The following is a 56362-nucleotide window of genomic DNA, read 5'->3' as shown; positions in this document are numbered from 1 at the left end:
GGCAAAACTTAAAGGGAATAGTATTCATTGAGCTAGTGGCAGAATAACAAGGGGGATTCAATAATGATAATAGCTTTCGACTTTGATGGAACGCTTGTAGACAGCTACTCAGTCATAGAGGAGGCATTTAGAAGGGCGTTAAAAAAACATTTCCCTTGGCTCCCTTTTAAAGGGATACTCGCTAAAATTCTCACTAAGATAGAGCTTTACTTTGAAAGACCTAAATTTGGAAAGCATACAGGCAAAATAAAACAGCCGAGGTTTTTCAAGACCAAATTCGCTCGTACATGGTTTGAGGAGAGGGCAAAGCTTTCAAAACCAATTGACGATTCAAAAGAACTTCTGAAAAAGCTTAAAGAAGAGGGGCATATAGTGATATCCTTTTCTGCGGAGGATTTTTTAGATGGCATGAAGGAATACAGACTGAAAATAGGGGGCTTTTACGAACTTTTTGATGACGTGATAATTTTTGGAAGGGAGATGACGCTCTGCGAGGCATTTCAGCTTGTCAGGGAGAAGTATGGAAACGAAATTTTTGTATGGGTTGATGATAAACCATGGCGCTTTATTGGAAGGGGAGACGAGAACACGGAGTACGTTTGGTACTATTTCCCTCCAACGGCAAAATACGTTACCAAAGAAATCTTAGACCAAATTCCGCACCTTCACGTTATCCAGGACCTATGGAGCATTTTTGATGTAATAGAGAGAATAAAAAGCGAGAGAAGCTAATCCCCGCTTATATATTCTAGGGTATCATCAATGAATTCGTTAAGATCTTCATCACTCACTTCTTCAATTCTGAGCTCAAAGATTTTTCCAAGTGCCCATCTTACCGCTATATTTCCTCTGTCACTCTCGACTATAACAAGACCAAATGGCATGTCTCCTGCCCAATGATGTTTGGAAAACTTTATCTTAAAGCCCCTTCGCTCCAGTTCTTCTAATATTCTGGTATAGGTCTCGTAAGGGGCTAAATCTGTCTTTGCAAATCCTATATAAGCCATACTATCACCAGCTTTAGCTCTCAGCTCAAATTTAAATATTTTTCGGTTAGCCTAACAAAATTCAATATGTTTAAAAATTCTGAGGAGTAGTTCCAACCATGTATAAGCTCCTTCCCCAGAAGGCAATTAAAATTAAAAATTCCATCATAATAGCGGATCTACACATTGGGTATGAAGAAAGCATGGCAAAAGAAGGCATCTATCTTCCAAAAGCCTTCAGACAGATGGTTGATTCCGCTGTTGCCCTTCTCAAAGAAGAACGACCAAAACGATTGATAATAGACGGCGACCTCAAGCATTCGTTCATTCCCCTCAAGCGAGAAAAGCTTGAACTCAAGGCGTTTTTTGAGAAGATAACTCCTCTTGTAGAGGAGATAGTCGTTGTAAGGGGTAACCATGACGTAGGGATAAGCTGGATCAGGGAACTTGGTGTAGAGGTGGTTGATGAGCTTGAAATCGGGAAGTGGAAAATAGTTCACGGTCACAAGCTTGTCGAGGGGGAGAAGTTTATAATCGGTCATGAGCACCCTGCAATAAGGCTTAGGGATGAAGTCGGAGCATTAATAAAAGTTCCGATATTTTTAGTGGGTGAGCCTCTAATAGTGCTCCCAGCTTTTTCTCCATGGGCATATGGAAACGATATTCTCAGGGAAATCGTTTCTCCCTTTCTTAGAGATGTCAATCTTTTCAACTTTAAGGTTCTTGTCCCCCTGGACAAAGAACTCCTGGACTTTGGAAAGCTTGGAGACCTAATCAGAGCACTCCAAAGAATTTGACCGCAAGGATTAAAATCAAAAAGAACTAAATTTCTTCTGGTGATGATATGGATGTATTGAGTGCTATAATATTCTTCGCCTATGCACCAGCTTTGGCACTGCTCTGGTATTTCTATCACGAGGATAAGTATGAACCCGAGCCAAAACGCTATGTTATGGCAACATTCATCTTGGGAGGCACTCTCTCTGTTGGCGTTGCAATGTTTTTAGAGGCATTTTTAGTACAAGGAGAGTTTGGATATGCCCTCTTACCAGCAACTGCATTTTATATGGCGCTTGTGGCCGGCATTGTGGAAGAACCGGCAAAAGCTCTAGCCATTAGGCTTCCATTTAAGGCAGGACAAATGGACGGAATAATGGATGGCGTGGTTTACGGTGTTGCAGCGGGATTGGGATTTGCAGCTACCGAGAATTTCTTGTACGGGATTGGCTTTGGGGTTGGGACTACCATTGTGAGGGCTTTCTTAACACCTTTCGCCCACGCAACCTGGAGTGCAATAGTTGGCGTTGGATACGGGTTGAAGGCGGAGGGGAAAATCCAAAGCCTTTCAAGCTATTTTGCCCTTGCAATACTGCTCCACTTTCTGTGGGACTATTTTGCATTTCTAAGCCTTGCAATCCCCTCGTATTACATCTTCACGATATTGCTGATTTTTATTAACATAGCCCTCATTAGGTATTTTATAATGCTTGGACAAAGGGAAGACCTCGAAAGAGCGTGGTGGTACTGGTTCGTTAGGAGGTGAAGGCATGAAGGAAAAAATAGAGAGAGCCCTCTTTGAGGTGAGGCCATATATTGAGTACTACGAGGAGCTAAAGAGAAAAGTTGAAGAGATAAGTTCAAAAGCCCAAGATGAAGTCTCTTTTGTAGAATCTTTGGAAGAAGAGATAAGGAATGCTCAAGAGCCCTTTAAAACAGACCTAAGGATATTTCTTCAAAAGTTTAGTTCTCTCTGAGGAAGCGCTCCTAATAATTTTCGGAATTTTCTGTTTTATTTGAAAATTTTTCTGAAATAACGGCAATTCTTGACCATCCATGTTTTATGAAGATACATTCATGAATTCCTTCCTTGCGTCTTGTGCTCTTTACATGTCTTATGATAAAAGTGCAACATAGTTGCTTTTTTGTAAGTTATATTGGTTTATAATTCTCGTTAACGGATATAATCGATCTAGAAAACTTTATATGTGCAAAAAAAGGCAGAATGTCTTGCTTTTGTATTCCTGGTATATAGAATAGACCACATGTACAAAAACGTACGGAGGGTTGAAAATGGAAAGGTATGTCGGGCAGAGCGTTACAAAGAGGGAAGAAAGCTATAGAGAAGTAACACCAGTTGCCATAATCTTAGGGGTTCTCTGGGGAGCATTTATGGCTGCAAGCTTTACCTACGCCGGAATGATTATGGGTTTCACCTCTGGAGGCTCTGCAATAGCGGCAATTGTTGGTTGGGGCATTCTTAGAGGACTACTCAAGAAGGGCACGGTCGTTGAAAATAATATAGTCCAGACAATTGCTTCAGCAGTAAATATCTCCGTCTCTGGTGTCATATTCACAATACCGGCACTTTACATAATGGGCCTTCACCAGGAGATAAACACCTTGTACTTCTTCCTGGCAACAGCCGCTGGAGCAATTTTGGGTATAACATTCATAATTCCACTCAGGAAGCAAATGATCGAGATAGACAGACTTAGATTTCCAACAGGTACTGCAGTGGCTACAATACTCAAAACTCCCGGTAGCGGTATAGAGAAGGCAAGATTGCTGTTCTTTGGTATGATTATCAGTGCCCTAGTTTATCTCATTCAACAGTTCCCTCTATTTGGACTACCACACATAATACCCGAGGTCGTTGACCTTGGCTCGGTGCTCCACCTTCCAGAATGGATTAACCTAACTATAGCCCTCTCACTCATGGTATTTGGTATGGGTTTAATCACTGGAAGGAACGGTCTGATAGTTCTTGCTGGTGGTATACTCTCCTACTATATCATAACCCCAGTGGTTAAAGCCCTTGGATGGATTCCAGCTGACGTTCAGGGTAGTGCTATAAGCGGCTACGTTTATGGAACTATGACAAGACCCCTTGGTATAGGAATGCTTCTTGGCGGTTCAATAGCAGGACTGATACTCTCACTTCCGGTAATTGCTGTTGCAATGAAGAGCCTTGCACAGGCGAGCAGAGTGAAAGACAAAAATGGAAATAGTGAGGAGCTTCCAATATACTATCTAATTGGTGGAGCAATTTTGGCATTTGCTTTGCTCTTAATAACAGCATACAAGCTTGGAGGCCTTGGACTTGGTAGGAGCCTCCTCACAGCTCTCATCGGTGTTGCATGGATTTTTATAGCCTCACTTCTCGTAGCAATGTCCACCGGAATGACTGATTGGAGTCCAGTATCGGGTCTTTCCTTAGTCTCGGTTATGATACTTCTCTATTTGACCCACAAGAACGTGCCGCTCACCATACTAATGGGAGCAACTGTTGGTGTTGCCATTTCAGGTGCTGCAGATATGATGCAAGACCTCAAGACTGGTCATATGGTGGGTGCTATTCCATCAAGACAGCAAAAGGTTGAGCTCTTAACTGCCTGGCTCGGCCCAATAATCGCTCTAACAGTTGTTGGCCTTATATGGAATGCCTATGGAATTGGAAACGACAAAGTTCCAGCACCTCAGGCAATGGCCCTCAAATCAATGGTAGATGCAGTGCTCGGTGGAAATGTTCCAATAGACAAGTTCATAGCGGGAGGATTACTTGGCTTTGTCCTTTCACTCAGTGGAATCCCAGGACTTGGTGTTCTTGTGGGACTTTCAATGTACCTTCCAATGCTTTACATCATTCCCTATGGAATTGGATGTATTGTAAATGAGATTGCAAAGAGGAAGAAGGGCTATGAGTTCATAGTTGAAAAAGTGCTCCCATTTGCTGCTGGATTAATGGTTGGAGAAGCCGCTATGACCCTACTCTTCGCAGTGCTCACAGTTGCTGAGGTATTACAACCATGAGGTGATGAACATGAAGAAGCTAGTTGGGAATGTTATGCTCACAGCCGGTTTAATCACAGGAGCTATAGCTTCCGCCAGAAATCCACCACTCTGGTTTGCAGTTGGTGGGGCATTATTTATCATGGGTGCTGGGATAGTCCTTAGAAGACAGGGAGAGAAGGAAGAACTTCACAGAAACATTACTAAAGGAGAAGGGGGAGAAGTAGAGCTTAAGAAGGTTTTAGAAAACGCACTTACAGAGATAGAAACAGTGATGAAGGAGAAAGAGACAGACCTCAAAAAAGCCAGGAAGAGACTAGGAAAAGTGCTAGAGACGTTGGAAACATTTGCGGAAAAAGCCCAGCCGCTTAGGATAAAAGGAATCAAGTTCTATGGAGAAATCATGACAAGTTTTAGCAAAGCCGAAAGACATCTAAACAGAGCCTGGAGTGCCTATGCAGATGGATACATTAGAGAAGGAGATACCTACTTAGAGTCTGGATATGCCCAGCTGAGGGAGACTTCAAAACTCTTAAAATCCAAGAACTGACTTTTTTTCTTTTTTATTTTTATTATAGTGGAAAAAAGATAAATACTCAAAAAACCAAGATAATTTTGGTGAACAAAATGAAGAAGTTCCTTGCTTTAATGTTGGTTCTCCTCATAAGTGTTAGTATTTCCGCATGTGTTTCAAAGGAGAGTTCTACTTCTCCCACAAGCACACCATCTACATCAACAACCCAACAAAGCACGAGTGAAACCTCCGGCACCTCTAGTGTTCCATCAGAGACAACTGCGACTCAAACTCAAACTACAACTACTATAAACAAGGCAGATATAATCAACGCTATCGAAAAAGTCGAGAAATATGGGTTCACTGTCAAATATTCCACAATTCTGGAGGGGAATACTCAAATAACTTCAAGAGGAGGATTTGACTATAGCAAAGGAGAAGCCTTTTGGGAGATTATCAGCAAAAGCGGAGATTTTATCACATATTCTAATGAAACCGTTTGGGATGACTCAGTTTATTACTCTGCTCTTGTTAAACAAGATAACGAGATAGTCCAAAAAGGAGAAGTAACCTCCACGATAGAAGATTACTTTGAAAAGGTCCTCAAAGGACATACAGAGATTGCAACGCCGGAAGAATTCAGGCAATGGCTTTTCAAAGGCCCCGATCCTATAAGGAACCCACTTTATTACGTTAGGGATCTCCTCACCAATGCAAACTCAGTTACGACGATCAAGGAAGGAAGTAATTACGTTGTAACGTTTACTTTCACAAAGGAGGAACGAACAAGCATTAATTCTGTGCAGAAAGTTATAGTGACTCAAGGAACGGGAAGATTGTGGCTCCAAAATAACTTGCCCACAAAAGGGGAAATAGAGATAACAAGAACAACAAGCTATGAAGGCTTAGAAGAAAGCACTACAACATCAAATGCTAGGATAGAATTTGAAATAGCCTACACTTACCAGTCTCCAGAGTGGGTTGCTGAAGTTACTGGATGATTTTTAAATTTTCCAATTTTTCTACCGAAAAATATATGTATTTTGAATACGTAATACATTTCGGTGAGAGGTTTGAAGAAATCGCTGGCTATCCTCTTAATCCTCTTTGTAGTAGTGAGCTCTTCTGCATGTATGCAAAAGGAACCGACGCCAGAGGCAATTATTAAGGAAATCGAAGACGTTGATAAGTATATGTACTCAGTGGATTATGTCGTTATAAGTAACTTCAGCAACACTACAATCCATTCTCGGGGTGGCTTTAACTATGACAGAGAGGAGGCATTCTGGGAGCTAACCACAATTCAGAACAACAATGAAGTTTCTTACTTAAATTGGACTCTTCTTGGAGATTTTATGTACTTTTCCTTTGCAATAGAAAGGAACAATAAAATAGTGCAAAGTAGCGAAGCAAACATGACAATTCAAGAGTACTTTGAAAAGCTGAAAAAAGGTCCGACATACATAGAAAGCCCAGAGGAGTTAAAATATGAGATATTAAAAGGTCCAAACCTTGCGAGAAACCCCCTCTATTCAATCCGAGACATGCTTCAGAATGCGACTAACTTTGAAATTGCAGAAGGAGATGGAGTTTACCTAGTTGTGTTTAACTTTTCCAAAACCTATGAATCCCCAATGCCAGAAAACGTCAGCCAGCACCTGCAGGATTATTTTGAAACTATAAGGTACGTGAGAACGGTAAAAGGCACTGCCAGACTGTGGATTAAAGATAACCTCCCTATAAAAGGCGAAGTTGAGGGGATTGAGATGTTCCACCTCCTAATAGAAAACGCAACCTCTACCAGAAGATTTTCAGCCAAGTTTGAGATAGAATACACCTACGAGAGACCTGAATGGATCAAAAAGGTGATTGAATGAAGAAACTAATTTTCCCTTTAGATGAAATGGTCGAAGCGATTAAAAAAGTTGGAGAATATCAATATCAAGTTTATATCTCAGAGATTGAGGATTCCAAGTTAATGTTTACCCGAGCTATAAGCGGAGGGATGAGCTTAGAGAGGAACGAAGGCTTTGAGGAGTGGAAAACCTACAGCCTAACCGGAGAGTTGAGAGAGATTTACAGAGTTGCTGTATTTGATGGAAAATACCACAGTTATAGATTTAGACGGGATGAAGAGAAAGTTCTTGAAAACGTAACTGAAGAGTATCCCCTCGAAGAGCTTGTATCTACAGAGAACACGACATCTTTTCTTAAGGACTACTTTGGCTGGCCACTCATGACCTTATCGGTTTTTCTTAAAAACGGAACCGCTGAATTTGTTGGAAGGAAGAATGAGTTCTACGTTTTTACCATCAGATACAACAGAAAAGAGCAAGACAAAGAGTACGTTTACATCTTGAACTCTACCGGAGAGCTGTGGGTAAATGGCACCCTCCCAGTGAGGTTCCTCGTTAATATAACCGCTACCACAATAGAAAGCAATTCAAATAGAACGAAAACAGCAATTTCCTTAGTTGAGTTGAACCTTTCCTATTCTTATTCAACTCCAGAATGGATTAAAAAATGAAGAGATCAAGCTGAATCGACTTTCCTGGTTGCGACTACCTTCACGTCTAAGTTTAGTGGTTTCTCTAAGATTACTTGACCAACCTCTACCGGTGCTTTAACCTCAATCTTTGCAAGCAGTTTCATGAGCTCGGGTATCTTGTCTTTGGGAACTGGCTTGTCAGTCTTAACACTCACCGTGGGCAGTTTGCCATCTTTAACCTTTATCACACTCATTACAACCCTTTTTGGGCTTATGACCTCTTCAATTGCCCACTCTTTTCCCCTAGGACATTTGTAGCCGCTTACTTCTTTAACTCTATCATTTTCGACTTCCACTTCAACTGTGCATCCCATGGGGCATACTATGCAGGTGAGCTTATACCTCACCCTTCCCCACCTCCATGGTTATCTCTTCCTCTGCTTTTTGTATTTCCTCGGCTTTGAGCTTTATTCTGAGCATCTCAGAGGGTTTAACCACCGGAAGTCTTAGTTCTTTTTCGATTTCTGGAAAAGTTACCCTAACGTTTTCCATTGGTCTGGAGACCCTTGCATAAATATAGACGTCCCTCTCTCCACTTATGTAATGTGGAGCCAAAATTCTGACATTTGAGCCTCTTTTCAGCTCTATCCACTTTCTTGAGAGGATGCCTTGGTTTTCGATGAACTCCTTGGCGCCTAAAGCTGCAAGTTCCCCTTGTTCCGCTACGTAATCCACGAGGTCGTTTATCAAGAGGGCATTTCCTGCCACAAATATTCCCGGGATGGTGGTTTCTAGGAATTCATTAACTATAGGTCCTCCGTTTAGAGGGTCTATTTGAGCCCCTATCTTTTTGAGAAGCTTTACGTTTGGTATTAGCCCTGCCGAAATAAGCAATGTATCGCATTCGATCCAGAATTCACTCCCGGGGATTTCTTTCAGGTTTTCATCGACTTTAACTACCTTTACTTTCTCCACTCTTTTCCTTCCTCTAACTTCCACGACCTTGTGACTCAAGTAAAGAGGAATTTCAAAGTCTCTGAGAATCATAACGTTCCTTGCAAGACCGCCGGGGTAGGGCATAAGCTCAATGACCGCCTTTACTTTTGCTCCTTCTAAGGCAAAGCGGCGCGCCATTATTAAGCCAACGTCACCAGAGCCAACTATAACCACTTCTTTTCCGGGCATTACTCCGTAAATGTCCATTAAAGTTTGAGCCTCTCCAGCCGTGTAAATGCCTGCAACTCTATCTCCCACAATGCCTATCTCGAAAGCGTGCCTTTCCCTTGCCCCAGCAGCATAAATTATTGTCTTTCCCCACACCTCCTTCACGCCTTCTGGAGAAGAAAAGACAACCTTCTTCTCCAAGTCGGAGTAGTTCTCAATCTCAAGAACGTATGCATTGGTATAGTGCTCTATGTTCAGTTCGTTTATCTCTCTGATAAACCTATGTGCAAATTCCGGCCCGGTAAGTTCCTCTTTGAAGTAGTGCAGTCCAAATCCGGGGTGTATGCATTGAGGCAAAATGCCTCCCAGGAACTCATTTTCATCTAACAGAAGAACTTTTAGGCCGAGCTTCTTTGCCTTAACTGCAGCGGCTAGACCCGCTGGACCTCCACCAATAATTATGGTGTCATAGATCACTCTACATCACCCCTGAGGAGAACCTTTACATCTCCGATACCAATCTCGCTTCCCTTTCCTTTGAGGGTCACGTTCCAAAGGTCTACTCCATATTCTCTAGCTAGTATTCTGGCTATTCTTACCCTGCAGAAGCTTCCCTGACATGTCCCGCTTGTGGCTTTTGTTCTTACTTTGATTGAGTCGATGCTGGGAGTTTTGACGCCTATAAGTTTCATTCTTTCAATAGCCTCCAGAATGTCCCCTTCACTCACGTGGTTGCACTTGCATACGATCTTTCCATAAGATGGATTTTGCTTCACGAGCTCATTTGCTTTTTCCTTGGAAAGCATGAAGAAGTGCGTTATGTCTTTGCGGTAGGGGTTCCACTTTTTCTTTTCAACTAACTTTATCCCGAGATCGCGCTTTATTATATCCCTGACCTCATATGCTATGGCAGGGGCACTTGTTAAGCCTGGAGAGCGGATGCCAGCAACGTTGATAAATCCCCAAACTTCCTTTTCCGCCCTTATGATGAAGTCCCCTCCTGTAGGTTCAGGCCTCAATCCGGCAAATGTCCTTATTACCTTGCTTCTTGGAGGTAAGTTGGGCCAGAGCTCCTTAGCTTTCTTCCAGACCTCTTCGAGTCCCTCCCTAGTTGTTGCTAGATTTTCCTTCTCTTCCTTTGGTAAATCTTGAGCATTCGGTCCTATCATCAGATGGCCGCTTATCTCCGTGGTAACAACTACACCCTTGCTCTTTGGCGTTGGTGTAGGGAAGAGAACCCTTCTTGGGCCGGGTATATCGTCATCAAAAATCCAGTATTCGCCTTTTCTTGGGTGAATCTCAAAGTCCTCTACTCCTACCATTCTGGAGATTTCATCCGCATACAGCCCTGCGGCATTTATGATTATATCCGCTTCAATGAAGCCGTTGTTAGTTTCAACTCCTTTCACTTCTCCTCCTTCAACTTTTATCCCTCTAACCTCTGTTTCCAGGTGAAGCTTCACTCCATTTGCCACGGCATTCTCTACTATTGCAATAACCGCTGGGATTGGGCCTATCTGACCAACTATAGGGACCCAAAGCCCACCAAGAGCCTCTGGATTCAGGTTAGGTTCCAGATGGAAAAGCTCTTCTTTGTCTACAATTCTCATCTCGGGAACTCCGTTTTTTCTCCCCCTCTCTAAGAGCTCCTCAAGTTCCTTGAAGTCTTCATCCCTTAGGGCAACTATCAGCGCACCATTCCAGATGTGAGGAATCTCAAGTTCTTTTACCCACTCATGCCAGAGGCGGTTACCCTTTATGCAAAGCTTTGCCCTCACGGGATATTTCTCTGGGTCATCATCGTAGCCGCCGTGTATCAAAGCGGTGTTTGCTTTGCTCACGCCCCATCCTACGTCGGCGTTCTTCTCAATCAGATGAACTTCCAGATTTTCGTATTTACTCAAAACACGTGCTATGCTCGCACCACTTATTCCGGCACCTATTATGGCAACTCTGGTCTTCATACTTCATCCCCCAATTTAGCTTAGGATAAGACTTTCACCATTTTAAAGCTTTCTCTGAGCTTTAGTCCAACTCAACGAAAAGGAAAGAACAGCTTTGGACATAAAAAGAGAGAACATGGATGAACATTGAATTAGTGGACATTTGTGATGAATAGCTTACTGAGTTTCAACAATCCTTGCCCATCCAAGTGCCCTCTTCACTGCCTCTTTCCAGCCCCTGTAGAGTTTTTCCCTTGTTTCTTCATCCATCTTTGGCTCAAAGACTTTTTCAGCCTTCCAGAGTTCCTTTATCTCCTCAAGGTCTTCCCAATAATCAACTGCCAAGCCGGCGAGGTATGCTGCTCCTAGTGCGGTGGTCTCCTTTACTACCGGCCTTATGACATTTTTATTGAGAATATCTGCTTGGAACTGCATGAGAAAGTTGTTGGATGTAGCTCCTCCGTCAACACGAAGCTCTTTAATCTGGACAAGCTTTTCCATCTCCTCGATAACGTCTCTCGTAAGATAAGCAATAGCTTCAAGAGTAGCTCTCGCTAAGTGTTCTCTCCCGGTACCACGAGTTATGCCTATTATTACACCCCTTGCAAACTGATCCCAATAAGGCGCTCCAAGACCAACAAAGGCCGGGACAAAGTAAACCCCCTCGTTGCTCTCAAGCTTCGTTGCCAGCTCTTCTGTCTCGGAAGCATGGTTGATTATCCTTATCCCGTCCCTAAGCCACTGTACCGCTGCTCCCGTCACAAAGATGCTACCCTCAAGAGCGTAGCTCACCTTTCCATTGAGACCCCAAGCAACAGTTGTGAGTAGATTGTCCGAGTAGAGTAGCATTTTTCCAGTGTTTACAAGTATGAAATTGCCCGTTCCATATGTTGCCTTGACCATTCCGGCTTCAAAGGCAGCCTGACCAAATAAAGCGGCTTGCTGATCTCCGGCATCTCCACTTACGGGAATCTCAGCACCGAAGAGTTCTTTTTTAGTGTAGCCGTAAATTTCGCTTGACTCTCTAACCTCTGGGAGAACGCTTTCCGGGATGTCAAAGAGCTCAAGGAGTTCCTCATCCCATTTGAGCTTTTTGATGTTGAAAAGCATCGTCCTTGAGGCGTTGGAATAATCCGTCACATGCTCACCTGTGAGGCGGTAGATGAGAAAAGTATCAACGGTTCCGAACTTAACCTCACCCTTCTCGGCTTTCTCTCTCAAACTTGGAACGTTGTCGAGGAGCCACTTGAGCTTTGAAGCGGAGAAATATGCATCAGGCACGAGACCGGTCTTTTCTTTTATTATCTCTCCGTACTCCCTCTTGATTTCCTCGACCATTTCAGCGGTTCTCCTGCACTGCCAGACTATCGCGTTGTAGAGAGGCTTTCCTTCTTTATCCCAAACGAGCGTTGTTTCGCGCTGATTGGTTACACCTATTGCCGCTATCTGGTTTGGCTCGATTTTTGCCCTCTCCAAGGCGGTCTTTATGGCCCTAAGCTGGGCATCCCATATCTCTTCCGGATTGTGCTCGACCCATCCCGGCTTCGGGTAGTGCTGGGGGAACTCGTACTGGCCAACGCCAAGAATGTTGCTTTCTCTATCGAAAACAATAGCCCTTGCCGAAGTAGTGCCTTCATCTAACGCAAGAACGAACTTCTCCATTTTCCCACCAAGAAAAGAGATAGAGTTTTGATATATTTAAGTTTGGCGCTACCTCAGCCCAAGTTTCTTGAGGTACTCTATCATCTTTTCAGGATCGTCTGTGATTACGATATCAAAAAGTCCCTTAAGTTTTGCAAGATTGTCGTTTTCGTAGTATATTCTCTCATTTGCAGGCCATAGGGCTATCCTAAGACCTAAGCTTTTAACCCATACTAATGCCTGTTTAAACCTCTCAAAGCCAATTACGGGTATGCCATCTATGGGAACATTGACCGAGTAAAGGGAAAGCTCATCTTTAAGCTTTGGAATTAGAGGGACTACACTCTCCTCTTCCACAAGGAGCCCTAAGGCTATATCTCTGTTTACCTCCCTTGTTTTCCTCAGTGCATCTATGTTGAAAGAGGAGATCATGGTTCTCTCCACGGCATTGAACGTATCCACTATCTCAAGCACTTTTTCCACGACTTCTATATCCTTTATCTCAACGTTAATCAGTGAATCTTTTGGCAAAGCTTCAAAAACTTCCTCAAGAGTTGGTATTTTTTGTCCCATTCCAAGGTCTGCCTTCTTGAGCTCATCTAACGTCATTTCCTTCTGCTTCCCCCTTAGATTTGATGTTCTATCTATGCTCTCGTCATGCATGACTATAACTCTGCCGTCTTTGGTTAACCAAACATCGAGTTCTACTCCATCAGCTCCAGCTTTTATTGCTTCAACAAACGCAAGTAGGCTGTTTTCTGGGTACTTACCTATTCCTCCCCTATGCCCAATAACCAATATTTTCTCGGTTTCCCAGTGGGACATGTCTTATCGCCAAACCGGAGGTAATCTAACAGGAGTTAAAAACTTTTCTTCAGACGAGCTAAAAGGGTTCTAACTTCTACTGGATTGTTGGAGATGAAATAATCTCCTAAATCAATCAGCAAAGGGAGGTATCTTAGTTCATCCGCTTCATAGCTCCAGAAACCGATCTTTATTCCCATACTCCTGACCCATTTTAAAAGAGTCCTGAAGTTTGCAAAGCCCACATAAGATATTCCATCTATGGGGACATGGAGAGCAAATATCTCAAGACGTCGTTTTAGGAGGGGCACTTTTGGAACGCTGCTTCGCTCTATTATAGAAAAAGCCAACTTTAGCCCCTTATCACGAGCCCTCAAAGCTTTGAGTATCTCGACATCTGTTGTTGATACTATCGCTTTTTCAACTTCGTAATTGCGAATAAGCTCTGGTAAATCTTCAACTACCTCTGCATCCTTTACATCTACATTGAAGAGGGCATTGGGGAATTTTCTGAATAGCTCTTCTACCCTCGCTATACGAGCTCCCAAAGGTGCAAGTGCTTTGAGTTCTTTAAAAGTGAGTTCCTTTACGGAGTGCTTCTCCCCATCAATGATTATCTCTGGATCATGTAGGCTTATGAGCTCCCCATCTGCAGTCTTCCAAACATCGAACTCTATCCCAAATCCTCTCTTAACAGCCCTTTTAAAAGAAAGCATGCTGTTCTCAGGTTCTCCAAGACCTCTGTGGGCTATTATCATAGTTCTCACTTACAACTTAAAAGTTAGAAGGAAGAGCTATTCAAGCTCTTTCAATCTCTTTTCAACTACACTCCATATCTCTGGGTACTTTTCTCTTATTGCTTTTTCCAAAAGCTTGCTTGCTTCGTTTGAGATGCTGAATTCGGGAATAGTTTTCCTCAGATATCTAAGCACTGCCGCAGCTTCGGGAGACCACAAGGTAATCCTTGGATTTTTTAAAGCCTCCTGCAAGCTTCTTTCGAGTGCTTCTCCATTTATCTCCTCCTTTTGGGGGCTTTCTAACTTGGGCATCGGCTCGGAGATTATTGCTTCCAGTCCCCTCCCAAGGGCTTTTTTCTTCTTCATACACCATCAACCTCCTCGGCAAGCTTCATATATGCCTTAGCACCTCTGCTGTCCGGTGCATATAGAAAAATTGGCTTTCCATGGGAAGGCGCTTCAGCCAGCTTTACGTTTCTTGGGATCATAGTTCTGAACACCTTTTCTCCAAATATTCTCTTTACCTCTTCCCTGACTTCCTTGGATAAATTGGTTCTTTTATCGAACATAGTGATTAAGAACCCTCTAATCTCGAGGGGAATACCCAATCTTTCCCTAACAAGTTTTATCGCCTTTAGCAGGAGACCGATTCCCTCTAGAGCATAGTATTCTGCCTGAATCGGTATTATCACTTCATCGCTGGCGACAAGGGAATTCATCGTTAAAATGCCGAGAGAGGGAGGAGTGTCTATTATGACGTAGTCGTAATCATCCTTAATTTTAGCAAGTTTGTTTCTTAGGATGTACTCCCTCCCTATTTGGCTGCTGAGCTCAATTTCAGCACCGCTTAGTGCAATGTTGCTTGGGATCAGCTCAAGCCCTTCTATTTCAGTGGGGATTATTGCATCTTCAGTATCCACTTCGTCTAAGATCACGTTGTAGATAGTTGGAGTAGCATCTCTAAACCCAAGTCCGACTGTCGTTGCTCCTTGGGGATCCATATCAACGAGAAGAACTCTTTTTCCTTTGAGTGCCAATGCAGCTGAAAGGTTTATTGCAGTGGTGCTCTTTCCTACTCCACCTTTTTGATTTGCAATACTTATCACCGGCATGCCTTTATCTACGAGCTTAGAAGTTATAAATCTTGGCAGTTATAAGATATAAGTTATAACTTATAAGTTAGATGAACCGAAAGAATAATAACCTTCCTTAACGTACAGCATCAATGCGCTGATGTACTAAGGGGGGTGATTAAATGGTCGAGTTCAACTATAAACGTATTTTCTTGCTCGGATTTGGGTTCTTTGGAATAAGTATAATATGGTCTCTGTACAATGCATACATCCCGATCTTCCTTCAAGACACCTTTAGGATGAGCAGGACTGTTACTGGTTTCGTCATGACCATCGATAACCTCTTTGCGGTGCTGCTGTTGCCTTTCCTCGGTGCTTTGAGCGATAAAACAAGAACAAGGATCGGCAGAAGAAAGCCCTACATCCTACTTGGGGCTCCTTCAGCAGCGTTGCTCTTTGCACTTATTCCGGTAGCAAGGAGATATGAGAACCTTGCGCTCTTCATGGGTACGATAGTCTTCATGAACTTCTTCATGGCATTGTTCCGTTCTCCGGTAATAGCCTTCATGCCAGACATAACTCCAAGTGAAAAGAGAAGCCAAGCAAATGGAATCATAAACTTTATGGGAGGTATTGGAGCGCTTTTGGCTTACTTTGGGGGGAAGCTTCTCTATGACATAAACTACGCCTACCCGTTCTTTGCAGGAGCGGCAATAATGCTCATTGCCAACCTCCTTGTGGTCTTCTTTGTACCGGAACCAGAAGAATACCGCGTTCCGGGAGAGAGAATAGACCTCAAGAAGCTTATAAAAGAGACCTCAAAGAAAAGCTTTGGCGAACTCAAAGAGAACCTCAAGGACGTATTTGCAAGTAAAGAAAAGAGCCTCCTATTCATTTTGCTCTCGATATTCCTATGGTTCATTGCCTTTAACTCAGTAGAGACGTTCTTCACGAGTTATGCCAAATACCATCTTGGGATTGAAGAAAGCACTGGAGCGTTCATGATGGGCGTTGTTTCCCTAAGCTTTATGCTCTTTGCAATTCCAGCTGGATTCATCGGAGGAAGGATAGGAAGAAAGAAAACAATAACCATGGGCTTAGTGCTTACAACAGCTGTGATGATATTGGCTTATCTTCTGGGAGAGGCTTCAAAACCCAAAAGCAGCGCCCTTACGGACCCCGTGGTGCTTAAATTTATGGTGCTCTTCTTCCTTGGCGGCATTGGCTGGGCGATGATAAACGTTAACTCCCTCCCAATGGTCGTCGATATGACTACGGAAGAGAAGCTTGGGGGCTACACCGGGTTATATTATTTCTTCAGCCAAGCGGCAAACCTTGTAGCTCCGCCTTTAGCAGGTGCATTTTTAGATGTCATTGGTTACAGTACTCTGCTGCCTTTTGCAGCAATTTTCTTCATACTAGCCACCATAACGGTTCAGTTCGTTAAAAGAGGAGACATAAAAGGAAAAGTTGGCGATGTTTATGAGCTGATACCAGATATGGACTGAGGTGATGAGAATGGAGAGGAAAAAGTTTAGCTGGGGTGTTGTAATAGGATTAGCACTGTTGGGCTTCAGCAGAAGCACGGGATGGGCATTAAACAAGGGGCTCTCCTTCCCCTTACTTTCCAGCTATACAGAATCAGCCTTCATTAAAGGCACGATATTAGCCCTCGAAGGATTCATTGGGATTCTAATTCCACCTCTGCTTGGTTATTATAGCGATACCCTCAGATCAAAACACGGGAGAAGAAGGCCATTTGTAATGATAGGAGGTCTTCTTGCTGGCATTGCGGTGTTAATGATCTATACAAGCTATGCCCTTGGAGTTCCTCTGGCAGGATTTGCGCTTACATTGGCAGTATTTTACTTCTCCATGCACATCTACACGGCTCAATTCAGAGCTTTAATGCCAGACACCATAGAGAGTGGAGAGCGAGGAAAAGCCAGTGGAGTCATAACCTTATTTGAATGGGCAGGTAATCTCTTCCTTTTTGGACTAGCCGGGTTTTTGATAGCAAAAGCAGTGGCAGAAACGGGCGAAAGTGAGAGCATAAAGGCTCTAGCTCAAACCCCTTACCTTAAGATACCTTTCATTGTAACATCGCTCTTCCTCATAGGGGCTGCTTTGTTCGTTTACTTCATAGTTAGAGAGCCAAAGGCACCTGAAATCATGGAAGATGAAAGCCTGGTGAACTACCTCAAGAGCATCGTTACGAACAGGGATTTCCTTAAATTCTATGCTGCCCAGACTCTTTGGTGGATGAGCTTTGAGTTTGTGGCGATATTCCTCTATGGGATACTTGCTTTTATCCTCCACGGAAGTGCAAGTGAAGAAAACGTAAAAGCCGTTACTTCACTCGGCCTTTATTTAATGGCACTGTTCAATGTGACTGTCTTGCTTGGAGCTCTGCCCGGAGGCTTAATCTACGACAAAATCGGAAGGAGATTGAGCATCATAGTGGGTGGGATTGTATTTGCCCTACCCCAGCTGTGGGGATGGTTCATAAAAACCCAAACTCAAATAGTGATAGCACTCGCACTTGCTGGACTTGGTTGGGGAATACTGATGGCGGCATCATATCCCGTTATCGGAGATTTGCTGACCCAGTATGAGAAGGAGGCCTTCACCGGAAGATATTATGGGTTCTTCGAAGCAACACGCTCTTTGCCAGTACTGCTAGCTGGAACAATAGGTGGAGCTATCGTTGATCTAGCGGGAGGAAACTATAGGGTTTTGTTCCCCATAGGAGCTATCATGGTGCTGGTGGCAATGCCAATGATATGGAGCATGAAAAAACTTGAGGTGGGCAAGAAATGATCCTGGAAATAATTCTCCTTGCCTTGATTTTGTTTTTTGCTTTTATCTTTGTAGTGGCTTATAAGATGGTCACTCCTCCCAGAGAGATCAAGAACTGGACGCCTAAGGACGCTGGGATTGAGTACGAAGAGGTAACAATACCTACTTCCGATGGACTCAAGCTCAAGGGATGGTGGATAGATAGAGGAAGCGAAAAGACTATAATTCCCCTCCATGGTTACACCTCAAGCAGGTGGGGCTTTTACATAATTCCAATGATAGAAACCCTCGCAAAAAGCGGCTATAATGTTCTGGCCTTCGACTTTAGAGCCCACGGAGAAAGTGAAGGCAAATACACCACCGTAGGAGACAGAGAGCTTATAGACCTTATCTCCGCCATCAATTGGCTTAAAAAAGAGAAACCCAGCAGTGCCAAGCGCATTGGTTTAATAGGCTACTCCATGGGCGCTATGGTGGCTATTAGGGCTCTTGCAGAAGATGAAAGAGTCTGCTGTGCCGTTGCTGACAGCCCTCCTATGTATCTTGACAAGACAGGAGCCAGAAGCCTGAAATACTTTGCAAACCTGCCCGAATGGCTTTACTACTTTGTGAAGCCCATATCAAAGATGATCACCAGTGCTAAGGAGGTAAATCCAATAGGATATGCCGACAGAGTCAAGAAGCCCCTCCTTTTGATAGCGGGCAAAAAAGATCCAATAGTCAAGGTTGAAGAAATTAAAGAGTTTTACGAAAGGAACAAGAAAATAAATCCAGATGTTGAGCTTTGGATCACTGAAGCGGCACACGTAAGGACGATTCAGCTTATGCCTGAGGAGTATAAGGGAAAGGTTTTGCAGTTTTTTGAGAAATACCTCTGATTTCTTTTTTTCACTCCCAGTGAAAACAATGCTTAAGTATTTCCCTCTTTTAAGATAATTTGGGGTGAGAAAATGAGAGTCAAGGTAGGAATTAACGGTTACGGGACTATAGGAAAGAGGGTTGCTTACGCAGTTTCAAAACAAGATGATATGGAGCTAATAGGAGTTACAAAGACGAAGCCAGACTTTGAGGCTTATCGTGCTAAAGAGCTCGGAATACCTGTCTATGCAGCATCCAGTGAATTTTTACCTAGATTCGAGAAGGCTGGATTTGAGGTAGCAGGCACTCTTGAGGATCTGCTCGAAAAAGTAGATGTAATTGTAGATGCCACACCCGGAGGAATGGGTGAGAAAAACAGAGCCCTCTACGAGAAAGCAGGGGTTAAGGCGATATTTCAAGGGGGAGAGAAAGCGGAGGTTGCGGAGGTTTCCTTCGTTGCACAGGCAAACTATGAAAAGGCTTTGGGCAAAAATTATGTTAGAGTTGTCTCCTGCAACACCACAGGCTTAACGAGAACTCTCAACGCAATAAAGGACTACATCGACTACGTCTACGCTGTGATGATTAGAAGGGCTGCGGATCCAAATGATATCAAGAGAGGCCCCATTAACGCCATAAAGCCCACGGTAGAGGTTCCATCCCATCACGGACCGGATGTTCAGACGGTTATCCCAATAAACATCGAGACAATGGCATTTGTTGTGCCGACCACATTAATGCACGTCCACAGCGTAATGGTAGAGCTCAAAAAGCCCCTTACAAGGGAAGACGTCATCGACATCTTCAAAAACACCACGAGAGTTCTGCTCTTTGAGAAGGAAAGAGGTTTTGACAGCACAGCCCAGCTGATAGAGTTTGCAAGGGATTTGCACAGGGAGTGGAACAACCTCTACGAGATAGCGGTGTGGAAGGAGAGCATCAATGTAAAGGGCAACAGGCTATTCTACATCCAAGCGGTGCATCAAGAAAGCGACGTCGTTCCAGAAAACGTTGATGCAATAAGGGCGATGTTTGAGCTCGCAGACAAGTGGGAGAGCATCAAAAAGACTAACAAGAGCCTTGGGATTCTAAAATAGCTCCATGGATTTTATTTGTAAAAAAACTTTTTAACTCTTTTCTCATTAATTTTTAATTGTATGAAACATGATAGCATTATTGATCTTCCCCTAATCACTAGAGAGGACATCAACTCTAAACTTCAGGAGATGTCAAATACATTGGATTTCATAAAAACATTACGTCCTTCTACTTTCAGGAGTATCGGTGCTATAGTATCGTTTTTTGCATTTTTGACGTCATTTGGCCTGTTTAGTGACTCATTAAAATCTCTTCTCGGAGAGACAGCATATTTTATGCTAATTTTCGCGTTCTTTTTTGTACCTTTAATGTTTTTCTATTATCTCGTAAAAATTGATTCCACACTTTTAAAATGGCCAGAACTATTTGGGTTATACCCAACCCCTAAAAAAGATCCAGTATATTCGAAATATCGTAGCTACTTAATTGCCGAGAACCTTGCTACATTTATATTAGCAACGTTAATACTTGTGTTTTTATTGTTTATTTTGTTAATGTTTGCAGCTAATATCAAATTAGCACCTGAGCTAGAAACAGTAGAAAATTACCTCTCGAAAGAAACTTATGATGCTTTCATCATTTTAGTTAAATGGATTTTGATGTTTTTGTCTATTCCATTATTGTGGTATTTTGGGTCTAAGATTAATGAAATACTTTCTAGCAAAGTAGAAAAATTGAAACTAAAAAGGCCTTGGAGGCGTTCATCAATCTTTTTTTATGGCATTGTAATATCAGTTGCTTATTGGATTTTGTTCATTATTCTGTTGGTATACACCCAAAACTTAAGCTATGACAAAATCCAAGACATATTTACGAATTTGTTTAAAATCACAATAGATTTGCTAAAAATACCTGCATTTTATGTATCGTTTATTACACTAATGTGGATCTTTGGAGAGATATTATCACAATTAAGCAGAATGTTAGTCGAATCACGGTTGCTCAATATGTATGCTACGTTACACTATTTAGCTAATATGATTGAAAACAAAGAACCTACAGATCCAGCGGAATTTATGGTACGTTATTATGAGAGTGTTGAAAAATACAGCAAGGTTTCAGTAATGAATATCTTCCTGTTTTTCCCTATATTGGTCTACGTGCCCTCTATGGACTATTTAATGTACTTGAAGAAGATGAGGCTGCTGCCTAGTATTACTGATGATATAAAAGCGATAATCAAAAAGAAAATTAAGAAAAATAGAAGCTAAGCTTGATCTTGAAGAAGAATCTGAAAAGGAATGATTAAACTCGGCTGGTGTTGTTATAATTAGGTATATTCTCAGGCATCAGTGAGAGTTCAAGATTTCAACTTTTCCTTCACTTCTTCTGCAGTGAGCCCTTTAACTAGCAAATCTTTCTCCCTACTTGTCTCTCCCCTCAAAAGAACAACCTCCGTCCCAAGTAGCTTTGAGAAGAACTTCACAACTTCCTTATTTGCCCTTCCTTCTACTGGCGGAGCTTTTACCTTGACCTTCAGCCTTTTTCGCCATTCATCTACGCCTTCAATTTCGGTTTTCTTCGCATTTGGCTGTACGTATATCTGGATTATCACTCCTTCTTTGGCGTCTTTTATCATTGCAATCACCGTAAAGTATTTGGGAAGAGAAGGATATTTAAAGGTGAGGGGGCTCAATGAGGGTGCTGGTAATTTTTCTTGTTATGCTACTTTTTCTTCCCTTAGCAAGTGCAGCTCAGCTAACATTTGTTGGGGATGAGAGCCTAAAAGAACTCCCTGGCTCTGGAACTCCAGATGATCCATACCTTCTTGGAAATCTCTTCATCAATGCCAGCAATGACACTGCTATTTTAATCAAAAACACCAGTTTATTCCTTTTAATAAAAAACGTGAGCATAGTGGGAGAAAACAAGCGCCCAGGAATAATCCTTGAGAATACAAAAAACGTCAGGATTGAGAATATCCGAATAGTTAGATGCAGCTATGGAATAAAAATCATCAACTCCGAGAACATCACGGTTGCCAATAGCACATTTAAGGGAAATCTGTACTGCTATTGGAAAAGCAAATTTGCTGGAGATGCTGATTGTAAAGGTGGAGCAATTTTTGCTGACTATTCAAGAAACCTGCACATAATAAATAACACCTTTGTCCCCCATTCCTACCTCTTTTCAAACATATACGGAGTGTATCTGGTAATGGTCAAGAACTCCACGATTTATGGCAATAGATTTGTAAGCTCCGTCAAGTGCTTTCCATCAGCAGCATTTGGTGGGTACTGTAAAGGAGCAGCGGTTTATCTAGATCGCTCCAGTGGCACCGAGATAATTAGAAATACAATTTACCTTCCTTCAAGTGGTGGTATGGAGTATGCGGCAGAAGTGTATGGGATGTACATTTTTGGTATTAATAACAGCATTTACTTAAATGATTTCTACGGGAAAGAAGTTCCGTATACGCCAGAAGGAGCAATAGGTTTTTACTATGTTTTTCCCCAAGTTGGGAATAAAAACACTTTTCACTCTCCCAGAGTTGTCTATAAATTTGCGAATGTAACGTTTGAAGGATTTTTGGGCAACTACTGGGATTCTTATAGAGGATCAGATGAAAATGGTGATGGAGTTATAGACCAGCCTTTCAAAGTCGATAAATATCCATTGATCCTTCCCTCAGAAAACTACGAGGTTCTGGGCTTAGTGAAAGAAGAATTAAACACTACCACAAGCTCAACACAGGTTTCTTCACCGTTGAACACTTCATCTCCTTCTGCCCCATCCCCACAAGAAGAAGAGAATCTCACCTACGTAAGCTTATTGGTAGTTATAGGACTGGTCTTGATCGTCCTTTGGAGAAGAAAGTGAATACTGCCACACAACATCCGGAGGGAACAAGCCTTTTTCGAATTTTTCTATGATCTCTCTCGCTTTTGAATATGCAAAATCGAACGTTTCTTTGTCTATAAGCTCATAGAGAAGTGCCATCTCAAGCTCCTCCTCATCAAGAAGGAAGACTTCTCCATTGGGGAAAATGAAAATATCCAAGAACAAATCCAGCATCTCCAAGGTGTTACCCTCTCGCTTGGTATAAGCTAGGATATCGACGTATAACCCCTTAAAGTTGCCTTCCTTATCGTAAACCTTCAGTATATCATAGTTCTCGCCAATAAAGGCAAAATATATCATGATGTATCCGTTCTCTATGACCTTGACACCGTTTACAAAAAGCGGAGTTAGCATTCCTTCAAACTTAGATTTCGCAACGATTATATCTCCTAAGTCCGCAATAAGCTCATCATCCCTCTCAAGAATTCTGTTTGGAATGCGCTTGTAGAGGAGGTGGATTTTGTTAGCCATAATAACTCACGAGGTTTCATTTTATAAGAGAAAAAAGGATTGGAATCAGCTTCCAAAAATCATCTCCTTCAGCTTCTCTGGAAGCTCCTCTATCTTCACCCTTATCTGCTCCCTCGTGTCCCTGTCCCTTATCGTCACGGTGTTGTCTTCAGGCGTCTGGTTATCTACTGTTACACAGTAAGGCGTTCCTATCTCGTCGTACCTTGCATATCTCCTTCCAATGGTGTCCTTCTCGTCATAGACAACTATGAACCCCTCTTTTTGCAGGGTTCTGAAGATGTCATAGGCTATGCTCGTTAGGGGCTCCTTGGCCACGAGGGGCAAAACGGCAACTTCTATCGGTGCCATGTCCTTCTTTATCTTGAGATAAACTCTTCCGTCTTCGTCCATAGCCAAGGAGTTCTCAAGGAGCAGGTAAAACGGTCTATCGATACCAAAGCTCGGCTCTAAGACGTGGGGCACTATCTTTTCGCCGGTTATCTTTTCTTCAACCTCTTTGATGAGGAAGTCGTCTTTTTCAAGTTCATAGCCGTCAATGATAACCTTTCCAATCCGCTCAAGCCCTTCCACTATTTTCTTGAGCTCTTCCTGGCTCATCTCCTGGAGCTTCTGGTTAATCCTTTTTGCATCTTTCTTAAGTTTAGGCCCAACTTTTTTCATGTTGAGGGAAACCTTAAGCTTCTTAACTATCTTGGGCTCTTTGTAGTGGATCATAACTGTTAAATCTGCCCCGCTTTCTTTTATGTGCCTGCTTAGATCGTAGTCTCCCCTGTAGGCTATACCAACGCACTCAATCCATCCAAACCTTTCGCTGTGAATCTCCACATCCCATGTGTCGCTTGAGTAGTGCGCCCTCTCCTCTGGCAACTGCTGTCTGAACCTGATCTTATCCTCGGGGATACCTATGTCAAGGAGAATCCTCTTCACCATTGCCATATAATAGGCAAAAAAGGTGTTCAGCACGTAGCCCTTCTTCACAGCCTCTTCTAAGGTGACTTCAATCATGCCTAAATCTTTAAGCTGGTGCTCTATTGGATAAAGCCTGACGATCTCGTCTTTAACCTCATCAAAGTGCGGATGCTCGGTCTCATTGGGATTGAAGAAAATCTCGACCTCTGCCTGAGTAAACTCTCTGAGTCTCAACATTCCCTGTCTTGGGGAAATCTCGTTTCTATAAGCTTTTCCTATCTGAAAGACCCCGAATGGTAGTTGGTTTCTGGCAAAGTTATTCAACCTCTTGAAGTTCACGAATATCCCCTGGGCAGTTTCGGGCCTCAGATAGCCCTTCTTATCCTTGTAAGGTCCGATGTAAGTTTCAAACATCAAGTTAAAGTACCACACATCGCTGAGCTCTCCGCCACATTCTGGGCACTTTATGTCGTGCTCTCTTATGAGTTGCGTGAGATGCTCGGCACTAAGCCCCTCGGTGTCTATGCCAAGAGCTTCTTCAACAAGATGATCGGCTCTAAATCTTGAGCCACACTTTTTACACTCAGTTAATGGGTCAACGAACTTCTCCACGTGTCCCGAGGCAATAAAAACCTCTTCCGGGGTGATATCGGGAGTTTCAATTTCAAAGAAGCCCTCCCTTATAAAGGCTTCTCTGATTTTCTTCTCGATTTTTCTTTTTATTGTAGCCCCCAAAGGACCGTAATCATAAAAACCTCTCGCTCCACCGTAGATTTCAAAACTACCCCACGCAAAGCCCCTTCTTCTCATCAGGTCTTGAAGAACTTCATACTTATCCATGAACACCACCTTAGTGCATGAAGGCAAAGCACCTAAAAAAGTTTTGCTTCAGAGGTTTGGATTTTTGTTAATTGCTACTACCAAACTACTGTTGCATAAGCGTTACGGCTAATCTTTTTGTTCCTAAATCTTTAAGAACATTAAACAGTAAAATATGAAAAGGTGGCTTGTCATGAGGGAAGTTATTAGAAGAGTTTGGGAGTCAATACTATTTGGAGAGAACGTACTTATCGAACACGACTCATCAACACCTCCTCATATAGGATTTGCTCACTTGTTAAATTGGGCATACAAAAAAGATTATGCTGTGGTTGTTGTGGACATTCTCGATACGCTTTACCTGTATAAGAGCCAGATGGAACTCCAAGGGCTAAACTCTGGCTTACTAGACAATGTTAGGGTTATCAAAATTGGGGGACGGTTGCACGTGGGGAATGTTATTACAAGACTTTCTCTTGGAGAGCCTGTTGTTCAGGAAAAGGAAGCATTTGGCATTGTTGAGTCAATTCTAGATGTAGGGGATAAAATAGTAAGCCCAGTTTTGGGATTTGATAAACTTTTCTTTGTAATAAATTCAAGAACAGAAGCATTGTCTATTGTGAATATCGTTCTGGGGTATACCGGAAATCCCAAGGGAATTGGCTACTACTTCATTAATACTGAGCTGTTAGAGAAGAATACTCCCAATATCCTCCCGCTCCTAGAGGAAGTTGCAACTACTGTCGTTGAGATAAGAAAGAAGGGTAAAAGTTTCTTTCTTAATGTCAAAAAATCAATCAACAGCGAAATTGATGGAGTAGAGGTGAAACTGTAAACCTTAGAATAGTGGTGGACCGGGCGGGATTTGAACCCGCGGCCTACGGCTTGCGAAGCCGTCGCTCTCCCAGGCTGAGCTACCGGCCCATCCCGATTTTTATCTTTAGAGTCAACTTAAAAAGTTTTCCATGCATTAAAACTTCTCGAGCGTTATATCTTTTACTTTTTTCTTTTCTTCATCAAAATCTATTGTGGCATAATGTCCCCTCGACAGAGGACCTGGATTTACAATTATGGTTTCTCCAATCTCATCTATTCCAATTGCCTCATGTATGTGACCGCATATAACTAGTGGAGGCTGCTTTTCCTCAATGAATTTTCTCAGCGACTTGCTTCCGGCATGTGTTCCCACAAAGGTTTTGTCAACCTTGGTGTTTTTAGGCGGAACGTGAGAAAGCACTATATCGCCATCTTGATAATTTTTGGTCAGAATTTCCCAAATTTCCTCTTCGCTGAACTCCCATATTGTCGAGAAAGGCGTTATGTTTGAGCCCCCTATTCCAACAATGCCGACGCCATTAAACTCCACCCTTTTGTCGTGAAGGCTGATATGAAGTTCTTCAAGCAGTTCAAGAACATCTCTCCCATCACAGTTCCCCATAACTGCATAGAAGGGCTTTCCAAAGTTAATAAATTCCTTCAGGATATTATAAGCTGCATCTCTACCCCTGAAATGAGTTATGTCACCAGCTATTAGAATAAGGTCAGGCTCTTGTCCCTTGATGTGTTCTAAAAGTTCTTTAACCTTGTTTCCCCTCCCGTGAATGTCCGTTACCGCTATTATTCTCATCTCACCACCCTTACAAAATACATGAGAGAGCTTAAATGCTTGATGGTTAAATTTAAAACTTGAAAACCAATTCATAAAAGATATGAGCAGATGGAAAGAAACCTTAAAAGAGGAGGGGCTTCTTGAGGTGGGGGATTTCATAATTGAAGTAAGCATAGACTCTGAATGCCCGTGCAAGGATGACACCCTTTACCCGGCAGTTTTGATATACGACCTCAAAAACGAGGAAATTTATTACCTTGATGAACCATTTGAACCTGTAAGCAACTTTAAGGAAGCCCTTGAGCAGGTTTTTGAGTGGATTGAAAGATATAAACATGGAGAGCTGCCGAGAATGAAGAGAAGTCCCAAGAAAGATGCTCCCGAAGAGGTGGTGCAGAGATTTTTGGAGGTTATAAAATCACTTGGGTAGGGCAAAAACTTTAAGTTCTTTTTTCAATGCTCCTTGGAGGTGTGAGATTTGGATCCAAAAAAGTCCGTTCTTAAGGAGTCATCAACCGAGGGAATCGAGGAAATTCCTGTCATCGGTCCATGGCTTGAGAACGTGAGCAGTTTAGAGGAAGTCATTGATTATTACGAGAGAATAGGTTTTCAAGCTACACATTTGGGAAAAGCCATCAAAATATGGAAGAAAGTGGAGAAAAAGAGAAAAAACGGGGAAGAAGTTAGAGTTTTCCTTGGCTACACATCCAACATAGTTTCTTCTGGCCTGAGGGAGGTTATAGCTTATCTCGCGAAGCATAAGAAGGTCGATGTAATTGTAACCACCGCTGGAGGAGTGGAGGAGGATTTCATAAAAACCCTGAAGCCCTTTATCCTCGGAGATTGGAACGTAAACGACGCCGAGATGAGACAGAGGGGAATAAACAGAATTGGCAACATCTTTGTGCCCAACGACCGCTATATAGAGTTCGAGAAGTATATGATTCCTTTTTTTGAGAGGCTCCTAGAGATTGAAAGGGAAGAAAAGAGACCTTTAACAGCGAGTGAGGTTATCTACGAGCTCGGCAGATATATGGACGAAAAGCTGGGCAAAGAGAAGGAAAGGAGCATCCTCTACTGGGCATACAAGAACAACATTCCGATCTTCTGCCCTGCCCTGACTGATGGTTCCTTTGGGGACATGCTCTACTTCTTCAAAGAAGAGAGGGGCGACAGGGAGCTCATTATAGACATCGCCAACGACATAGTGAAGCTCAACAACCTTGCCATTACGGCAAAAGAAACGGCATCAATAATCCTCGGTGGCTCATTCCCCAAGCATGCCATAATCAATGCAAACCTCTTTAGGGGTGGGACTGATTATGCAATTTACATCACAACCGCAATTCCGTGGGATGGATCTCTCAGCGGAGCTCCCCCAAGTGAAGGCGTGAGCTGGGGCAAGATAAAGGCAAAGGCGGATTACGTGGAGATATGGGCAGATGCAACGCTAGTGTTTCCGATCCTTGTGTGGATGGTTATGAAAAGGGAGTGAAGGGCAGATGCTCAATAGAGTGTAACCCAAACCTCTTCTCCCTCTTTATACCCTTCGCTGTCCTCTGGGATTTCGAGGTAACCATTGCTCTCAACTATTGCGCTCATTATTCCGCTTCCCTTCTTCTTAATCGGCACAGCTTCGCCATTTTCATAGTAAACCTTCACGAACTCATATCTGCCGAGGGAAGAGGGGACTTTTTCCTTGAGCTTTGCTTTGACCCTTATGGGCTTGTAATCAGCTCCGACAAGCTTTGCAAGGGCGTATTTGACGTAGAGGTGGAACTGGGCAAAGACAGCTGCAGGATAGCCGCTCATTACAAAGGTTCCCTCTCCATACCCTATCGGCCTTCCCGGCTTGTTCGTACATCCATGGAAGAGCAGACTGACAAACTTGTGGGCATAGTCCTTCTCCCCAAAGGCACTTCCACCGGTAATTAAGACGAGGTCGCATTCTTTTTTAGCTTTCTCGATTGTTTTTCCAATTAGTTCTTCATCATCCGGAAGCACACCATAAAAGACAGGCTCGCCAAAGTACTGCCTTACAAGGGCTTTCAGCATTGCGGAGTTGCTTTCCAGGATTTTTCCTTTGTTCAAGGCTTTTTCATCAAACTCTTCTATAAGCTCATCACCTGTAACTATTATCCCGACTCTGGGCTTTCTTTTTACTTTGATAGTTTTAATCCCAAGGCCTTTGAGCATTCCGAGGTCTTGAGGTCTTAGAATACGTCCCTTCTTCAGGACGACCTCTCCCTTCTTCACGTCTTCACTTTTGAAAGCAACGTTTTGTCCGGGCGCAACGGGTCTGAGGACATAGATTTTGTTCCCTTCTCGCTTCACCTTTTCTTGCTCTATGACACCATTGGCTCCCTTTGGCATTTTGTTGCCTGTCATTAGCTTCACAGCTTTTCCATTTGTAACTTCCTTTTCGCTTTCCATCCCTGCTGTTATCTCATCAATAACCTCAAGCTCTACTGGAGCGTACTCTCTCGCCTGAAATGTATCTTCAGCCCTAACGGCATATCCATCAACGGCAGAACGGTCAAAGGGAGGCAAGTCTATTGGTGAAACAACGTCCTCAGCGAGCACCCTTCCGAGAGCTTCGTCAAGAGGAAGTTCCTCAGTTTCTTCAATTTCTTTTAAGTCGTTTAGCATCATTTCAAGGGCTTTTCTGTATGGGGTGAGCTGTTTGAATTCTCTCATCTTATCACCTTCTAACTTTTAAGTTAAAAGTTATAACTTATAATCACTCCCTCGCATGCTTGAGTATGTGATAGGCTTCCTTTTTGATAATTTCAAGTGCTGTTTTCACTGCGTTTAAGCTTCCAGGCAGGCAGAAGACAACTTTGCTCTCCTTGTCTCTTATTATTCCGGCTGTTGCCCTGCTTAGAACCGCTGCAGTTCCAACTTCTTCGTAGCTTTTTAGCCTGAAGATTTCCCCAAAGCCAACAAGCTCCTTATCGAAGAGGGGTCTTAAGGCTTCAATCGTCACGTCTCTCCTTGTGATTCCGGTTCCCCCAGTGGTAATGACAACATCCGCCTTTTCGAGGGCTTCGATTACAGCCTTTATTATCTTGAGCTTCTCATCTGGTACAACCGCATAGTAAACGTTTTCGTTTCCTTCCTTTTTCAGCTCCTCAATGATATAATAACCGCTTAGATCTTCCCTCTTTCCAAGACTTGCCGTGTCGCTGACGGTTATAACGGCGAACTTGAACTTTTTGGGTGCTTTGGCTTTGTGCTCTTCAACTCCCATTTTACATCACCATTTAACATTCGGCTAAGAGGTTAATAACTTTTTAGCTAGGGTTCCTCAACACTTTTTAAAGGCAAAAGGCAATATTTACTGGTGGCTCCTATGCACGAGCTCTACACGGTCTTGGCGGAGTATTACGATGCCATCTATCGAAAAAGGGCTGAGAGAGTTAAGATGGAGATCGACTTTGTTGAGGAAATATTCAAAAACGATGCAAAGCGAGAAGTGAAGCGAATCCTCGATTTGGCCTGTGGAACGGGGATTCCAACCCTTGAGCTCGCAGAGAGGGGCTATGATGTTATCGGCTTAGACCTGCATGAAGAAATGCTTAAAGTTGCAAGACGAAAAGCCGAAGAAAGAGGTTTAGGCGTTGAGTTCCTTCAGGGAGATGCCCTTGAAATAACCTTCGAGAATGAATTCGATGCTATTACAATGTTCTTCTCCAGCATCATGTATTTCGATGAGGAAAACCTTAAGAAGCTATTTAATGGTGTTGTTAAAGCTCTTAGGCCCGGGGGAGTGTTCATCGCAGACTTTCCATGCTGGTTCTATGGAGGGAGCAACGGCCCAATAGTGTGGGACGAACAAAAAGGTGAAGAAAAGCTGGTAATTACAGATTGGCGTGAAGTAGAGCCAGCCTTCCAAAAGCTCCGCTTCAAGAGGCTCGTGCAGATAATTAAGCCAAATGGAGACACCAAAGCGTTTTTCGTTGATGACGAGCTCCAAATCTACACTCCAAGAGAAATGAAGCTTCTAGCAAGAGAGCACTTTAGCGAAGTTAGAATCTACGGAAATTTAAAGAGGGAACTTGCCCCAAATGACAGAAGATACTGGCTTGTTGGGATTAAGTAAACTTTTTAAACTCCAAATTTGTTTTATTTTCTGGTGGTGCATATCGTCAATCGCCACACCAACTGCTAGAGTTATTGAAAAACGATTCTTCCTTTTCTGGTTAGTGAACTTTCTCTCACCACCGCCGGAAGGATTAACCTTTTTAAGGTACGCTTTTGATAGGTTAAACATCTTCAGAAGAGGTGATAGAAATGCTCCCGAAGACCTACGATCCAAATGAGATAGAGCCAAAGTGGCAGAAGTTCTGGCTTGAGGAGAAAGTCTACAAATACGAGCTCGATGAAAAGAGGCCGGCTTATTCCATAGATACCCCACCACCGTTCACGAGTGGTACTCTGCACTTGGGCCACGTGCTGAGCCATACCTGGATTGACATCGTGGCAAGGTATAAGAGAATGAGAGGTTACAACGTCCTCTTCCCACAGGGATTTGATAACCATGGCCTTCCAACGGAGCTTAAAGTGGAGAAGGAGTTTGGAATAAGTAAGGATCAGCCAGAGGAGTTTCTCAAGAAGTGTATAGAGTGGACATGGCAGGCAATTGAGGCAATGAGAAATCAGTTCATTCGCATAGGTTACTCTGCAGATTGGGATTTGGAGTACCACACGATGGACGATGACTACAAAGCCTTGGTGCAGAAATCCCTCCTCGAGTTTTACAAGAAGGGTCTTCTTTACCAAGACAAGCACCCTGTTTACTGGTGCCCAAGGTGTAGAACTAGTTTGGCAAAGGCAGAGGTAGGCTACGTAGAGGAGGATGGTTACCTCTATTACATCAAGCTTCCTATCGCTGGAGAAGATGACTACATACCAATAGCCACTACAAGACCAGAACTCATGCCCGCTTGTGTAGCCGTATTCGTGCACCCTGAGGATGAGCGCTATAAAGATAAGGTTGGCAAGAAGGTAAAGCTCCCGATATTTGAGAGAGAAGTGCCCATATTAGCGGATGAGGATGTAGATCCAAACTTTGGTACAGGGGCTGTTTACAACTGTACTTACGGTGATGAGCAGGATGTAGTGTGGCAGAAGCGCTACAACTTGCCCGTGATTATAGCGATTGATGAAAACGGTAGAATGAACGAAAACGCTGGCAAATACAAGGGATTAACGGCTGAAGAAGCTAGGGAGGCAATAGCAAAAGACCTTGAAGAAATGGGTCTCCTGTATGACAAAAAGAAAGTACATCACCGTGTATTGAGGCATACGGAAAGAAGCTCATGTATGGCACCAATTGAGCTGTTGCCAAAGAAGCAGTGGTTCATCAAGGTGAAGGATTTCACAGATGATATAGTTAAAGTGGCAGAGCAGATTAAGTGGTATCCGGAGGACATGTTTCTAAGGCTCAAGGACTGGGCAGAGAGCATGGATTGGGATTGGGTAATAAGCAGGCAGAGAGTCTTTGGAACCCCAATCCCCTTCTGGGTCTGTAAGGACTGTGGCGAGATAATTCCCGCAAGAGAGGAAGACCTCCCAGTTGATCCGAGATTTGACAAGCCCCCTGTAGAAAAGTGTCCAAAGTGTGGAAGCACAAACCTGGAGGGTGTAAAAGACGTTCTCGACTGCTGGGTAGATTCGAGCATAACCCCCTTGGTCATAAGCAAGTGGCAAAGGGATGAAAAGTGGTTCAAGCACAACTTCCCGACTTCACTAAGACCACAGGGAACTGACATTATAAGGACATGGGCGTTCTACACCATCTTCAGAACTTATATGCTCACCGGGCAGAAACCTTGGCACGACATCCTTATCAACGGTATGGTGGCCGGACCAGATGGAAGAAAGATGAGCAAGAGCTATGGTAACGTTGTCTCACCAGAGGAAGTGATTCCAAAGTACGGAGCAGATGCCCTAAGGTTATGGACAGCTTTGGCACCTCCGGGAGAGGATCACCCCTTCAAGTGGGAGATCGTCGACTACAACTACCGCTTCCTCCAGAAGCTGTGGAACATCTTCCGCTTTGCCGAAAGACACATCAAGGACTTTGACTATGAGAAATACAAGGGCTTAGAGCTCGAACCTCTCGACAGGTGGATACTCTCAAGACTCCACCGCCTGATAAAGTTTGCTACAGAAGAGCTTGAAAAGTACCGCTTCAACCTTCTCACAAGAGAGCTTATGACCTTCGTATGGCACGAGGTGGCGGATGATTACATCGAGATGATAAAGCACCGCCTCTACGGGGAGGACGAGGAAAGCAAGCTCAAGGCTAAAGCTGCTTTATATGAGCTCCTATACAACATAACACTCTTACTCGCGCCTTTTGCTCCGCACATAACGGAGGAGCTCTATCAGGAGATGTTTAGGGATAAAGTTGGAGCTAAAAGTGTGCACCTCCTCAGCTGGCCCGCTTATAGGGAGGACAGAATAGACGAAGAAGCAGAAAAGCTTGGGAAGTTTGCCAGTGAAATAATTGGAGCAATGAGGAGATACAAGAACTCCCACGGCTTAGCTTTGAACGCCAAGCTTAAACACGTGGCGATCTATGTAACTGACAGCTATGAGATGCTGAAAGCCCTTGAAAAGGACATCGCCGGAACAATGAACATTGAAAAGCTCGAAATAATCAAAGGAGAGCCGGAGCTTGAGGAGAGGATTACAGAAATCAAGCCGAACTTCAAGACCGTTGGGCCAAAGTATGGAAAGCTCGTGCCAAAGATAACCGCTTACCTCAAAGAAAATGCAGAAGAGGTCTCAAGAGCACTTAAGGAACAAGGAAAAGTCGAGTTCGAAGTGGATGGGCAAAGGGTTGAGCTCGGCAAAGAGGATATCGTTATCAGAAAGGCAGTGTTCAGCGAAGGTGAAGAGGTAGAGACGGCAGTCGTTGGCGATGCTGTTATCCTCTTCTTCTGACACTTTTTATTTTAGGGTGCTTTTTGGAATTGTGGTACCGTAAGTTACTTACGGGGGCGTAAGTTATACGGTTTTCGGAAATAAAAATAAGTAGCTTAGCAGTTATAACAGAGCATCATAGCCCTTTTTAAAAGAACAACTCTATAGAGCTTGCCATTGATTAGCCTGGGAGTTGAGATCTTATTAAGATGCTGGATTCTCTTCCTTTCAAGGGCTACAAAGCCAAGCTCCCTCAAGACCTGAACGAAGTCTTCCCACCTTATATTGAGCCACTTTGAGTACTCATCAAAGAGCTCTTTTTCAACAACCAGAAACTTCTTTCCGTCTATCAAGAACCTCTTCTTGTGCTTTGGAAGCTCCTTTCTCAGCCTCCACTTTGCGTGGAGAGGCGATTGAACTTCTAAAACAGCATCGTCCATAGGTTTGTCCTCCACAACCATTTTGAGCAGGATTTCAAGGATGAGGTTTATCCTATCGGGAACACCAATTATGTCCCCTTTTAGTGAGATTTTTCTCCTCAAAACTTTTATGCCTCTCTTTTCGAGCTCCTCCCCTATTTTTGGAGTGGTTTTCTTCTTCGTTCCACCGGTATCGACGATTCCGCCGATTATAAAGGCACCCGCTGAGAAGTCCTCTTTGCTCAGGTCTTTCTCGGCCCACGGATCGAGAAGTACAACCTTTTCTATGCCTTTTTCGCGAAGGAACTCCCCCGTCGGCCCCTCGTAGGCAGTTACCTTATCTAACGGAAAGTTCGCCATTTCCTTGAACTCTTCGTTGACCCACGTAAGAGCCAAGCGTTCACCCCAAAAGTAATCTCTAATAACCCCGTAGCTTTGAGACGCCTGAAGAGCAACCTTCTTCTTTTCTTTTTCCGTGTGCTTCTCCCAGTGCATGAGGTCGATTATGAAATAAGGGTAGCTAAGCTGAGAAAGCTTTTCCTTGAGGTCTTTACCGGTAATTATGATTTCAAACTTTTCGAGATGAGAAGAGGTCAGAGGTATGTATGCAAAAAGCGCTCCTCTTGTGGGCTTCCCTTCCAAGTCCCATGCTATTGTAGTGGGCTCCCTTACTTTTACGATTACTCCTTTTTCCTCAAGAAGGGCTAGGGCAATTTCTTGGAGTGGTTTTTCTGAAGACCTTTTGGGGACTCTTCTAGAGAGGCTCCCGACTTTATCTATGCCCTTCTCCTTTAAAAGTTCCTTGAAAACGTCACTGAGCTTTTTCATGGTCATCGTTCTGAGCTGGGAAGAGAGTTTTTAAGGCTTTCTCTCGAAAAATTGAATAGCTATTCACTCCTTAGCACTACTGCCTGAACATACTCCCCAAAATCTTCTTTCACCTTTTGCAGAGTTTCTTCACTAAAGTCTGGAACGTAAACAAATATCAGCTGTTTTTTCTCCTCCCAGGGGTACCCTTTTCCTTCTGCAATTGCTAGGACTTCTTGATTAAGCCTCGTCTGGTTGTATCCATACCTTCTAAAAAGTTCCCAAGGATAAAGGTGGAGGTAAGGATTGCCAATGTCTTCAAGTGCCTCTCTTGGTGGAAGAGCAAAAAGAACCCTAATCCAGCCGTCTCTATAGATATACATCTCCTCTCTTTTTTCAGAGTCTTCATAAAGAACCCAAAGAGGCCTGTGGGAAAGGTCGAACGTATAGATGCCTGTTCTTTTTCCTTTCCAAGTATCTGCCAAAACAATCACCTGAACTCTTTGATAGTCTTTCAAAAACTTAATTTCAAACGATGGAAACGTGAGGTCTAAAGTGCACACAACGGATGCGGGATTGCACTTCCACAGCCTGAAGGTGAGCTTTAACTCGTTTCCCTCCTCTTCACATGAAAGCAGTTTGAGATAGTACATTCCGCTTGTTCCAAAGCTTGTGTATATTCTCACGTCCCCTTCAACGTCCTCCGCTCGGTTGTGGGTATAGTTTACGGGACAAAGAGGTTCCGGTTTTGTGAAATCCTCGTCGTATTCTCCCCGGACTTCTATTTTAACGGCCTCAAGAGGAATGCCTTGCTCTTCAATGGCTTTTATAAGGGCTTCTTTATCCCCATAGGGACTTATTGCAATGTGGATGTAGTTATCCCTTGCAATGCTGTCCTTTCCGAGCCATACTACACCGATCCCATAGCTTGAATTTGTGGCTAAGTGTTCAATTTTTGTTCTCCAGAGGTAGAGATCGTTTTCGTCCCACGTTTGAGAGTTATCCCTAGAATCATTCTTAAGTGTGCTAGCGTAATATGTCGAGAAAAGCAAGATTGTCGTGAGAACCAGTAACACCCATCGTTTCATGTTGATCATCAACAAAATCTACACTTTAAAAACATAAATCAATTTCGATGACTTCAAAGAAATTGGAAATAAATCAAAAGGCAATTCCCATCTCTTCCGCAATCTTCCTGAGCCTTTCGATTCTCTTCTGAGTTGGCGGGTGTGTTGAGAACAGCTCTGCAAAGCTAACTCCTCTGAATGGGTTTACTATGAACATATGGGCCGTTGCTGGGTTTCCGTCTTTGAGGGGTCTCATTGAAACTGCGTATTCAATTTTCTCTAGTGCTCTTGCTAGGGCCCATGGTTTTCCGCTTATTTTGGCTCCGGTTTCGTCTGCCAAGTACTCCCTCGCCCTGCTTATTGCCATTTGGATGAGCATTGCGGCTATTGGAGCTAAAACTATTAGCAGTATTGCTCCCAAGGCACTCCCTGCATCTCTATCCCTATCTCTTCCTCCAAATCCTCCGAGCCAGAGCATCCATCCGGCCCATCTTGCCACCATAATTATTGCTCCGGCCAATACTGCCGCTAGAGTTTGGATGAGTATGTCTCTATTCTTTATGTGGCTTATCTCGTGGGCTATTACTCCTTCCAGTTCATCCCTATTTAGGAGTCTCAACAGCCCCTGAGTGACTGCCACCACAGCATGCTTTGGATTTCTGCCGGTTGCAAAGGCGTTTGGTGTTTCAGTTGGCACTATTGCCACTTTTGGTGTGGGAATTCCTGCTTCCTGAGCGAGCCCCCTCACCATTTCGTAAAGCTCAGGGGCTTCGTCCTCTTCCAGTATTCTTGCCCTATACCATGTGAGAACGATTTTATCACTGTACCAGTAGCTGAAGAAGTTCATAACTAAAGCGAAGATAAAAGCAAAGAGCATTCCGGTCTCACTGCCTAAAACATAGCCTATGGCCATTAATAGGCCGGTAAGAAACGCCATTAGAATTCCCGTTCTAATCCACAGCCCTACACCCATTCGTCGTCACCTCCGAGTTTTAGGTAGGGAATTATTTCGTCATAGACTTTAGTCCAGTCAACAATACCGATTCTTCTTTTTATTCCCCTGTTGAGAAGGTCTAAAATCTCTTCTACTATTTCCTCCGGGGATTTGTCTGTGGTGTCGACCTCTATAATGTTCTCGTTCTCATCTATAGCCTCTAAAAGACACACGTCCACGAGCTCTGCCTCAACATTCTCTGCTATTTTCCCCTTGCTGTATCCTCTCTCCTTTAAACGTTCGCCTATTAGTTTCGGATGGGCGCGGAGGATTATAACCTGGTCGACTGGCATTAGATGGCTTAGGTGTCCGTCAAGCACCACATCTTTGCCTTTGAGCTTTCTCTCAACATAATACGCAAGTTCATCAATGCTGACCTCAAGTTCTTCCCCTCTCATCTCGCCCACACCGTGTTTTAAGGCAAACTCTCTGAGATCTACATAATCGTAACCTAATCTCTCAGCCAGAAGTTTTGCCACAGTTGTTTTTCCAACTCCGGGTGTCCCGCTCACGGCAATTATCATTCTCTCTCACCTCTATCTAATTTATTAACCCAAGGTTTTTAAAGATATGGTTTTTTACGTCTTTTGTCGATGTAAACTTAGGCATTAAGCGGAAGGTTTTTAAGGAAGAAAGACGTATACATTCTGGTGATTTCCTATGAGGGATGATAGGCTTTTGCAAAAGAAGCTTGAAATTATTAAGAAGCAAAAGGAAAAGCTATTGCTTGAAGAGGCTAGAATCTTGAGAATTCTTATGCAAGAAAAGATGAAAAAGAGCAGTAGTTAAATCAGAAGACGTTAATTTTGTCTTCCAATATCATTTTTTGGATTTTTGTTATGTTTGCAAGCCACTCATCCGCTATTTCATAGGCTTGTCTTTCGAACTGCTCCACTTTGTAGCCTGGCTTCGGAATTGCTTGGATGCTTGCCACGAGAGGTTCATCAATTGGCTTTCCTATCTGGCTTAGAATTCTCACGTAGACCTCTTGTACGCCTTCTATTTGCTCGGCAATGTCATTGGCTATTAAATTGGCAAGAATGTTGTAAATCTTACCTACGTGGCTGACTGGGTTCTTACCGGCTGCTGCCTCCATACTCATGTGCCTGTTTGGAGTAATTAAACCGTTTACTCTGTTTCCTCTGCCAACACTACCATCGTCTCCTGCTTCCGCTGAAGTTCCCGTGACGGTTATGTAGTAAATGTCTTTCTCCGGATCATCGGCGGTGTTAACGTAAATGTTGACCTTTCTGTCTGTGTATTGAGAAACGAGCTCTTTAACAGCACTGTATATTCCCTCCTTAACTTCCATGTACTCTTGTGGATTTTGAACTTCGCTGTCAACTATGGCAGCGGCAATGGTTAGGTCGATTTCATCGTCTTTCCTAAGCCCCATTACCTTGATGTCTTCTCCAACAGCAGGCCATTCTTTTTTGAACTTTTCGCTGTTGAGTAACCTCTCAGTTTCAAGGACTATCTTCTCAGTCTCACTTAATGGTGCATACCCTACGCCAAAGGAGGTGTCGTTTGCAAGGGGTATTGGGTTCTCCTTAACTTTGTTGAAAACACCAACCAGATCAACGCTTCCCTGCCCTATTCTCGAGTCAATAACTACGTGCTCTTCTACATCTAGGTGTCTAACTGCTTTCCTCAAGTACTCCTTAGCTGCTTTTATTGCAACTTCATGAACCGGAAACATCTCCTTATCAACAAACTCAACGGCTCTACCAGAAAGGAGGATATATATTGGCTTTATTACCTCTCCGCCACCGAACCTTGGATAAGCCCTTCCACCTACAACTTCAACCTGGTCTGTGTTGTGATGAAGAATAATTCCATATCTCTTTATATACTCCCTTGAGAGCGCCCTGCTGATGGCTTCCGCTATTCCATCGGCTATGCTGTCTGGGTGTCCTATTCCCTTCCTTTCTACAAGCTCTACCTTCTGCATCTCAACGGGAGTCCTCACGAGCTCTTCAACAATGATGTTCCTCCTCTTTTCAACCATGATCATCACCTCAAATGAATTCTTACGTGCATAGTCTGAAGGTGCCTTTATATATTTTTCGGCATGATATTGGGGTCAATATATAACTGACAGTTATTAAGAGGAGAAAAATTAAAATTTCACCAGTGGAATATTATAACGGCATCCGGCACGCCCGGTAGCCCGACCGGAGGAGCGTCTGGGCAGCTGTGAATCTGGGGGACGATGCCGGGCGCACAGGGCTTGGCCTCCGGGGCCGCTTGAGGTTGCCGAAAGGCTAACGATGAGGGCGGTAGGATAAGCCAAGCCCACATACGAAGGTTTTTATTCCAAATAATCAAAATTTCTCTGGTGATAAGGGTGAACATTTCTGAAATAATAGAAGAGATAAGAGAAGTTCTCGACAAAAAGGATGAGCTGAGAGAGGAAGCACTCAAGCTTACCAGAGAAATCGTAAGGGTGAGCGGAGACTCAATAAAAGCCCTACATAGGGGAGAGATAGAGACTGCAAAGGAGAGACTGGAAAAAGCCGAAGAGCTCGTTAAAAAACTAAAAGAGAAGCTTAAAGGCCATGAGGATCTTTACTTTACAGGTTACGTTCAGAGCGCACATCAAGAGTATGTTGAGGCATTACTTTTCTACTGCTATCTCCTTGGAAAAGAGTTTCCATCTCCGAGAGAGATTGGAATTCCTGAGGCAGACTATGCCCTTGGAATTGGAGACTTCATTGGAGAGCTAAGGAGATATTTTCTAACTCTCCTGCTAAAGGGGAACTTAGAAAAGGCTCAGGAAGTTTACACTTTCATGGAAAAGGTTTACGATGAACTTGTTACTCTCGAGTATCCAAAGGGTCTCGTAAACATAAGGCAGAAGCAAGATCAAGCAAGATACATTCTGGAAAGGACCCTTGAAGACTTAACTAGGGCAAAGATCAACAAAGACTTAGAAAAGAAGCTTGAGGAGTGGAGAAATGAACTTTAAAAAGATTGCAGAAATTCAAAGAAAGCTGAGCAGAAAAATCGTAGAAAAGCCGTTGGATATCTCAGAGGTTAAGAGGATTGCTGCAGTTGACGTATCATATAAGGGCAACCACGCGAGAGGAGCTTTTGTTTTATGCTCTTTCCCTTCCTGCGAGGTGGTAAAAACAAAAGTTATCGAAACGGAGGTAAATTTTCCCTACATCCCCACCTACTTTTTCTTGAGAGAAACAAGACCAATTTTGCTGCTGATAAAGGGTGAAGAGTTTGATGTCCTTCTCGTGGAGGGGCACGGAAAGGCACATCCGAGGGGATACGGCTTGGCTTCACATATAGGTCTGCTTATCAACAAACCCACGATAGGAGTTGCAAAACGTCCTTTGCATGGTACAAAGGATTTCGTGAAGGTGGGAAAAGCTTATGTAAGTGTTGGTAATTTAATTGACCTTGACTCTGCGAAGAAGATTGTTGAGATAATTAACGAAAACGGCTATCCTAAGCCCCTGAGAATTGCGGATAAACTCTCCAAGGGTGCTGGAAATGGAAGAAATTAAACTGCTCATTTCCCTTGCCAGGAAAGGTGCTATTGGGGATAAAGTTAAAATTACCTTAAGGGAACTTTCAAAGGAGGTAGGGATTTCTCCCCAGTCCGTAATGAGAAAGCTCGAGAATATGGAAAAAATGGGCTATCTAAAGCGAGAGGTTTCTGGAAAGAAAACTTTTGTAGAGGTAACTCCCGATGGATTGAGGCTTCTTGAAGAGATATTTGACGAGATCGGAAAGATCTTGTACGGGAAATATATCTTGGGAGAAGTTGTTTCCGGGATTGGAGAGGGAAGATATTATGTGGAGCAGTACAAAGATAGAATAAAGGAGTATCTCGGCTTCACTCCTTATCCAGGGACTCTAAATCTTCTGATAATCTTCCCAAAGACGATTTACGATGCCCTCTACAATGTGGAACCCATAATAATCCCTGGTTTCACCAAAGGAGGTAGAACTTTTGGAGATGTAAAGGCTTACAAAGTTAGGATAAATGGAATCGAAGGAGCAATAGTTGTTCCTTCCAGAACAATACATCCCCCAAGAGTCGCAGAGATAATAGCCCCCGTATGCCTTAGGGAGAAGCTTAATCTAAAGGACGGCTCAAAAGTTAAAGTGGAGGTAGTAAAGTGAAGGAGAAGATCCTTTCCTCTCTGGGGTATGGTGGCCTTGGAGTGACTCTAAGCTTTTTACTGATAGTCCTCTTTTATCCTCCCTACACTGCGATGGATACCCTTATCCCAATTTACATTGCTGGGTTATTTCTAGGCGGAAGTTTTGGGGTTCTCAAAGGAAAAGTAAGAGCAAGTGGATATGCTTTTCTTGTGGGATTTTTCTTAACCCTCATCCTTTATATCCTCTGGCTTAAAGTGGAGTTTTCCATGCTTTACTCTTTCTCCCTTTTGGTGGCTGTTGTGTTTGTTATGGGGCTTGTTTCTGCAGAAAGCACACTTGATGTGTCCATAGTTCCTTTTGCTTATTTCGGTGGATTCATACTCGCAAATTTACTTTTCATGAACTCCAAAATCTCGGAAATTGAAGGATCGGCAATAAGCATTGTGCTGGTAGGAGTTGCAGGAACTGTTATTGCAACTGTAGTCATTTTCCTCAAATCTTTCCTTGAAAACACTGCAAGGATGAGTAAGAAAATTTAAAAGGAAAAACTTCCAATTTCAAATGGTGAGCGATATGGTAATGAGGCTGTCAAAGCTTTATGGGAAGCAGATATACAACACCAAAGGATATTACATCGGTTACGTTGATGAGGTATTGATAGAGATCGACAAAGGAGAGGGAAGAATACTAGCGCTTGGACTCCCGGGAGAAAAAGTTGGAATCCCCTATGAAAGGGTAACCGCAATTGGGGACATAATATTAATAGAAGCTAAGAAAGACTAGCTCTCTTTGGCATTCAATGCCTCTAAGAATTTCTCTGTTATTGCTTCTTCTACCAATTTTAAGAGGGAATCCTTGTCCTTAGCGAGTTTGAATATCCCCAATGGAATTCTCGCTCCCCCTGATTGCGGATGCCCTCCACCGCTACCTATGTCTCCAAAAGCCTCCTTTAGAACCTTGCCAACGTTTACTCTCACATCTCTTGTTCTGGCAGAGATTTCAATCCTATCATCGACTATTCCAAAGACTAAAACGGTATTAACTCCCTCTAGCCTAAGTAAAAAGTCTGCAGACTCAGGGATAGCGTCTCTGTTGGTTATAAAGCCCACGTTTGAGATAACGATGTTCTTGTACATTTTTCTGTTCAGGATTGCCCTAGCTAGGACCTCTGCAGTTTCAGTTGAGATGTCTGGAGATTCTATCTTTTCCAAGATGTCATAATCAACTTTCCCTGCCAAAAAGGCTAGTGCTTCAAGATCGGTATGGTTAAGCTTTGAGAACTTCTTTGTGTCTATGTAGATGCCATAGAAAAGGCTGGTGCCGAGCAATTCATTGACCTCTATGTTGAGATGTTTTAAGTATTCCACCATTATCGAGGATGTGGCATTTACTTCCGGCCTAATATCAAAAAATGCATTCTTGGGAAGCCTTTCTTCTAGATTTTGGAGAAGCTGATGGTGATCAACGAGTATCTCTATTTTCTTAAGATCTTCATCGTCTAAAATGCTCAAATTTCCATTTGGCTGGCAATCCACTAACGCTATGGCGGAATATCTTTTAATTTCATAAGAACCCGGAGAAACCTTCCTCATATCCAGCCCGAGAAGGTTTACGAAAGCTCTGTTCTCATGGTGTGTTATCTCTCCTCCATAAACAATAGTCGCCTTTAGCCCCATGTTTTGGGCTATGACCTGGAGAGCAGCAGCGCTAGCCATGGCATCCGGATCGGGATTATCGTGCATGACTATTAAGAGTGAATCCGTCTTTTGTTTTATTTCTGAAAGCTTCTTGGCAAGTAAAACGGCGTTTTTCCTTTTTCCAATATCTTCTACCATTTCAACAATTGCCTTGATCACTGCTTCTCTTGGAGAAATTGCATAATCTATTTTGACTTCATTTTCAAATTCTTCCTTTATTTGAGATGCCAGCTCTTCAGCGGTTATATCATCAGGTAGAAGAACTAAAATCGGCACTTCTGGGTTGTTGTTTTTAATTGTCTGTATTGTTCTCTTTATCTTGCTTATGTCCATTGTGGTTATTATTACAAGGTCAGTTTTATCAATGCCTGCCTTCAACAAAGATGCGGTATATGAGAAATCACCTTGAATAACGTGAAATCCACTTTCACTGAGAGACTTCGCTCTAATATCATCTTGCTCGACAATAACAATGTCAAATTCACCTTTAAGCACTTGTGCAATGCTTCTTCCTATTGTTCCTCCACCGAGTATTAATACTCTCATGGTGCTCACCTTATAAGGACAATAATGCTTAAATATATGCTCAGATGGACTTTAATTGTAGTGGCTTCCAAATATCACACCACTGGAAGAGAACATCGTATGCACCAAAAAACAAGAACTGCTTGATTTAATCTACAATGCTTTCTCCAATCAGGAGTTTAGTGGACTATTTCTGAAGATGTTCACAAAAGATGAAAAAGAAAAATACTACGCCACGATTTTGCTGGACAGAAAAAAACTTCTAGCAGCTCAAATAGACCTCCTAAACTCCAAGAAAAAGTTAATCGGAAGCGATAGCATTGAAACTCTGAAGAGAATAATAGACTATCCTCTCGTAGTAGACTTGTACGGGCTTGATGAGATATCCTTGAAGCTTTCAATAACTGACAACTTGGAAATCTACAATTTAACTCCGAAAGTTGAGCTTGAAAAAATATTCGGAGAGAACAAAATCGAAAGTGCCGAGGTACTAGAAAAAGAGAAATTGCTAGAGAAAGCCCTTGAGAGAAAAAAAGAGGAAGCAAAAACAGAACCTCAAGTGAAGGTACAAGAGGTGGCTAAAAAAGAGGTCCCTCCAAAAAAGGAGGAGAAACCCCTTGAGAAAGCCCCCAAAATTGAAAAGAAACCCAGTGCCCCAGAAATTGAGGTTAAAGTGGTAGGAGGGGAGATCTTCAAGCCGGTTCTTCAAGAATATGCCGAAGAGATTCTAAAGGAGATAAAAAGCTTAAATGGAGTTTCTGTAGAGAGAGTTGGAATAACTGGGGAAGTGGGCTCTGGAGTAATTTACCTTCACGTAAACATCCATGGAACAAGCGAGAAGGACAAGAGCTCAAGGGAAATCTTAGAGAGAAGGGTATTATACTTCGTCAACAAGCACCTTCCGATAATCTGGAGAAAAGCCGGACTTAAGCCAATCTTAAGCAACGCTCAGGCAAAAATAACTGCCCCTGGAGAGTCAGAAGAAGAGAAAGAAGAGAAAAAGGAGGTTGTCATCCCACGCAAGGTTGAAAGCAACATAATAGTGGAAGCACATGAGAGCGTCAAGCCTTACTTTTCTGCTTACGCCAGAGTACTCTTCAAGGATATTCAAAGTGCAGGCATTGATATTGATAAGATGCTCCTGGACATAAAGGGAAGAAGTGAGCATGAAATTAACCTGACGCTCTGGGGAAAAGCTTCGGGAGTTAGTAAAGAAGAAGCAGAGAGGATTGTTAATAGAATTCTAAGGACTCACGCAAGAGAAATCGGAAAGGCGTTGAACAAATATGTGACCGTCCACAGAGTGGAGCTTTATCTAGAAGAGGAAGAAGTTTCAAGTAAGGCCAAGCAAATAATGAGCAAAAAAGAAGAGCTAGAAAAAGAGATAGAAAAGCTCCTTAAAGAAGCTGGAGTGGAGGAACTCTCTTACATAACTGAAGAGAAGAAGAAAGAAGCTGAAGAGGCCTTGTTAAAGAACAAAGTAGAACCGGCAATAGAAGACTTGAGGAAGAGACTGCAAAGAGAATTCACAGAGCTTCCAAATTCAATATTTAGGTGGATGAACCTTGATTGGGAGTTTAAAGATGGAACAGTACTTGTTGATCTTGAAGCAAGTTTTGACAAAAGGAGCACACTGCTAGGAATTGTCTCCGACGAAAGGGTACGTGAAGATATCACGAGAACCCTAGAAAAAGTAACAAAAGAAGTATCGGCAGAACAGAACATCCCAATAAAGCTCAGAAACACCGAAATTAGGATCAGATGAGATCAGCACTCAAGATCGTCATCATAGCAACGCTCAGATTTGCCGAGATCATCACTACTTTATTTTTAATATCCGAGAGTTTTTAAGCCCTATGGTGTGGGAGTTAAGATAATTTTCGAAACGTTAAGTTTTTAAATTAAGTGGTCTCTCTTCTCAACATGAACACCTTACTCGGAGCATTACTCGCACTGATTTCGGCATTTGGATGGGGAACTGCTTCAGTTCTAGTGAAAATTGGAATGAGAAACAAAAGTGCAGTCACCGTTAATATAGTTAGGCTCTACATTACGGCACTTTTTTACGCTTGTTTGTTCTTGTTCACTGGAAACTATGCCGAGATATTATCTCTCAATTGGCGGGTTCTCGTGATCGCGTTTATCTCTGGACAGTTTGGCTTTGTTATAGGTGATTACTTCTACTTCAGTGCTCTCAGGTTGATGGGAGTATCAAGAACAGTCCCAATAACCTCCTCTTATCCCCTTTGGACTATATTATGGGCCTGGTTGTTTTTAGGTAGAAGCGTAAATGCCCAGATAATTGTTGGAGCATTCCTCGTATTTTTGGCAATTGTCATCGTCAGAAAGGGAGAGATTGAAGAGCACCTAGATGGCAAGGGGTTTGTATTCGCCCTTTTAGCACCCATTTCATGGAGTATTGCAATAACACTGCTCGATTTTCTTTCTTCACAAGTTTCTCCTCTCTCTTTAGCTGGTATTAGAATGATATTCGCCGCATTTGGAATTAGTGCATTCCTGCCTAAATATTCTGAGGAACTTAGGGAAATTACGCGGAGGGAAGTTGCAATACTCTCGGGAGCAGCTTTACTTGGATTGATAATTGGGCAATACGCATTCGTTAAATCTGTAAGCCTAGTCGGCTCCCAAATCTCTGCCCCAGTAAGTGCTGTAAATCCCATTATATCTTCTCTTCTTGCGATAGCAGTTCTAAAAGAGCCGCCAAACGCCAAGATAATCCTAGGATTAGTATTAGCCGTTGCTGGTGTAATCTTAATAACAACAGCGTAAAGAATTTAACCTTCCATTCATATCTTAGAATGCCGACAGCGAGGGGACAATTAGTCTCCTCGCATGGGCTCGGTCAAACCCGCCTCCGCAAGGTATCGGGCTCTATGAGCGGAGCGTGCTCACGCCGAGCCCACAGGGCCGGTGCATCCACCCGCGCGAAAAGTGAACGCGGGCCTCTGTTGCCGGCCCACAACTTCCAAAAAATTCTTATACCACCCCTCTAAAGGAATTGAGAGGGATATCATGACTACGCTCATAATTGCAGAGAAGCCCAATGTAGCCAGAAAAATAGCCTATGCACTTGCCGAAAAGAAACCAATAAGGAAGACCATCGGTAAAGTTCCCTACTATGAGCTGACAAGGGATGGGAAAAAGATAATAGTTGCTCCAGCTGTTGGACACCTCTTCTCTCTCGCTCCGAAGGAGAAAACTTACGGCTACCCGGTTTTTGATATAGAATGGGTCCCCGTTTATGTTGCGGAAAAGGGAAAAAGCTACGCTAAGGATTACATAAAAGCCCTTAGGGAGCTTGCAAAGAGAGCGGATGAGTTTGTCGTTGCGTGTGACTACGATACCGAAGGTGAGGTAATAGGGTATACGGCATTAAAATATGCCTGCGGCGTTGATCCTTCAAAAGCCAAGAGAATGAAGTTTTCCGCACTCACAAAAAAAGATCTGCTAAGAGCATGGTATAACCTAGAGCCGACGATTAACTTTGGAATGGCAGATGCAGGAATAGCAAGGCATGTACTTGACTGGTACTGGGGAGTGAACCTCTCTAGAGCATTGAGCTCGGCTATAAGAAAAGCCAGCGGCAAGTGGATAGTTTTAAGCACGGGCAGGGTTCAAGGGCCGACGTTGAAGTTCTTGGTTGAAAGGGAGAGGGAAATAGCAAATTTCGTCCCCACGCCGTACTGGGTCATAAAAATGATTCTCGAAAAAAACGGCCAACAGTACACAGCCGTCTACGAGAAAGACCGTATTTTTAATGAGGAAGAGGCCAAGAAAATCGTTGAAGAGGCTAAAAAAGGATCTGCATTTGTAGAGAAAGTGGAGATAAAACAGCAGCAGAGAAATCCTCCTCATCCCTTTGACCTTGGGACACTCCAAAGAGAAGCTTACTCTGCCTTCGGCTACAGCCCAAAGAAGACACTCGACATAGCACAAAGCTTGTATGAAAAGGGCTATTGTCTACATCCTGATTCTCTAATACCAACTCCCCAAGGAATTAAGAGAATAAGGGAGCTACCCAAAGAAGGAGAGGTTTTTGCCCTTGATTTTGATCTAAAACTATCAAAAGCTGGTTATAAGCTTTTGGAGAGGGACGCGGATGAACCAATGTACAAGGTCACACTAACTGACAGGACGGAACTATATCTCACCGCAGATCATCCAGTGCTAGTGTATAGGGAGGATAAGCTTATGTTTGTTCCAGCTGAAGAACTAAGAGGGGATGACCAAGTTGTTCTTCTTATAAATAGGGACAAACCTCCCGAGAATGAGGAACCTCCAACACTTTTGGACTTCCTCCTTGAAAACGCTGTCTCCATGAAGGACTACATAATCTACGACCGAGAATTTGGGGAGATTATAAAGAAAAGAGTAAAAAGTGCAAGCTTGAAAACAGAAATCCTGTGGAAATTCGAAATAAAAGAACCAACATACTATAAATATCTGCGAGGCAAAATGCCGGTTCCACTTGTTAAGTTCTTACTACAGAGAGGTATCATCTCTGATTCTGAACTAAGGAGGACATTTAAAGGGTTCTCTTATAGCACAGCTACCACTCCGATTACCTTTGAATTTAGTGAGGACTTTTGGTACTTATTTGGTCTTGTAGTAGGTGACGGTCATTTGAACAGAAGAGGAGAGATAACAATCTCTGCAAAAGAAAGAACAAAGGATACAATAGAAGCCGTTAAAAGTGTTACAAACTCCTTGGGACTATCCTTCACGTTCAATCCCAAATACCTCATAATTGCAATCAATAACAAGTCGTTAACAAGACTTCTTGAGCTGCTTGGCTGTCCCTATGGAAACAAAACAGAAATTTTCAGAATTCCTGGGATAATAATGGCAAAACCTGAATGGGTGGCAGCATTTTTAGCAGGTTATTATGACGCTGACTCCCACATTGGTACAAAGCAAACTGGAAGCAAAAAATCCCTCTCCCCTCAGATAGTTCTTACCTCTAAAAACCGAGAAGCGATATACACAGTTAAACTGATGTGGCAGTTTCTTGGAGTCGGTACATATCTCTGGGAAAAGAAAGATAAGAATGGTAGCGTTATAGCTTATGAGCTTAAAATATATTCACGTGATGCTCAAAGGTTTTATGAGATAATGAAAGATCGCTTGAGGATCAAAAGACGCGATTTGGAGAGTGTTAAAGATACCGCTATTAGGGAAAGAAAACCCTATTCACACCACTATAGCCTCATTAAGGTAAAAAGCTGGGAAGGAAAAATACTATCAACCAACGCCTTATGGAAGAATTTTGATATGTCAAACCAAACCGCCCACGGTAGAAGAATCAGCCTCGACAAGCTTCGAAATATTGTAAGATACTTAATCGATCAAGATCTCCGCAGAATAGCAACCGGAGACGTTTATATACTCGGAATAAAATCCATTGAGAAGTTCCACTACCGAGGCAAGGTTTATGATCTTGTCGTTGATACATACCATAACTTCATCGCTAATGGTGTTGTAGTTCACAATTGTTCCTATCCAAGAACCTCGTCCCAAAAGCTTCCAAAAAACTTGAACTATGAATCGATTATCCATAACCTTGCCAAAATTCCGGATTACAAGCCCCATGCTCATGAACTTTTGGGTAAAGGAGTTTTAAAACCCGTAGAAGGCAAAAAAGATGATCCTGCTCATCCGGCAATATATCCCACCGGTGAGCTACCTAAACCTGGAGATCTAAGCAAAGATGAGCAAAATCTTTACGATTTGATAGTTAGGAGATTCCTAGCTGCATTCGCTGATCCTGCCGTAAGAGAGAGTATGAAGGTAATCATAAACTCAAACAACCACCGCTTTATCCTCAGTGGTTCGAGAACAGTTAAAGAGGGATGGCTGAAGATTTACGGTAAGTATGTTAAATTTGATGAAGTTCTGCTTCCAAAGTTCGAGAAAGGAGAGAGAGTCAAAGTTATTCAGATAAAGAGGGAGAAGAAGAAAACCAAACCTCCGGCAAGGTATTCTCCAGCAAGCGTTATCAAAAAAATGGAAGACCTAGGCATTGGAACTAAGGCCACAAGGGCTCAAATCCTAGAAACTCTCTATTCGAGGGGATACATAGAGGGCAAGAAAAAGATAAAGGTGACCCCTCTTGGTATGAAGGTGATAGAAGCCTTGGAAAACAACGTCCCTGATATAGTAAGTGTTGAACTAACGAGAGAGTTCGAAGAAAAAATGGAACAGATAATGCAGAAGAAAATAAGCAAGGAGAAGGTCATTGAGGAGTCTAAGGAAGCCTTAGTAAGAATTCTAAAGGAGTTCAAAAAGAAAGAGGGAGAAATAGGGAGAAAACTTCTGGAAACGTTTGTAGAGAGCCAGAAAAACAAAAAGAATAAGAAAAGCGCCGATACAAAAGAACTAACTGCCGAAGAAGAAGAGAGCATCAAAAAATCTGTTGAAAAGAGAAGATCTATGGACACTATAATAGTGGGGAAGTGTCCTAAATGCGGCGGCGACTTAGTGGTGAGATATAACAGGAAAACAGGAAAAAGATTTGTGGGCTGCTCCAATTGGCCTAACTGTGACGTTACTTATCCCCTTCTCCAAAGGGGCGAGATAATTCCAACGGGAAAAACATGTCCTGAGTGCGGAAATGCCCCAATAGTGAAGATCAAGGAACGCAACAGGGAATACGAGGTATGCCTTGATATGAACTGCTACAAAAATCGGAGAAAAGGTAAAAGTTAGAAGTTATAACTTAAAAGTTAGAATCATAGGAGTTCCTTGAGGAGTGCTATCCTTCTTTTGCTCATGAGCACTTTTGGATGTTTAAGGAGGGCTTTTATGACCTCTACGTAATCTCCACCCGCGATTTTCTCCGCATCTGCCCCGCTTAGCACTTGAATAAATACATCCAGATCTTCATCAGTTAATTTTTCCACGGCTTTTCTGATTTTAAGAACTCTCTCCAATCTTCTACCGTCTTTTTCCCACCATTCTCTTGTGTAGTTCTTTAGAAGCTCGAGATTCTCCTCTTCAAGCGCCTTTACTATCCACTTGCTTGCTATTGTTCCTGCTTCCATAGCCTCTGCCATTCCACCGCCATGCATGGGGTTTACCTGTCTAGCGGCATCTCCTACAACGACCACGTTGTCTTTAGCGAGTTCTTTTACAAATCCTCCTACGGGAACAACACCTACGTTTATTTCAAGGAGCTTCTTTGCTGGAATGTTGTTTTCTTCGAGCCACTTGTCGAGGTAGTATTTAGCTGTCCTTGGATTATCGGAGTTTATACCTATTCCAACGTTAGCTCTGTCCTCATCTTTCGGAAAGACCCATACGTAGCCTCTCGGTGCAATTTCGTTTCCAAACCACAGATGGATCATATCCGGATCAAATCCCTCGATGAGCATTTCGTACTCATATGCGGAGTCAAACTCGTGGGGAGGAGCGTATGTATTAATACCCGCTTTTCTTGCTATGGTGCTTTCAACACCATCCGCTGCCACAATGACGTCAGCGTATATCTCAAGAAGCTCGCCTTCGTGTTTTGCTTTTATACCTTTTATAACCCCATTTTCCCTAATAACGTCGAGAGCTTCAGTTCTGGCGAGTACATCGGCTCCAGCCCTTGCGGCATAAAAAGCCAGCATTTTATCAAATACCTTTCTTTCCAAAATAACCCCGCTCACTTTGTCGTACCTTATTTCAAGCTCGTAACCGCTGGGAGAATACAGTTTTGCCCCATAAATCTCACGGTTTATGAATCTCTTATCATATGGAATATCGTACTTCTCGAAAACGTTTATGTTGATTCCCTCGGCACACTGCTTTGGAGCTCCTATGGCAGGCTTTTTATCTATGAGAAGAACGGAGTACCCTTCTTTAGCAACGTTTCTAGCGACTATTGGGCCCGCAATTCCTGCCCCGACAACAACAACATCGTATCTCATAGCTCTCCCTCCAGAGGCTCAGCGCTTAAAGCTCCCACAGGACACGCGTTTATACAAATCCTGCAAGAAATACACTTATCTTGGAAGAACTCCCATTTTGAAGAGGACACCCTTATCGCAAGGGCTGGACAAACACCAGCACAACCACCGCAAAGGTAGCATCTATCTTCGTTCACGAGGATCCTGATTTTCTCTGGCATAGCAACCCCCTCACTTTGCTTCTTTTTTCCTGAGCTCTTCCTCATCAATTTCTATGAGGTTTTCTTTTATGTTTAACGGTATTACCCTTGAGAGTTCTTCGGCCTTTTCCTTAATTTCCCTCTCTTTGAGATTCAAAACATCGCTTAACTGCTCAACTGTTGCTTTTTTATAGAGAAGCAGGTAGTGGAGTATAGCAAGCTGGGTCATGTCGCCGATTTCTTTCAAATACCTCTCTTTGATGTTCTTCATGAGATTGTTTCTGTAGCTCTCAATAGTTTTCAAAGCCTCTACTATCTGATCCAACTTTTTGTTTGCATCTATAAAAGCTGTTACCATAGAATGTAAGCTTTTTGGGGATTTGTTAAGTTCATCAAGCCTGATTTCAAATCTTTCAAATCTCTCTGGAGAATCTAAATCCAAGCTTTTATACCAGAATATATTGGGTGTGACAGTTACAAGAAACGTTTTTGAAACGGCTATGGAGTAGTATTTCCTTGTAGGTCCAATAAACCCTTCCTCTTTTTCATAGGACTTCAAAACTCCTTCTCTTTCCATTATTTTCAGGTGTTTTGAAACAGCAGTGGAGGAAACGTTAACCTTGCTGCTGAGCAGGCTGAAGTAGCATTCGGTACATGTCAAGTGGCTGAGTAAGTCCCTCCTCACCTTGTTCCCTAAGATGTAAAATATATCTGGTTCAGACATGTTGCCCACCTACCCAAATCTGTATCGTAAAGTTTATATACCGTCATCCTAACCTTTGGTTGAAAACTCTAAATTTGTAAAGTTTCCGTAGATATGTTGCATCCAAAGGTTAAAAAGCTTTAGTTTGAAACTGATTGGAGGTGTATGGAGATGGCGCTTATTAGTGATGGGGACAAGAAAATAATTAAAGAGGAGTTCTTTTCAAAGCTCGTTAATCCGGTTAAGATTATAGTCTTCACAGGGAGAGAGCACTGCCAATATTGTGACCAATTGAAACAGCTTGTTGAAGAAATTAGCGAGCTTAGCGACCTTATAAGCTATGAAGTGCATGATTTTGACAGTGAAAAGGAGCTTGCCGAGAAGTACAGAATCGATAAAGCCCCAGTAACCATAATAACCCAAGATGGGAAAGACTTTGGAGTTAGGTACTTTGGCCTTCCAGCAGGGCATGAATTTGGAGCATTCTTAGAGGATATTGTTGACGTTTCAAAAGGCGAAACCGACCTCATGGAGGACACTAAAGAGGCAGTAAGGAACATTGACCAAGACGTTGAAATATACGTCTTTGTAACCCCAACCTGCCCCTACTGTCCAATGGCCGTTAGAATGGCACACAAGTTTGCAATTGAGAACTCACTTGCAGGAAAAGGTAAAATCCTTGGAGACATGATTGAGGCAATAGAATTCCCCGAGTGGGCCGACCAGTACAGCGTCATGGCAGTTCCAAAGGTCGTTATAAGGGTCAACGGCGAGGACAAGGTTTCATTCGAAGGTGCTTACCCAGAAAAAATGTTCCTCGAAAAGCTTCTCCAAGCTTTAGAGTGAACCTTTTTAACCCTTCTTTTCTTCTTGCATTCAGGTGTCCGTCGTGAGGACTTTCATAATAAAGGCCAACAAGGCCCATACAAGAGCGGATTTTAGCCTGAAAGACCTTCCGGGAACGAGTGGGAGGATTGATTTACTTTGCAGGTCTTTAAATTCAGCATTTCTTCTTTCCCATGGGTTTAGGAAGAACGTTAGAGTGTGGCTCAACCTCAACGGGCCCCCCGATCCCCCAAAGACCATCAGATTTGAGGGGAGTGAAATCAAGCCTAAGACAATAAATCCCGACGAAATAAGCCTTGCGAAGATAATCATAAAAGCCCTAAAAGTTGGCGAGGGCATAAAAGAGCCTGCAAAGGAATATCCCGTCCTTCCAGGGGTTTATGTGAGCAATCTAAGGTTTGAAGACATCATAAGGAGAACCATTAAGAATTCAGCCCTCTACTACCTTCACGAAGAAGGGAAGCCGATTAAGAGAGTAAACTTCAAAGGCAACGTTGCCTTTGTTCTTGGAGATCACGAAGGGTTAGCAAGAGAGGATGAAGCTTTTCTTGAAGGAATAGCGGAAAAAGTTAGTGTAGGAAGGAAGAGCTATCTAACATCGCATGTAATAGCTTACGTCAATATCTTCCTTGACAACGTTCTTTAGTCGTTGAGCAACCTCTCAATCTCCTCTGTTTTTAGGAATCTTCCTTGATCGTATATCAGCTCTCCTCCCACAAATACCTTCTCCACATCGCTCCCCTTTGCCGAGTAGACAATGTGCGAAAGCACGTTTTCTCTTGGCAAGAAATGGAGCTTCTTTGTGTTTATCAGAACCAAGTCCGCTAAGTAGCCTTCCTTTATGAGGCCGGCTTTTAGTCCCAGTGCTTCAGCCCCTCCAACGGTTGCCCAGTAAAATACTTCCTTCGCAGTTGGCTTTGTGGGGTCTTTTCTCTTCACCTTGTTGAGTATTGCCGCAAACTTCATTTCGAGTATCATGTCAAGGGAGTTGTTTGACACGGCACAGTCATTTCCGAGGGCAATTCTTCCACCGAGCTTCCACAGGTCTATTATAGGGGCAATTTCCCCTTCGAGCTTTGCCAAACTCGTGGGACAGTGGACAAGGGTTGCATCGCTCTCTGCATAAATTTTAACCTCGTCTTTTGAAAAATAAACACCATGAACCCCTATGAAGTTCTTTCCCAGCATTTCCAACTCCTTTAGATATTCAACCGGTGGCATCTTTTCCCTTCTCTTGACCCGAAGGACTTCTTCTCTGCTTTGAGAGACATGCATATGAATCAATGCATTTTCTTTCTCTGCAACCTCTTTGACTTCCGCTAGCAACTCTCTTGAAACGGTGTCCGTTGCATGGGGGGCAAGCGTTGCTCTCACAAGAGCGCTTTTTTTCCATCCTTTGAAGAACTTAAACCCCAGTTCAGGCTCCGCTATGGGCATCTCAACAAGATCCATCATTGTCTGCCCGATAAAAGCCCTAACGCCCAGCTTTTCAGCAGCTTCCGCTATTTTCCATGCAAAAAAGTAGTGGTCGTTTATTACGGTTGAACCGTTTGCTACTGCCTCGGCAATCCCTATTAATGCCCATTTGTAGATTTCCTCCTCAGTCCATTCCTTTTCCATTGGCCATATTACTTCTTTAAGCCACCTGTCGAGGGGCATGTCATCGCCAAATCCCCTAAATTTACTCATTGCAACGTGAGTATGAGCATTGACAAGCCCAGGCATGAGAAGATACCCACTTCCCCCAAAGGTCTCATCCACGTCAAATTCGTTAAGCTTTTCACGGGGGACAATTCCGATTATTTTGTCTTCCTCTATAAGAACGGCAACGTTCTTTTTAATCCCCTCAACATCGAGGGCATAATCGGCCACGATGGCTTTCACTCTTACCACCTCCCTGTGGGGATTAACTTTATGATGCTTGAGTTATTTAAACCCTATGGCAAAATGGCAAAGAAAGAGGCGAAGGATTTAAATATTCATCTGCATTCTAGGGATGTGATAACCATGCCTGTGGTATTTGAGGTTAAAGGCAAAAGGTTCCTTGCAAAATTTCTCTGGAATAATTGACTCTTCTGGGATAGATTAATAAAGCCAAGGTTAAAAACTCAAGCAAGATTGGAGGTGTTTTATGATGATCGAGAAGGTTTATTGTGCAGATGTAAAGCCTAAAATGGAAGGAGAAAGGGTAAGGCTTGCTGGATGGGTCTATAGAAAGAGAGAAGTAGGTAAGAAGGTTTTTATAGTACTTAGGGATTCAAGCGGCATAATACAAACAGTCTTCACAAAAGAACTTAGCGAAGAGGCTTATACTAAAGCAAAACAGGTTGGAATAGAGTCAAGCGTCATAATCGAGGGAACCGTTAAAGTTGATCCAAGGGCCCCAACTGGAGTGGAGATTCAGGCGGATAAGATAGAGATCATTCAAAACGTTGAGTTCTTCCCGATAACGAAAGACGCAAGTGACGAGTTTCTTTTAGATGTGAGACATCTCCACCTTCACTCACCTAAGGTAGCCGATATCATGAAAGTTAAAGGTACATTAATGCAGGCAGCAAGGGAGTGGCTCCTTCAAGATGGATGGTATGAGGTGTTCCCCCCAATTTTAGTCACAGGCGCAGTTGAGGGTGGTTCAACTCTTTTCAAGCTGAAGTACTTTGATAGAGAAGCATACCTAAGCCAGTCAGCCCAGCTTTACCTCGAGGCAGCAATATTCGGACTTGAGAAGGTGTGGAGCTTAACTCCAAGCTTTAGGGCGGAAAAGAGCAGAACAAGAAGGCACCTCACCGAGTACTGGCATCTTGAGCTTGAGGCAGCATGGATGGATTTATGGGATATAATGAAGGTTGAGGAGGAGCTCGTAAGCTATATGGTCCAGCGCACTCTAGAACTCAGAAAAAAGGAGATTGAAAGGTTTAGGAAGGATCTCACAACCCTTAAAAACACAGAGCCCCCGTTCCCAAGGATAAGCTATGACGAGGCTATAGATATCCTCCAGAGCAAAGGGGTTAAGATAGAATGGGGCGAGGATATGGGAGCAGATGAGGAGAGAGTTTTAACCGAAGAATTCGACAGGCCTTTCTTTGTTTACGGCTACCCCAAACACATTAAAGCATTCTACATGAAGGAAGATCCCGAAGATCCAAGAAAGGCCTTAGCTGCTGATATGCTTGCTCCCGAAGGATACGGTGAGATCATTGGTGGAAGCCAGAGGGAGGATGACTACAACAAGCTTGTGCAGAGAATACTTGAGGAGGGAATGGATCCCAAGAACTACGAGTGGTACCTCGACCTTAGGAAGTATGGGAGTGTCCCGCACAGTGGTTTTGGACTTGGGTTGGAGAGGCTCGTTACATGGGTGCTAAAGCTCGACCACATCAGATGGGCAACGCTCTTCCCGAGAACACCCTCAAGAATTTATCCATAAAGGCTCTCTTTCCTTTTAAATTTCCAAAGATACTGTTAGGATAACTGGGGTATCACCTCCTGAAGCCATTCAGTAACATCACCCGGAGGTCCACCAAACCTAGAATGAATTCTGACAAAATTATACCAAAAAGCAAACAGAAAAACAAACCTATGAACTCTTTTCCAGT

General features: G+C 43.0%; 58 protein-coding genes, 1 tRNA gene and 1 pseudogene. 33 read left to right on the top strand and 27 right to left on the bottom strand.

What is annotated here, in order from left to right:
• The first annotated feature begins 63 nt into the window (after positions 1–63).
• Positions 64–732, top strand: a complete 669-nt coding sequence (locus NF859_RS04930; protein WP_252743271.1) for an HAD family hydrolase — start codon at positions 64–66, stop codon at positions 730–732.
• Here NF859_RS04930 and NF859_RS04925 read toward each other — a convergent pair.
• On the bottom strand, positions 729–1007 hold the full coding sequence (locus tag NF859_RS04925) for a hypothetical protein (protein ID WP_252743270.1): 279 nt from the start codon (positions 1005–1007) through the stop codon (positions 729–731). The genes NF859_RS04930 and NF859_RS04925 overlap by 4 nt on opposite strands.
• A 98-nt stretch (positions 1008–1105) precedes the next feature.
• On the opposite strand from NF859_RS04925, the gene NF859_RS04920 reads away from it, so the two are divergent.
• The 8 genes from NF859_RS04920 (at position 1106) to NF859_RS04885 (ending at position 7816) form a co-directional block, all read left to right on the top strand.
• The gene (locus tag NF859_RS04920) at positions 1106–1783 is read left to right on the top strand and encodes a metallophosphoesterase (protein WP_252743269.1); all 678 of its coding nucleotides are present in this window, start codon (positions 1106–1108) and stop codon (positions 1781–1783) included.
• Positions 1784–1830: 47 nt separating this feature from the next.
• Positions 1831–2529 carry a PrsW family intramembrane metalloprotease gene (locus NF859_RS04915; protein ID WP_252743268.1) on the top strand — a complete coding sequence of 233 codons (699 nt, stop codon included), beginning with the start codon at positions 1831–1833 and terminating at the stop codon, positions 2527–2529.
• Between the two features lie 4 nt (positions 2530–2533).
• On the top strand, positions 2534–2740 hold the full coding sequence (locus NF859_RS04910) for a hypothetical protein (RefSeq protein ID WP_252743267.1): 207 nt from the start codon (positions 2534–2536) through the stop codon (positions 2738–2740).
• A 316-nt stretch (positions 2741–3056) separates the two neighbouring features.
• A complete protein-coding gene (locus NF859_RS04905) occupies positions 3057–4796 on the top strand; it encodes an OPT family oligopeptide transporter (RefSeq protein ID WP_252743266.1) in 1740 nt (579 codons plus the stop codon).
• Between the two features lie 10 nt (positions 4797–4806).
• Positions 4807–5325 (top strand): cell division protein, encoded by a 519-nt coding sequence (locus NF859_RS04900; protein WP_252743265.1) that lies wholly within the window; start codon positions 4807–4809, stop codon positions 5323–5325.
• A gap of 77 nt (positions 5326–5402) precedes the next feature.
• Positions 5403–6290: a hypothetical protein gene (locus tag NF859_RS04895; RefSeq protein WP_252743264.1), complete on the top strand. Its 888-nt coding sequence runs from the start codon at positions 5403–5405 to the stop codon at positions 6288–6290.
• Positions 6291–6362: 72 nt separating this feature from the next.
• Positions 6363–7166 (top strand): hypothetical protein, encoded by an 804-nt coding sequence (locus NF859_RS04890; RefSeq protein WP_252743263.1) that lies wholly within the window; start codon positions 6363–6365, stop codon positions 7164–7166.
• Complete coding sequence (locus NF859_RS04885) at positions 7163–7816, top strand: hypothetical protein (RefSeq protein ID WP_252743262.1); 654 nt, start codon at positions 7163–7165, stop codon at positions 7814–7816. Before NF859_RS04890 ends, NF859_RS04885 begins: the two co-directional genes overlap by 4 nt.
• A gap of 5 nt (positions 7817–7821) precedes the next feature.
• On the opposite strand, the gene NF859_RS04880 is transcribed toward NF859_RS04885, so the two are convergent.
• The 8 genes from NF859_RS04880 to NF859_RS04845 form a co-directional block, all read right to left on the bottom strand.
• A complete protein-coding gene (locus NF859_RS04880; RefSeq protein ID WP_289846432.1) occupies positions 7822–8151 on the bottom strand; it encodes a DUF1667 domain-containing protein in 330 nt (109 codons plus the stop codon).
• Positions 8152–8173: 22 nt separating this feature from the next.
• Entirely contained in the window at positions 8174–9415 is a 1242-nt protein-coding gene (locus tag NF859_RS04875) for an NAD(P)/FAD-dependent oxidoreductase (protein WP_252743516.1), read from the bottom strand.
• A complete protein-coding gene (locus NF859_RS04870; RefSeq protein ID WP_252743260.1) occupies positions 9415–10905 on the bottom strand; it encodes an NAD(P)/FAD-dependent oxidoreductase in 1491 nt (496 codons plus the stop codon). The genes NF859_RS04875 and NF859_RS04870 overlap by 1 nt, the downstream gene beginning before the upstream one ends.
• A gap of 156 nt (positions 10906–11061) precedes the next feature.
• Positions 11062–12546: a glycerol kinase GlpK gene (glpK, locus tag NF859_RS04865; RefSeq protein WP_252743259.1), complete on the bottom strand. Its 1485-nt coding sequence runs from the start codon at positions 12544–12546 to the stop codon at positions 11062–11064.
• 48 nt (positions 12547–12594) lie between these two features.
• Positions 12595–13350, bottom strand: a complete 756-nt coding sequence (locus tag NF859_RS04860; RefSeq protein WP_252743258.1) for a glycerophosphodiester phosphodiesterase family protein — start codon at positions 13348–13350, stop codon at positions 12595–12597.
• Positions 13351–13385: 35 nt separating this feature from the next.
• The gene (locus tag NF859_RS04855) at positions 13386–14087 is read right to left on the bottom strand and encodes a glycerophosphodiester phosphodiesterase family protein (RefSeq protein WP_252743257.1); all 702 of its coding nucleotides are present in this window, start codon (positions 14085–14087) and stop codon (positions 13386–13388) included.
• A 36-nt stretch (positions 14088–14123) separates the two neighbouring features.
• Complete coding sequence (locus tag NF859_RS04850) at positions 14124–14432, bottom strand: hypothetical protein (protein ID WP_252743256.1); 309 nt, start codon at positions 14430–14432, stop codon at positions 14124–14126.
• The gene (locus NF859_RS04845; RefSeq protein ID WP_252743255.1) at positions 14429–15178 is read right to left on the bottom strand and encodes a ParA family protein; all 750 of its coding nucleotides are present in this window, start codon (positions 15176–15178) and stop codon (positions 14429–14431) included. Before NF859_RS04845 ends, NF859_RS04850 begins: the two co-directional genes overlap by 4 nt.
• Before the next feature lie 143 nt (positions 15179–15321).
• Here NF859_RS04845 and NF859_RS04840 point away from each other — a divergent pair, with 143 nt between their 5' ends.
• The 5 genes from NF859_RS04840 to NF859_RS04820 all read left to right on the top strand — a co-directional run bounded on the left by NF859_RS04840 (position 15322) and on the right by NF859_RS04820 (position 21105).
• Positions 15322–16647: an SLC45 family MFS transporter gene (locus tag NF859_RS04840; protein ID WP_252743254.1), complete on the top strand. Its 1326-nt coding sequence runs from the start codon at positions 15322–15324 to the stop codon at positions 16645–16647.
• Between the two features lie 10 nt (positions 16648–16657).
• Positions 16658–17959, top strand: coding sequence for an MFS transporter (locus NF859_RS04835; RefSeq protein ID WP_252743253.1), 1302 nt, complete (start codon positions 16658–16660; stop codon positions 17957–17959).
• Positions 17956–18816 (top strand): alpha/beta hydrolase, encoded by an 861-nt coding sequence (locus tag NF859_RS04830; protein WP_252743252.1) that lies wholly within the window; start codon positions 17956–17958, stop codon positions 18814–18816. Before NF859_RS04835 ends, NF859_RS04830 begins: the two co-directional genes overlap by 4 nt.
• Positions 18817–18888: 72 nt before the next feature.
• On the top strand, positions 18889–19893 hold the full coding sequence (locus NF859_RS04825; RefSeq protein WP_252743251.1) for a phosphorylating glyceraldehyde-3-phosphate dehydrogenase: 1005 nt from the start codon (positions 18889–18891) through the stop codon (positions 19891–19893).
• A 60-nt stretch (positions 19894–19953) separates the two neighbouring features.
• Positions 19954–21105 carry a hypothetical protein gene (locus NF859_RS04820; RefSeq protein WP_252743250.1) on the top strand — a complete coding sequence of 384 codons (1152 nt, stop codon included), beginning with the start codon at positions 19954–19956 and terminating at the stop codon, positions 21103–21105.
• A gap of 89 nt (positions 21106–21194) precedes the next feature.
• Here the strand turns inward: NF859_RS04820 and NF859_RS04815 are convergent, their stop codons facing one another.
• On the bottom strand, positions 21195–21473 hold the full coding sequence (locus NF859_RS04815; RefSeq protein WP_252743515.1) for a DUF167 domain-containing protein: 279 nt from the start codon (positions 21471–21473) through the stop codon (positions 21195–21197).
• A gap of 56 nt (positions 21474–21529) precedes the next feature.
• On the opposite strand from NF859_RS04815, the gene NF859_RS04810 reads away from it, so the two are divergent.
• Positions 21530–22714: a right-handed parallel beta-helix repeat-containing protein gene (locus tag NF859_RS04810; RefSeq protein ID WP_252743249.1), complete on the top strand. Its 1185-nt coding sequence runs from the start codon at positions 21530–21532 to the stop codon at positions 22712–22714.
• On the opposite strand, the gene NF859_RS04805 is transcribed toward NF859_RS04810, so the two are convergent.
• Together NF859_RS04805 and glyS are read right to left on the bottom strand one after the other, a co-directional pair.
• Entirely contained in the window at positions 22664–23206 is a 543-nt protein-coding gene (locus tag NF859_RS04805; RefSeq protein WP_252743248.1) for a ribonuclease FAU-1 family protein, read from the bottom strand. The genes NF859_RS04810 and NF859_RS04805 overlap by 51 nt on opposite strands.
• A 45-nt stretch (positions 23207–23251) precedes the next feature.
• Positions 23252–24961: a glycine--tRNA ligase gene (gene glyS / locus NF859_RS04800; protein ID WP_252743514.1), complete on the bottom strand. Its 1710-nt coding sequence runs from the start codon at positions 24959–24961 to the stop codon at positions 23252–23254.
• A 166-nt stretch (positions 24962–25127) separates the two neighbouring features.
• On the opposite strand from glyS, the gene NF859_RS04795 reads away from it, so the two are divergent.
• Entirely contained in the window at positions 25128–25769 is a 642-nt protein-coding gene (locus NF859_RS04795) for a DUF257 family protein (RefSeq protein ID WP_252743247.1), read from the top strand.
• A gap of 12 nt (positions 25770–25781) precedes the next feature.
• Here NF859_RS04795 and NF859_RS04790 read toward each other — a convergent pair.
• Positions 25782–25858: transfer RNA gene (locus NF859_RS04790), tRNA-Ala, on the bottom strand.
• 46 nt (positions 25859–25904) lie between these two features.
• Complete coding sequence (locus tag NF859_RS04785; RefSeq protein WP_252743246.1) at positions 25905–26561, bottom strand: metallophosphoesterase family protein; 657 nt, start codon at positions 26559–26561, stop codon at positions 25905–25907.
• 82 nt (positions 26562–26643) lie between these two features.
• Here NF859_RS04785 and NF859_RS04780 point away from each other — a divergent pair, with 82 nt between their 5' ends.
• Positions 26644–26973 (top strand): hypothetical protein, encoded by a 330-nt coding sequence (locus NF859_RS04780; protein WP_252743245.1) that lies wholly within the window; start codon positions 26644–26646, stop codon positions 26971–26973.
• Between the two features lie 48 nt (positions 26974–27021).
• Positions 27022–28038, top strand: coding sequence for a deoxyhypusine synthase (locus NF859_RS04775; RefSeq protein ID WP_252743244.1), 1017 nt, complete (start codon positions 27022–27024; stop codon positions 28036–28038).
• Between the two features lie 11 nt (positions 28039–28049).
• Here NF859_RS04775 and NF859_RS04770 read toward each other — a convergent pair whose 3' ends face one another.
• Both NF859_RS04770 and NF859_RS04765 read right to left on the bottom strand, forming a co-directional pair.
• A complete protein-coding gene (locus NF859_RS04770; protein ID WP_252743243.1) occupies positions 28050–29240 on the bottom strand; it encodes a molybdopterin molybdotransferase MoeA in 1191 nt (396 codons plus the stop codon).
• 43 nt (positions 29241–29283) lie between these two features.
• On the bottom strand, positions 29284–29793 hold the full coding sequence (locus NF859_RS04765) for a MogA/MoaB family molybdenum cofactor biosynthesis protein (protein WP_004067877.1): 510 nt from the start codon (positions 29791–29793) through the stop codon (positions 29284–29286).
• Between the two features lie 102 nt (positions 29794–29895).
• Here NF859_RS04765 and NF859_RS04760 point away from each other — a divergent pair, with 102 nt between their 5' ends.
• Both NF859_RS04760 and NF859_RS04755 read left to right on the top strand, forming a co-directional pair.
• Positions 29896–30645: a class I SAM-dependent methyltransferase gene (locus NF859_RS04760; RefSeq protein WP_252743242.1), complete on the top strand. Its 750-nt coding sequence runs from the start codon at positions 29896–29898 to the stop codon at positions 30643–30645.
• Between the two features lie 191 nt (positions 30646–30836).
• On the top strand, positions 30837–33497 hold the full coding sequence (locus NF859_RS04755; protein WP_252743241.1) for a valine--tRNA ligase: 2661 nt from the start codon (positions 30837–30839) through the stop codon (positions 33495–33497).
• Positions 33498–33592: 95 nt separating this feature from the next.
• Here NF859_RS04755 and trm10 read toward each other — a convergent pair whose 3' ends face one another.
• From trm10 to NF859_RS04735, 4 genes are all read right to left on the bottom strand, one after another.
• Positions 33593–34723, bottom strand: a complete 1131-nt coding sequence (trm10, locus tag NF859_RS04750; RefSeq protein WP_252743513.1) for a tRNA (guanine(9)-/adenine(9)-N1)-methyltransferase — start codon at positions 34721–34723, stop codon at positions 33593–33595.
• Between the two features lie 59 nt (positions 34724–34782).
• On the bottom strand, positions 34783–35799 hold the full coding sequence (locus NF859_RS04745) for a hypothetical protein (protein WP_252743240.1): 1017 nt from the start codon (positions 35797–35799) through the stop codon (positions 34783–34785).
• 64 nt (positions 35800–35863) lie between these two features.
• Entirely contained in the window at positions 35864–36742 is an 879-nt protein-coding gene (gene htpX, locus NF859_RS04740; RefSeq protein WP_252743239.1) for a zinc metalloprotease HtpX, read from the bottom strand.
• Positions 36733–37287 carry an adenylate kinase family protein gene (locus NF859_RS04735; protein WP_252743238.1) on the bottom strand — a complete coding sequence of 185 codons (555 nt, stop codon included), beginning with the start codon at positions 37285–37287 and terminating at the stop codon, positions 36733–36735. The genes htpX and NF859_RS04735 overlap by 10 nt, the downstream gene beginning before the upstream one ends.
• A gap of 136 nt (positions 37288–37423) precedes the next feature.
• Here NF859_RS04735 and NF859_RS10640 point away from each other — a divergent pair, with 136 nt between their 5' ends.
• A complete protein-coding gene (locus NF859_RS10640) occupies positions 37424–37552 on the top strand; it encodes a hypothetical protein (RefSeq protein WP_289846419.1) in 129 nt (42 codons plus the stop codon).
• Position 37553: 1 nt separating this feature from the next.
• Here the strand turns inward: NF859_RS10640 and NF859_RS04730 are convergent, their stop codons facing one another.
• Positions 37554–38771, bottom strand: a complete 1218-nt coding sequence (locus tag NF859_RS04730) for a methionine adenosyltransferase (protein WP_004066821.1) — start codon at positions 38769–38771, stop codon at positions 37554–37556.
• 339 nt (positions 38772–39110) lie between these two features.
• Between NF859_RS04730 and NF859_RS04725 the strand changes: the two genes are divergently transcribed.
• The 5 genes from NF859_RS04725 to NF859_RS04705 are packed head-to-tail and all read left to right on the top strand — an operon-like array spanning position 39111 to position 41668.
• Positions 39111–39731 carry a translin family protein gene (locus NF859_RS04725; RefSeq protein ID WP_252743512.1) on the top strand — a complete coding sequence of 207 codons (621 nt, stop codon included), beginning with the start codon at positions 39111–39113 and terminating at the stop codon, positions 39729–39731.
• On the top strand, positions 39721–40281 hold the full coding sequence (locus NF859_RS04720; protein WP_252743237.1) for an endonuclease V: 561 nt from the start codon (positions 39721–39723) through the stop codon (positions 40279–40281). The genes NF859_RS04725 and NF859_RS04720 overlap by 11 nt, the downstream gene beginning before the upstream one ends.
• A complete protein-coding gene (locus tag NF859_RS04715; protein ID WP_252743236.1) occupies positions 40268–40903 on the top strand; it encodes a DUF120 domain-containing protein in 636 nt (211 codons plus the stop codon). Before NF859_RS04720 ends, NF859_RS04715 begins: the two co-directional genes overlap by 14 nt.
• Complete coding sequence (locus tag NF859_RS04710) at positions 40900–41424, top strand: hypothetical protein (RefSeq protein ID WP_004066817.1); 525 nt, start codon at positions 40900–40902, stop codon at positions 41422–41424. The genes NF859_RS04715 and NF859_RS04710 overlap by 4 nt, the downstream gene beginning before the upstream one ends.
• A 34-nt stretch (positions 41425–41458) precedes the next feature.
• Positions 41459–41668: a PRC-barrel domain-containing protein gene (locus NF859_RS04705; protein WP_252743511.1), complete on the top strand. Its 210-nt coding sequence runs from the start codon at positions 41459–41461 to the stop codon at positions 41666–41668.
• Here the strand turns inward: NF859_RS04705 and NF859_RS04700 are convergent.
• Positions 41665–43128, bottom strand: coding sequence for a DHH family phosphoesterase (locus tag NF859_RS04700; RefSeq protein ID WP_252743235.1), 1464 nt, complete (start codon positions 43126–43128; stop codon positions 41665–41667). The genes NF859_RS04705 and NF859_RS04700 overlap by 4 nt on opposite strands.
• Before the next feature lie 73 nt (positions 43129–43201).
• Here NF859_RS04700 and NF859_RS04695 point away from each other — a divergent pair, with 73 nt between their 5' ends.
• The 3 genes from NF859_RS04695 to topA all read left to right on the top strand — a co-directional run bounded on the left by NF859_RS04695 (position 43202) and on the right by topA (position 49833).
• On the top strand, positions 43202–44872 hold the full coding sequence (locus tag NF859_RS04695) for a DUF2226 domain-containing protein (RefSeq protein ID WP_493660862.1): 1671 nt from the start codon (positions 43202–43204) through the stop codon (positions 44870–44872).
• Positions 44873–45030: 158 nt separating this feature from the next.
• Positions 45031–45897, top strand: coding sequence for a DMT family transporter (locus tag NF859_RS04690; protein WP_252743233.1), 867 nt, complete (start codon positions 45031–45033; stop codon positions 45895–45897).
• A gap of 243 nt (positions 45898–46140) precedes the next feature.
• Positions 46141–49833 carry a DNA topoisomerase I gene (gene topA / locus NF859_RS04685; RefSeq protein ID WP_252743232.1) on the top strand — a complete coding sequence of 1231 codons (3693 nt, stop codon included), beginning with the start codon at positions 46141–46143 and terminating at the stop codon, positions 49831–49833.
• 23 nt (positions 49834–49856) lie between these two features.
• On the opposite strand, the gene NF859_RS04680 is transcribed toward topA, so the two are convergent.
• The 3 genes from NF859_RS04680 to surR are packed head-to-tail and all read right to left on the bottom strand — an operon-like array spanning position 49857 to position 51941.
• Positions 49857–51038, bottom strand: coding sequence for a geranylgeranyl reductase family protein (locus NF859_RS04680; RefSeq protein WP_252743231.1), 1182 nt, complete (start codon positions 51036–51038; stop codon positions 49857–49859).
• On the bottom strand, positions 51035–51238 hold the full coding sequence (locus tag NF859_RS04675; protein ID WP_252743230.1) for a DUF362 domain-containing protein: 204 nt from the start codon (positions 51236–51238) through the stop codon (positions 51035–51037). The genes NF859_RS04680 and NF859_RS04675 overlap by 4 nt, the downstream gene beginning before the upstream one ends.
• Before the next feature lie 10 nt (positions 51239–51248).
• On the bottom strand, positions 51249–51941 hold the full coding sequence (gene surR, locus NF859_RS04670; RefSeq protein WP_252743229.1) for a sulfur metabolism transcriptional regulator SurR: 693 nt from the start codon (positions 51939–51941) through the stop codon (positions 51249–51251).
• A gap of 150 nt (positions 51942–52091) precedes the next feature.
• On the opposite strand from surR, the gene pdo reads away from it, so the two are divergent.
• Both pdo and trmY read left to right on the top strand, forming a co-directional pair.
• A complete protein-coding gene (gene pdo, locus NF859_RS04665; RefSeq protein ID WP_252743228.1) occupies positions 52092–52766 on the top strand; it encodes a protein disulfide oxidoreductase in 675 nt (224 codons plus the stop codon).
• 43 nt (positions 52767–52809) lie between these two features.
• Positions 52810–53412 (top strand): tRNA (pseudouridine(54)-N(1))-methyltransferase TrmY, encoded by a 603-nt coding sequence (trmY, locus tag NF859_RS04660; protein WP_252743227.1) that lies wholly within the window; start codon positions 52810–52812, stop codon positions 53410–53412.
• Here the strand turns inward: trmY and NF859_RS04655 are convergent.
• Positions 53409–54650 (bottom strand): amidohydrolase, encoded by a 1242-nt coding sequence (locus NF859_RS04655; RefSeq protein ID WP_252743226.1) that lies wholly within the window; start codon positions 54648–54650, stop codon positions 53409–53411. The two genes, trmY and NF859_RS04655, sit on opposite strands and share 4 nt — an antisense overlap.
• Positions 54651–54683: 33 nt before the next feature.
• On the opposite strand from NF859_RS04655, the gene NF859_RS04650 reads away from it, so the two are divergent.
• A complete protein-coding gene (locus tag NF859_RS04650) occupies positions 54684–54836 on the top strand; it encodes a hypothetical protein (RefSeq protein WP_252743225.1) in 153 nt (50 codons plus the stop codon).
• Between the two features lie 64 nt (positions 54837–54900).
• Entirely contained in the window at positions 54901–56193 is a 1293-nt protein-coding gene (asnS, locus tag NF859_RS04645) for an asparagine--tRNA ligase (protein WP_252743224.1), read from the top strand.
• A gap of 35 nt (positions 56194–56228) precedes the next feature.
• On the opposite strand, the pseudogene NF859_RS04640 reads toward asnS, so the two are convergent.
• Positions 56229–56362, bottom strand: a pseudogene (locus NF859_RS04640) (IS6 family transposase); the annotation flags it as partial.

Source organism: Thermococcus alcaliphilus (assembly GCF_024054535.1).
GTDB classification, from domain to species: Archaea; Methanobacteriota_B; Thermococci; order Thermococcales; family Thermococcaceae; genus Thermococcus_A; species Thermococcus_A alcaliphilus.
This window is presented reverse-complemented; position numbering and strand designations above follow the sequence as displayed.

What these genes read in the sequence shown, in the direction of transcription:
- NF859_RS04825 (WP_252743251.1), top strand. Translation starts at nt 18,889, where the DNA reads ATGAGAGTCAAGGTAGGAATTAACGGTTACGGGACTATAGGAAAGAGG.
- NF859_RS04720 (WP_252743237.1), top strand. Translation starts at nt 39,721, where the DNA reads ATGAACTTTAAAAAGATTGCAGAAATTCAAAGAAAGCTGAGCAGAAAA.
- glpK (WP_252743259.1), bottom strand. Translation starts at nt 12,546, where the DNA reads ATGGAGAAGTTCGTTCTTGCGTTAGATGAAGGCACTACTTCGGCAAGG.
- NF859_RS04910 (WP_252743267.1), top strand. Translation starts at nt 2,534, where the DNA reads ATGAAGGAAAAAATAGAGAGAGCCCTCTTTGAGGTGAGGCCATATATT.
- NF859_RS10640 (WP_289846419.1), top strand. Translation starts at nt 37,424, where the DNA reads ATGAGGGATGATAGGCTTTTGCAAAAGAAGCTTGAAATTATTAAGAAG.
- NF859_RS04715 (WP_252743236.1), top strand. Translation starts at nt 40,268, where the DNA reads ATGGAAGAAATTAAACTGCTCATTTCCCTTGCCAGGAAAGGTGCTATT.
- NF859_RS04885 (WP_252743262.1), top strand. Translation starts at nt 7,163, where the DNA reads ATGAAGAAACTAATTTTCCCTTTAGATGAAATGGTCGAAGCGATTAAA.
- NF859_RS04870 (WP_252743260.1), bottom strand. Translation starts at nt 10,905, where the DNA reads ATGAAGACCAGAGTTGCCATAATAGGTGCCGGAATAAGTGGTGCGAGC.
- NF859_RS04850 (WP_252743256.1), bottom strand. Translation starts at nt 14,432, where the DNA reads ATGAAGAAGAAAAAAGCCCTTGGGAGGGGACTGGAAGCAATAATCTCC.
- NF859_RS04855 (WP_252743257.1), bottom strand. Translation starts at nt 14,087, where the DNA reads ATGATAATAGCCCACAGAGGTCTTGGAGAACCTGAGAACAGCATGCTT.
- asnS (WP_252743224.1), top strand. Translation starts at nt 54,901, where the DNA reads ATGATCGAGAAGGTTTATTGTGCAGATGTAAAGCCTAAAATGGAAGGA.
- NF859_RS04920 (WP_252743269.1), top strand. Translation starts at nt 1,106, where the DNA reads ATGTATAAGCTCCTTCCCCAGAAGGCAATTAAAATTAAAAATTCCATC.
- NF859_RS04845 (WP_252743255.1), bottom strand. Translation starts at nt 15,178, where the DNA reads ATGCCGGTGATAAGTATTGCAAATCAAAAAGGTGGAGTAGGAAAGAGC.
- NF859_RS04840 (WP_252743254.1), top strand. Translation starts at nt 15,322, where the DNA reads ATGGTCGAGTTCAACTATAAACGTATTTTCTTGCTCGGATTTGGGTTC.
- NF859_RS04785 (WP_252743246.1), bottom strand. Translation starts at nt 26,561, where the DNA reads ATGAGAATAATAGCGGTAACGGACATTCACGGGAGGGGAAACAAGGTT.
- NF859_RS04735 (WP_252743238.1), bottom strand. Translation starts at nt 37,287, where the DNA reads ATGATAATTGCCGTGAGCGGGACACCCGGAGTTGGAAAAACAACTGTG.
- NF859_RS04820 (WP_252743250.1), top strand. Translation starts at nt 19,954, where the DNA reads ATGAAACATGATAGCATTATTGATCTTCCCCTAATCACTAGAGAGGAC.
- NF859_RS04905 (WP_252743266.1), top strand. Translation starts at nt 3,057, where the DNA reads ATGGAAAGGTATGTCGGGCAGAGCGTTACAAAGAGGGAAGAAAGCTAT.
- NF859_RS04915 (WP_252743268.1), top strand. Translation starts at nt 1,831, where the DNA reads ATGGATGTATTGAGTGCTATAATATTCTTCGCCTATGCACCAGCTTTG.
- NF859_RS04925 (WP_252743270.1), bottom strand. Translation starts at nt 1,007, where the DNA reads ATGGCTTATATAGGATTTGCAAAGACAGATTTAGCCCCTTACGAGACC.
- NF859_RS04700 (WP_252743235.1), bottom strand. Translation starts at nt 43,128, where the DNA reads ATGAGAGTATTAATACTCGGTGGAGGAACAATAGGAAGAAGCATTGCA.
- NF859_RS04860 (WP_252743258.1), bottom strand. Translation starts at nt 13,350, where the DNA reads ATGTCCCACTGGGAAACCGAGAAAATATTGGTTATTGGGCATAGGGGA.
- htpX (WP_252743239.1), bottom strand. Translation starts at nt 36,742, where the DNA reads ATGGGTGTAGGGCTGTGGATTAGAACGGGAATTCTAATGGCGTTTCTT.
- NF859_RS04765 (WP_004067877.1), bottom strand. Translation starts at nt 29,793, where the DNA reads ATGGGAGTTGAAGAGCACAAAGCCAAAGCACCCAAAAAGTTCAAGTTC.
- NF859_RS04795 (WP_252743247.1), top strand. Translation starts at nt 25,128, where the DNA reads ATGAGGGAAGTTATTAGAAGAGTTTGGGAGTCAATACTATTTGGAGAG.
- NF859_RS04880 (WP_289846432.1), bottom strand. Translation starts at nt 8,151, where the DNA reads ATGGGATGCACAGTTGAAGTGGAAGTCGAAAATGATAGAGTTAAAGAA.
- topA (WP_252743232.1), top strand. Translation starts at nt 46,141, where the DNA reads ATGACTACGCTCATAATTGCAGAGAAGCCCAATGTAGCCAGAAAAATA.
- NF859_RS04770 (WP_252743243.1), bottom strand. Translation starts at nt 29,240, where the DNA reads ATGAGAGAATTCAAACAGCTCACCCCATACAGAAAAGCCCTTGAAATG.
- NF859_RS04675 (WP_252743230.1), bottom strand. Translation starts at nt 51,238, where the DNA reads ATGCCAGAGAAAATCAGGATCCTCGTGAACGAAGATAGATGCTACCTT.
- NF859_RS04900 (WP_252743265.1), top strand. Translation starts at nt 4,807, where the DNA reads ATGAAGAAGCTAGTTGGGAATGTTATGCTCACAGCCGGTTTAATCACA.
- NF859_RS04705 (WP_252743511.1), top strand. Translation starts at nt 41,459, where the DNA reads ATGGTAATGAGGCTGTCAAAGCTTTATGGGAAGCAGATATACAACACC.
- NF859_RS04805 (WP_252743248.1), bottom strand. Translation starts at nt 23,206, where the DNA reads ATGGCTAACAAAATCCACCTCCTCTACAAGCGCATTCCAAACAGAATT.
- NF859_RS04730 (WP_004066821.1), bottom strand. Translation starts at nt 38,771, where the DNA reads ATGGTTGAAAAGAGGAGGAACATCATTGTTGAAGAGCTCGTGAGGACT.
- NF859_RS04895 (WP_252743264.1), top strand. Translation starts at nt 5,403, where the DNA reads ATGAAGAAGTTCCTTGCTTTAATGTTGGTTCTCCTCATAAGTGTTAGT.
- NF859_RS04780 (WP_252743245.1), top strand. Translation starts at nt 26,644, where the DNA reads ATGAGCAGATGGAAAGAAACCTTAAAAGAGGAGGGGCTTCTTGAGGTG.
- NF859_RS04830 (WP_252743252.1), top strand. Translation starts at nt 17,956, where the DNA reads ATGATCCTGGAAATAATTCTCCTTGCCTTGATTTTGTTTTTTGCTTTT.
- NF859_RS04815 (WP_252743515.1), bottom strand. Translation starts at nt 21,473, where the DNA reads ATGATAAAAGACGCCAAAGAAGGAGTGATAATCCAGATATACGTACAG.
- NF859_RS04755 (WP_252743241.1), top strand. Translation starts at nt 30,837, where the DNA reads ATGCTCCCGAAGACCTACGATCCAAATGAGATAGAGCCAAAGTGGCAG.
- NF859_RS04835 (WP_252743253.1), top strand. Translation starts at nt 16,658, where the DNA reads ATGGAGAGGAAAAAGTTTAGCTGGGGTGTTGTAATAGGATTAGCACTG.
- NF859_RS04930 (WP_252743271.1), top strand. Translation starts at nt 64, where the DNA reads ATGATAATAGCTTTCGACTTTGATGGAACGCTTGTAGACAGCTACTCA.
- NF859_RS04810 (WP_252743249.1), top strand. Translation starts at nt 21,530, where the DNA reads ATGAGGGTGCTGGTAATTTTTCTTGTTATGCTACTTTTTCTTCCCTTA.
- NF859_RS04690 (WP_252743233.1), top strand. Translation starts at nt 45,031, where the DNA reads ATGAACACCTTACTCGGAGCATTACTCGCACTGATTTCGGCATTTGGA.
- surR (WP_252743229.1), bottom strand. Translation starts at nt 51,941, where the DNA reads ATGTCTGAACCAGATATATTTTACATCTTAGGGAACAAGGTGAGGAGG.
- NF859_RS04650 (WP_252743225.1), top strand. Translation starts at nt 54,684, where the DNA reads ATGCTTGAGTTATTTAAACCCTATGGCAAAATGGCAAAGAAAGAGGCG.
- trm10 (WP_252743513.1), bottom strand. Translation starts at nt 34,723, where the DNA reads ATGAAAAAGCTCAGTGACGTTTTCAAGGAACTTTTAAAGGAGAAGGGC.
- pdo (WP_252743228.1), top strand. Translation starts at nt 52,092, where the DNA reads ATGGCGCTTATTAGTGATGGGGACAAGAAAATAATTAAAGAGGAGTTC.
- NF859_RS04745 (WP_252743240.1), bottom strand. Translation starts at nt 35,799, where the DNA reads ATGATCAACATGAAACGATGGGTGTTACTGGTTCTCACGACAATCTTG.
- NF859_RS04760 (WP_252743242.1), top strand. Translation starts at nt 29,896, where the DNA reads ATGCACGAGCTCTACACGGTCTTGGCGGAGTATTACGATGCCATCTAT.
- NF859_RS04680 (WP_252743231.1), bottom strand. Translation starts at nt 51,038, where the DNA reads ATGAGATACGATGTTGTTGTTGTCGGGGCAGGAATTGCGGGCCCAATA.